Origin of the sequence: Silvania sp. (assembly GCF_051656365.1) — a bacterium.
Lineage (GTDB): Bacteria > Pseudomonadota > Gammaproteobacteria > Enterobacterales > Enterobacteriaceae > Enterobacter > Enterobacter hatchlandensis.
Genome location: NZ_JBOGBT010000074.1, coordinates 1 through 47,584 on the forward strand (window position 1 = coordinate 1; position 47,584 = coordinate 47,584).

51 protein-coding genes, 5 tRNA genes and 4 pseudogenes are annotated in these 47,584 nt (G+C 54.3%); 32 read left to right on the forward strand and 28 right to left on the reverse strand.

Translation table 11 applies throughout. The annotated features are described in order from the left end of the window. From fliF to rcsA, 14 genes are all read left to right on the forward strand, one after another. Nucleotides 1-1,261: flagellar basal-body MS-ring/collar protein FliF (gene fliF, locus ACRDD5_RS13955; protein WP_438677082.1), on the forward strand; the 1,261-nt coding region annotated here is incomplete at its 5' end. Then, the gene (gene fliG / locus ACRDD5_RS13960) at nt 1,254-2,249 is read left to right on the forward strand and encodes a flagellar motor switch protein FliG (RefSeq protein ID WP_271282283.1); all 996 of its coding nucleotides are present in this window, start codon (nt 1,254-1,256) and stop codon (nt 2,247-2,249) included. The genes fliF and fliG, both read left to right, overlap by 8 nt. Then, complete coding sequence (gene fliH, locus ACRDD5_RS13965) at nt 2,242-2,949, forward strand: flagellar assembly protein FliH (protein ID WP_438677083.1); 708 nt, start codon at nt 2,242-2,244, stop codon at nt 2,947-2,949. The genes fliG and fliH overlap by 8 nt, the downstream gene beginning before the upstream one ends. Further along, a complete protein-coding gene (fliI, locus tag ACRDD5_RS13970; RefSeq protein WP_271282281.1) occupies nt 2,949-4,319 on the forward strand; it encodes a flagellar protein export ATPase FliI in 1,371 nt (456 codons plus the stop codon). The genes fliH and fliI overlap by 1 nt, the downstream gene beginning before the upstream one ends. A 21-nt stretch (nt 4,320-4,340) precedes the next feature. After that, the gene (fliJ, locus tag ACRDD5_RS13975; RefSeq protein WP_271282280.1) at nt 4,341-4,784 is read left to right on the forward strand and encodes a flagellar export protein FliJ; all 444 of its coding nucleotides are present in this window, start codon (nt 4,341-4,343) and stop codon (nt 4,782-4,784) included. Beyond that, nucleotides 4,781-5,968, forward strand: coding sequence for a flagellar hook length control protein FliK (gene fliK, locus ACRDD5_RS13980; RefSeq protein WP_438677084.1), 1,188 nt, complete (start codon nt 4,781-4,783; stop codon nt 5,966-5,968). The genes fliJ and fliK overlap by 4 nt, the downstream gene beginning before the upstream one ends. 105 nt (nt 5,969-6,073) lie before the next feature. Then, nucleotides 6,074-6,541, forward strand: coding sequence for a flagellar basal body-associated protein FliL (gene fliL, locus ACRDD5_RS13985; protein WP_271282278.1), 468 nt, complete (start codon nt 6,074-6,076; stop codon nt 6,539-6,541). Between the two features lie 4 nt (nt 6,542-6,545). Next, nucleotides 6,546-7,550 carry a flagellar motor switch protein FliM gene (fliM, locus tag ACRDD5_RS13990; protein WP_271282277.1) on the forward strand — a complete coding sequence of 335 codons (1,005 nt, stop codon included), beginning with the start codon at nt 6,546-6,548 and terminating at the stop codon, nt 7,548-7,550. Beyond that, complete coding sequence (fliN, locus tag ACRDD5_RS13995) at nt 7,547-7,960, forward strand: flagellar motor switch protein FliN (protein ID WP_032612268.1); 414 nt, start codon at nt 7,547-7,549, stop codon at nt 7,958-7,960. The genes fliM and fliN overlap by 4 nt, the downstream gene beginning before the upstream one ends. Nucleotides 7,961-7,962: 2 nt before the next feature. Continuing rightward, a complete protein-coding gene (gene fliO, locus ACRDD5_RS14000) occupies nt 7,963-8,337 on the forward strand; it encodes a flagellar biosynthetic protein FliO (protein ID WP_271282276.1) in 375 nt (124 codons plus the stop codon). Next, entirely contained in the window at nt 8,337-9,074 is a 738-nt protein-coding gene (gene fliP / locus ACRDD5_RS14005; RefSeq protein ID WP_271282275.1) for a flagellar type III secretion system pore protein FliP, read from the forward strand. Before fliO ends, fliP begins: the two co-directional genes overlap by 1 nt. 10 nt (nt 9,075-9,084) lie before the next feature. Further along, on the forward strand, nt 9,085-9,354 hold the full coding sequence (gene fliQ / locus ACRDD5_RS14010; RefSeq protein ID WP_271282274.1) for a flagellar biosynthesis protein FliQ: 270 nt from the start codon (nt 9,085-9,087) through the stop codon (nt 9,352-9,354). Between the two features lie 7 nt (nt 9,355-9,361). Continuing rightward, on the forward strand, nt 9,362-10,147 hold the full coding sequence (fliR, locus tag ACRDD5_RS14015) for a flagellar biosynthetic protein FliR (RefSeq protein WP_271282273.1): 786 nt from the start codon (nt 9,362-9,364) through the stop codon (nt 10,145-10,147). Nucleotides 10,148-10,441: 294 nt separating this feature from the next. Continuing rightward, nucleotides 10,442-11,062 carry a transcriptional regulator RcsA gene (gene rcsA, locus ACRDD5_RS14020; protein ID WP_271282272.1) on the forward strand — a complete coding sequence of 207 codons (621 nt, stop codon included), beginning with the start codon at nt 10,442-10,444 and terminating at the stop codon, nt 11,060-11,062. 93 nt (nt 11,063-11,155) lie between these two features. On the opposite strand, the gene dsrB is transcribed toward rcsA, so the two are convergent. Then, nucleotides 11,156-11,344 (reverse strand): protein DsrB, encoded by a 189-nt coding sequence (dsrB, locus tag ACRDD5_RS14025; protein WP_271282271.1) that lies wholly within the window; start codon nt 11,342-11,344, stop codon nt 11,156-11,158. Nucleotides 11,345-11,473: 129 nt separating this feature from the next. On the opposite strand from dsrB, the gene yodD reads away from it, so the two are divergent. Then, nucleotides 11,474-11,701, forward strand: a complete 228-nt coding sequence (gene yodD, locus ACRDD5_RS14030) for a YodD family peroxide/acid resistance protein (protein ID WP_271282270.1) — start codon at nt 11,474-11,476, stop codon at nt 11,699-11,701. A 298-nt stretch (nt 11,702-11,999) separates the two neighbouring features. Beyond that, on the forward strand, nt 12,000-12,812 hold the full coding sequence (locus ACRDD5_RS14035; protein WP_438677085.1) for a mannosyl-3-phosphoglycerate phosphatase-related protein: 813 nt from the start codon (nt 12,000-12,002) through the stop codon (nt 12,810-12,812). Here ACRDD5_RS14035 and dgcQ read toward each other — a convergent pair. The 3 genes from dgcQ to ACRDD5_RS14050 form a co-directional block, all read right to left on the reverse strand. Further along, nucleotides 12,794-14,482 carry a cellulose biosynthesis regulator diguanylate cyclase DgcQ gene (dgcQ, locus tag ACRDD5_RS14040; RefSeq protein ID WP_438677086.1) on the reverse strand — a complete coding sequence of 563 codons (1,689 nt, stop codon included), beginning with the start codon at nt 14,480-14,482 and terminating at the stop codon, nt 12,794-12,796. The genes ACRDD5_RS14035 and dgcQ overlap by 19 nt on opposite strands. Nucleotides 14,483-14,592: 110 nt before the next feature. After that, on the reverse strand, nt 14,593-14,775 hold the full coding sequence (locus ACRDD5_RS14045) for a YodC family protein (protein ID WP_438677087.1): 183 nt from the start codon (nt 14,773-14,775) through the stop codon (nt 14,593-14,595). A 78-nt stretch (nt 14,776-14,853) separates the two neighbouring features. Beyond that, nucleotides 14,854-15,765 carry a DUF808 domain-containing protein gene (locus tag ACRDD5_RS14050; protein ID WP_438677088.1) on the reverse strand — a complete coding sequence of 304 codons (912 nt, stop codon included), beginning with the start codon at nt 15,763-15,765 and terminating at the stop codon, nt 14,854-14,856. Between the two features lie 179 nt (nt 15,766-15,944). Here ACRDD5_RS14050 and yedA point away from each other — a divergent pair, with 179 nt between their 5' ends. Then, nucleotides 15,945-16,859 carry a drug/metabolite exporter YedA gene (gene yedA, locus ACRDD5_RS14055; RefSeq protein WP_271282265.1) on the forward strand — a complete coding sequence of 305 codons (915 nt, stop codon included), beginning with the start codon at nt 15,945-15,947 and terminating at the stop codon, nt 16,857-16,859. Here yedA and ACRDD5_RS14060 read toward each other — a convergent pair. Genes ACRDD5_RS14060 through drpB form a run of 4 tightly spaced genes read right to left on the reverse strand, consistent with a single transcriptional unit; the run spans nt 16,831 to nt 19,795 of the window. Further along, complete coding sequence (locus ACRDD5_RS14060; RefSeq protein WP_438677089.1) at nt 16,831-17,322, reverse strand: very short patch repair endonuclease; 492 nt, start codon at nt 17,320-17,322, stop codon at nt 16,831-16,833. The two genes, yedA and ACRDD5_RS14060, sit on opposite strands and share 29 nt — an antisense overlap. Beyond that, nucleotides 17,303-18,736, reverse strand: a complete 1,434-nt coding sequence (locus ACRDD5_RS14065; RefSeq protein ID WP_438677090.1) for a DNA cytosine methyltransferase — start codon at nt 18,734-18,736, stop codon at nt 17,303-17,305. Before ACRDD5_RS14065 ends, ACRDD5_RS14060 begins: the two co-directional genes overlap by 20 nt. Nucleotides 18,737-18,785: 49 nt before the next feature. Further along, nucleotides 18,786-19,481: a phosphohydrolase gene (locus ACRDD5_RS14070; RefSeq protein WP_438677091.1), complete on the reverse strand. Its 696-nt coding sequence runs from the start codon at nt 19,479-19,481 to the stop codon at nt 18,786-18,788. 41 nt (nt 19,482-19,522) lie between these two features. Further along, the gene (gene drpB, locus ACRDD5_RS14075; RefSeq protein ID WP_438677092.1) at nt 19,523-19,795 is read right to left on the reverse strand and encodes a cell division protein DrpB; all 273 of its coding nucleotides are present in this window, start codon (nt 19,793-19,795) and stop codon (nt 19,523-19,525) included. Nucleotides 19,796-20,084: 289 nt separating this feature from the next. Here drpB and ACRDD5_RS14080 point away from each other — a divergent pair, with 289 nt between their 5' ends. Together ACRDD5_RS14080 and dcuR are read left to right on the forward strand one after the other, a co-directional pair. After that, entirely contained in the window at nt 20,085-21,692 is a 1,608-nt protein-coding gene (locus ACRDD5_RS14080) for a sensor histidine kinase (RefSeq protein ID WP_438677093.1), read from the forward strand. Then, a complete protein-coding gene (dcuR, locus tag ACRDD5_RS14085; protein ID WP_438677094.1) occupies nt 21,689-22,405 on the forward strand; it encodes a two-component system response regulator DcuR in 717 nt (238 codons plus the stop codon). Before ACRDD5_RS14080 ends, dcuR begins: the two co-directional genes overlap by 4 nt. A gap of 168 nt (nt 22,406-22,573) precedes the next feature. Here the strand turns inward: dcuR and ACRDD5_RS14090 are convergent. Further along, a tRNA-Ser gene (locus tag ACRDD5_RS14090) sits at nt 22,574-22,663 on the reverse strand. 93 nt (nt 22,664-22,756) lie between these two features. On the opposite strand from ACRDD5_RS14090, the gene mtfA reads away from it, so the two are divergent. Continuing rightward, a complete protein-coding gene (mtfA, locus tag ACRDD5_RS14095) occupies nt 22,757-23,554 on the forward strand; it encodes a DgsA anti-repressor MtfA (protein ID WP_271282258.1) in 798 nt (265 codons plus the stop codon). Nucleotides 23,555-23,654: 100 nt separating this feature from the next. After that, nucleotides 23,655-23,730: transfer RNA gene (locus ACRDD5_RS14100), tRNA-Asn, on the forward strand. Nucleotides 23,731-23,782: 52 nt separating this feature from the next. Here the strand turns inward: ACRDD5_RS14100 and ACRDD5_RS14105 are convergent. From ACRDD5_RS14105 to ACRDD5_RS14115, 3 genes are all read right to left on the reverse strand, one after another. Continuing rightward, the gene (locus ACRDD5_RS14105) at nt 23,783-24,085 is read right to left on the reverse strand and encodes a helix-turn-helix domain-containing protein (RefSeq protein WP_438677095.1); all 303 of its coding nucleotides are present in this window, start codon (nt 24,083-24,085) and stop codon (nt 23,783-23,785) included. Between the two features lie 4 nt (nt 24,086-24,089). Continuing rightward, entirely contained in the window at nt 24,090-24,443 is a 354-nt protein-coding gene (locus ACRDD5_RS14110) for a type II toxin-antitoxin system RelE/ParE family toxin (RefSeq protein ID WP_438677096.1), read from the reverse strand. A 230-nt stretch (nt 24,444-24,673) separates the two neighbouring features. Next, the gene (locus ACRDD5_RS14115; protein WP_438677097.1) at nt 24,674-24,919 is read right to left on the reverse strand and encodes a YmjA family protein; all 246 of its coding nucleotides are present in this window, start codon (nt 24,917-24,919) and stop codon (nt 24,674-24,676) included. 158 nt (nt 24,920-25,077) lie between these two features. Between ACRDD5_RS14115 and ACRDD5_RS14120 the strand changes: the two genes are divergently transcribed. From ACRDD5_RS14120 to ACRDD5_RS14140, 5 genes are all read left to right on the forward strand, one after another. After that, the gene (locus ACRDD5_RS14120) at nt 25,078-25,254 is read left to right on the forward strand and encodes a hypothetical protein (RefSeq protein WP_438677098.1); all 177 of its coding nucleotides are present in this window, start codon (nt 25,078-25,080) and stop codon (nt 25,252-25,254) included. A 467-nt stretch (nt 25,255-25,721) separates the two neighbouring features. Then, nucleotides 25,722-26,069: a DUF4870 family protein gene (locus ACRDD5_RS14125; protein WP_271282256.1), complete on the forward strand. Its 348-nt coding sequence runs from the start codon at nt 25,722-25,724 to the stop codon at nt 26,067-26,069. A gap of 91 nt (nt 26,070-26,160) precedes the next feature. Continuing rightward, nucleotides 26,161-26,901 (forward strand): hypothetical protein, encoded by a 741-nt coding sequence (locus ACRDD5_RS14130; RefSeq protein WP_438677099.1) that lies wholly within the window; start codon nt 26,161-26,163, stop codon nt 26,899-26,901. Continuing rightward, the gene (locus ACRDD5_RS14135; protein WP_438677100.1) at nt 26,898-28,574 is read left to right on the forward strand and encodes a hypothetical protein; all 1,677 of its coding nucleotides are present in this window, start codon (nt 26,898-26,900) and stop codon (nt 28,572-28,574) included. Before ACRDD5_RS14130 ends, ACRDD5_RS14135 begins: the two co-directional genes overlap by 4 nt. 41 nt (nt 28,575-28,615) lie before the next feature. Further along, on the forward strand, nt 28,616-28,903 hold the full coding sequence (locus ACRDD5_RS14140) for a hypothetical protein (RefSeq protein ID WP_438677101.1): 288 nt from the start codon (nt 28,616-28,618) through the stop codon (nt 28,901-28,903). A 43-nt stretch (nt 28,904-28,946) separates the two neighbouring features. Here the strand turns inward: ACRDD5_RS14140 and cbl are convergent, their stop codons facing one another. Next, nucleotides 28,947-29,897, reverse strand: a complete 951-nt coding sequence (gene cbl / locus ACRDD5_RS14145) for an HTH-type transcriptional regulator Cbl (RefSeq protein ID WP_438677102.1) — start codon at nt 29,895-29,897, stop codon at nt 28,947-28,949. A 96-nt stretch (nt 29,898-29,993) separates the two neighbouring features. Then, entirely contained in the window at nt 29,994-30,911 is a 918-nt protein-coding gene (nac, locus tag ACRDD5_RS14150) for a nitrogen assimilation transcriptional regulator NAC (protein ID WP_271282251.1), read from the reverse strand. A gap of 320 nt (nt 30,912-31,231) precedes the next feature. Here nac and ACRDD5_RS14155 point away from each other — a divergent pair. Continuing rightward, a tRNA-Asn gene (locus tag ACRDD5_RS14155) sits at nt 31,232-31,307 on the forward strand. A gap of 52 nt (nt 31,308-31,359) precedes the next feature. Here the strand turns inward: ACRDD5_RS14155 and ldtA are convergent. After that, nucleotides 31,360-32,310 (reverse strand): L,D-transpeptidase, encoded by a 951-nt coding sequence (gene ldtA, locus ACRDD5_RS14160; protein ID WP_438677111.1) that lies wholly within the window; start codon nt 32,308-32,310, stop codon nt 31,360-31,362. Nucleotides 32,311-32,451: 141 nt separating this feature from the next. Between ldtA and ACRDD5_RS14165 the strand changes: the two genes are divergently transcribed. Then, nucleotides 32,452-33,906 carry an AMP nucleosidase gene (locus ACRDD5_RS14165; protein WP_271282247.1) on the forward strand — a complete coding sequence of 485 codons (1,455 nt, stop codon included), beginning with the start codon at nt 32,452-32,454 and terminating at the stop codon, nt 33,904-33,906. A 17-nt stretch (nt 33,907-33,923) separates the two neighbouring features. Further along, nucleotides 33,924-35,696 carry an aminopeptidase P family protein gene (locus tag ACRDD5_RS14170; RefSeq protein WP_438677103.1) on the forward strand — a complete coding sequence of 591 codons (1,773 nt, stop codon included), beginning with the start codon at nt 33,924-33,926 and terminating at the stop codon, nt 35,694-35,696. Nucleotides 35,697-35,820: 124 nt separating this feature from the next. On the opposite strand, the gene ACRDD5_RS14175 is transcribed toward ACRDD5_RS14170, so the two are convergent. Then, nucleotides 35,821-37,377 (reverse strand): bifunctional metallophosphatase/5'-nucleotidase, encoded by a 1,557-nt coding sequence (locus tag ACRDD5_RS14175; protein WP_438677104.1) that lies wholly within the window; start codon nt 37,375-37,377, stop codon nt 35,821-35,823. Nucleotides 37,378-37,508: 131 nt separating this feature from the next. Between ACRDD5_RS14175 and ACRDD5_RS14180 the strand changes: the two genes are divergently transcribed. Together ACRDD5_RS14180 and ACRDD5_RS14185 are read left to right on the forward strand one after the other, a co-directional pair. Beyond that, entirely contained in the window at nt 37,509-38,651 is a 1,143-nt protein-coding gene (locus ACRDD5_RS14180; RefSeq protein ID WP_438677112.1) for a cytoplasmic protein, read from the forward strand. Continuing rightward, nucleotides 38,652-38,753 (forward strand): annotated as a pseudogene (locus ACRDD5_RS14185) (IS5/IS1182 family transposase); the annotation flags it as partial. A gap of 195 nt (nt 38,754-38,948) precedes the next feature. On the opposite strand, the gene ACRDD5_RS14190 reads toward ACRDD5_RS14185, so the two are convergent. The 8 genes and pseudogenes from ACRDD5_RS14190 to ACRDD5_RS14225 form a co-directional block, all read right to left on the reverse strand. Further along, nucleotides 38,949-40,475, reverse strand: a complete 1,527-nt coding sequence (locus tag ACRDD5_RS14190) for an aryl-sulfate sulfotransferase (RefSeq protein ID WP_438677105.1) — start codon at nt 40,473-40,475, stop codon at nt 38,949-38,951. Between the two features lie 255 nt (nt 40,476-40,730). Further along, entirely contained in the window at nt 40,731-41,120 is a 390-nt protein-coding gene (locus tag ACRDD5_RS14195; protein WP_438677106.1) for a M15 family metallopeptidase, read from the reverse strand. After that, nucleotides 41,107-41,307: a hypothetical protein gene (locus tag ACRDD5_RS14200; protein WP_438677107.1), complete on the reverse strand. Its 201-nt coding sequence runs from the start codon at nt 41,305-41,307 to the stop codon at nt 41,107-41,109. The genes ACRDD5_RS14195 and ACRDD5_RS14200 overlap by 14 nt, the downstream gene beginning before the upstream one ends. A 292-nt stretch (nt 41,308-41,599) precedes the next feature. Beyond that, nucleotides 41,600-41,749, reverse strand: a pseudogene (locus ACRDD5_RS14205) (RNA-binding S4 domain-containing protein). 78 nt (nt 41,750-41,827) lie between these two features. Continuing rightward, nucleotides 41,828-41,938, reverse strand: a pseudogene (locus ACRDD5_RS14210) (IS5/IS1182 family transposase); the annotation flags it as partial. A 288-nt stretch (nt 41,939-42,226) separates the two neighbouring features. Beyond that, nucleotides 42,227-42,373 (reverse strand): annotated as a pseudogene (locus ACRDD5_RS14215) (Arm DNA-binding domain-containing protein); the annotation flags it as partial. A gap of 160 nt (nt 42,374-42,533) precedes the next feature. Beyond that, nucleotides 42,534-42,609 (reverse strand) — tRNA-Asn (locus tag ACRDD5_RS14220). 80 nt (nt 42,610-42,689) lie between these two features. Beyond that, nucleotides 42,690-44,204, reverse strand: a complete 1,515-nt coding sequence (locus ACRDD5_RS14225) for an EmmdR/YeeO family multidrug/toxin efflux MATE transporter (RefSeq protein WP_438677108.1) — start codon at nt 44,202-44,204, stop codon at nt 42,690-42,692. Between the two features lie 155 nt (nt 44,205-44,359). Here ACRDD5_RS14225 and ACRDD5_RS14230 point away from each other — a divergent pair. Next, nucleotides 44,360-44,435 (forward strand) — tRNA-Asn (locus ACRDD5_RS14230). A gap of 122 nt (nt 44,436-44,557) precedes the next feature. On the opposite strand, the gene ACRDD5_RS14235 is transcribed toward ACRDD5_RS14230, so the two are convergent. The 4 genes from ACRDD5_RS14235 to ACRDD5_RS14250 all read right to left on the reverse strand — a co-directional run. After that, on the reverse strand, nt 44,558-44,893 hold the full coding sequence (locus tag ACRDD5_RS14235; RefSeq protein ID WP_095282548.1) for a DUF496 family protein: 336 nt from the start codon (nt 44,891-44,893) through the stop codon (nt 44,558-44,560). Nucleotides 44,894-45,060: 167 nt separating this feature from the next. Beyond that, nucleotides 45,061-46,119, reverse strand: coding sequence for an FUSC family protein (locus tag ACRDD5_RS14240; protein WP_271282240.1), 1,059 nt, complete (start codon nt 46,117-46,119; stop codon nt 45,061-45,063). A 104-nt stretch (nt 46,120-46,223) separates the two neighbouring features. Continuing rightward, entirely contained in the window at nt 46,224-46,697 is a 474-nt protein-coding gene (sbmC, locus tag ACRDD5_RS14245) for a DNA gyrase inhibitor SbmC (RefSeq protein WP_438677109.1), read from the reverse strand. A gap of 121 nt (nt 46,698-46,818) precedes the next feature. Beyond that, the coding region (locus tag ACRDD5_RS14250; protein WP_438677110.1) for a serine-type D-Ala-D-Ala carboxypeptidase at nt 46,819-47,584 on the reverse strand (766 nt) is incomplete at its 5' end.

A 47,584-nucleotide genomic window follows, 5' to 3' on the forward strand; every position in this document is an offset into this window, starting at 1 on the left:
CGAAACGCTGGGGCCGCTGAAAAGCGCCCGCGTTCACCTGGCGATGCCAAAACCGTCGCTGTTCGTCCGCGAACAAAAAGCCCCTTCCGCTTCCGTTACCGTCAATCTGCAGCCGGGCCGCGCGCTCGATGAAGGTCAAATCAGCGCCGTCGTGCATCTGGTCTCCAGCGCCGTGGCGGGTCTGCCGCCGGGTAACGTGACGCTGGTGGATCAGGGTGGGCATCTGCTGACCCAGTCCAATACCGCCGGACGCGATCTGAATGACGCCCAGCTGAAATACGCCACCGACGTGGAAGGCCGCGTTCAGCGCCGCATCGAAGCCATTCTTGGCCCGATTGTCGGCAACAGCAACGTCCACGCCCAGGTCACTGCGCAGATTGATTTTGCCAATAAAGAGCAGACCGAAGAGCAGTACAGCCCGAATGGCGATCCTTCCCGGGCAGTGATGCGTTCGCGTCAGCTGAATGAAAACGAGCAGAATGGCGGCAATAACCCTGGCGGCGTGCCGGGTGCGCTCTCTAATCAGCCTGCCCCAGCCAACGCCGGCCCGATTACCACACCGCCGCAAAACCCACAGAACGGCCAGCAGGCGAACGCTCAGCAACAGCAGCAAACCTCCACCACGGCGGCCAATAGCGGGCCGCGTACCAGCAGCCGCAACGAAACCACCAACTACGAAGTCGACCGCACTATCCGTCACACCAAAATGAACGTCGGCGACATCGAACGTCTCTCGGTGGCGGTGGTGGTCAACTACAAAACCCTGCCGGACGGTAAGCCGTTGCCGCTGACCGCCGAGCAGATGAAGCAGATTGAAGACCTGACCCGCGAAGCGATGGGCTTCACGGAAAAACGCGGTGACACACTCAACGTGGTGAACTCGCCGTTCAGCGCGGTTGACGATGCCAGCGGTGAGCTGCCGTTCTGGCAACAGCAGGCATTTATCGATCAGCTGATCGAAGCCGGTCGCTGGCTGCTGGTGGTGATTGTCGCCTGGCTGCTGTGGCGTAAAGCGATCCGTCCGCAGCTGGTTCGCCGCGCAGAAGAAGCCAAGGCCCTGAAAGAGCAAACCATGCTGCGTCAGGAAACCCACGAAGCGGTGGAAGTCCGCCTCAGCAAAGACGAACAGGTACAGCAGCGCCGGGTAAATCAGCGTCTGGGCGCTGAAGTGATGAGCCAGCGTATTCGTGAAATGTCAGATAACGATCCGCGCGTCGTGGCGCTGGTCATTCGCCAGTGGATGAGCACCGAAAATGAGTAACCTTACCGGAACAGATAAAAGCGCTATTCTGCTGATGACCATTGGCGAGGATCGCGCGGCGGAGGTGTTCAAACACCTCTCCCAGCGCGAAGTGCAGTTGCTCAGCGCGGCGATGGCCAACGTGCGGCAGATCTCCAATAAGCAGCTCACCGACGTGCTGGCAGAGTTTGAGCAGGAAGCGGAACAGTTCACCGCGCTCAACGTCAACGCCAACGAATACCTGCGCTCGGTGCTGGTCAAGGCACTTGGCGAAGAGCGCGCGGCCAGCCTGCTGGAAGATATTCTCGAAACCCGCGACACCGCCAGCGGCATCGAAACGCTCAACTTTATGGAGCCGCAGAGCGCTGCCGATCTTATTCGCGACGAGCACCCACAGATCATCGCCACCATCCTGGTCCACCTCAAGCGCGGCCAGGCGGCGGATATTCTGGCGCTGTTCGACGAGCGTCTGCGTCACGACGTGATGCTGCGTATCGCCACCTTCGGCGGCGTCCAGCCAGCCGCGCTGGCAGAGCTGACCGAAGTGCTGAACGGCCTGCTCGACGGCCAGAATCTCAAGCGCAGCAAAATGGGCGGCGTGAGAACGGCGGCCGAAATTATCAACCTGATGAAAACGCAGCAGGAAGAGGCGGTTATTACTGCTGTTCGCGAGTTCGACGGCGAACTGGCACAGAAAATTATCGACGAGATGTTCCTGTTCGAAAACCTGGTCGACGTGGACGACCGCAGCGTCCAGCGCCTGCTGCAGGAAGTGGACTCCGAATCGCTGCTTATCGCCCTCAAAGGTGCCGAACAGCCGCTGCGCGAGAAGTTCCTGCGCAACATGTCCCAGCGTGCGGCAGATATCCTGCGCGACGATCTGGCCAACCGTGGCCCGGTCCGTCTGTCTCAGGTGGAAAACGAACAGAAAGCAATCCTGCTTATTGTGCGTCGTCTGGCCGAAACCGGCGAGATGGTAGTCGGCAGCGGCGAGGATACCTATGTCTGATGAACTGCCGTGGAAGATCTGGACGCCACAGGATCTCGCCCCTCCCCTCGCCGAGTTTGTCCCCGCGACCGTCGAACCGACGCTGGACGGAGATGAAGAAGGCGAGCCTGAGCTGAGTGAAGAGGAGCAGCGCGCCCAGCAGCTGGCACAGATCCAGCTCCAGGCGCACGAGCAGGGTTACTCGGCCGGGATGAACGAAGGCCGTCAAAAAGGCCAGGAACAAGGGTATCAGGAAGGGCTGGCCCAGGGGCTTGAGCAGGGACTGGCGCAGGCCCGTTCCCAGCAGGCGCCGATCCACGCCCGGATGCAGCAGCTGGTCAGCGAGTTCCAGAATACGCTTGATGCGCTGGACAGCGTGATCGCCTCGCGTCTGATGCAGATGGCGCTGGAAGCCGCCCGCCAGGTGATCGGCCACACGCCGCCTGTCGATAACTCGTCATTGATTAAACAGATTCAGGGCCTGCTGCAGCAGGAGCCGCTGTTCAGCGGCAAGCCACAGCTGCGTGTCCATCCGGACGATCTGCAGCGGGTGGAAGAGATGCTCGGCGCGACCCTCAGCCTGCACGGCTGGCGTCTGCGCGGCGATCCGACCCTGCATCACGGCGGCTGCAAAGTCTCTGCCGATGAAGGGGATCTGGATGCCAGCGTGGCGACGCGCTGGCAGGAACTGTGCCGCCTGGCAGCACCGGGAGTCATCTGATGACCGCGCGTCTTACCCGCTGGCTGAACACCCTCGACAACTTTGAAACGAAGATGGCCCAGCTGCCGTCCGTGCGTCGCTACGGTCGTCTGACCCGCGCCACCGGGCTGGTGCTGGAAGCTACCGGCCTGCAACTGCCGCTGGGTGCGACCTGCATTATCGAACGCCAGGACGGGAACGAGATCCGCGAAGTCGAGAGCGAAGTGGTCGGCTTTAACGGCCAGCGACTGTTCCTGATGCCGCTGGAAGAGGTCGAAGGCGTGCTGCCAGGTGCCCGTGTGTATGCCAAAAATTTATCCAGCGACGGACTGCACAGCGGCAAACAGCTGCCGCTCGGCCCGGCGCTGCTGGGACGGGTACTGGACGGCGGCGGAAAACCGCTGGATGGCCTGCCCTCTCCGGATACCACCGAAACCGGCGCGCTGGTAACGCAGCCGTTTAACCCCCTGCAACGTACCGCGATTGAACACGTGCTGGATACCGGCGTGCGCCCGATCAACGCCCTCCTGACCGTCGGTCGCGGCCAGCGTATGGGGCTATTTGCCGGTTCCGGCGTCGGCAAATCGGTGCTGCTGGGGATGATGGCCCGCTACACCCAGGCCGACGTCATTGTGGTAGGGCTGATTGGCGAACGTGGCCGCGAAGTTAAAGATTTTATCGAGAACATTCTCGGCACCGAGGGGCGCGCCCGTTCGGTGGTGATTGCCGCCCCGGCGGATGTCTCTCCCCTGCTGCGTATGCAGGGTGCCGCGTATGCCACGCGCATCGCGGAAGATTTTCGTGACCGGGGTCAGCATGTGCTGCTGATCATGGACTCCCTCACCCGCTATGCGATGGCGCAGCGTGAAATCGCGCTGGCAATCGGCGAGCCGCCGGCCACCAAAGGCTATCCGCCGTCGGTATTTGCCAAACTCCCGGCGCTGGTTGAACGCGCGGGCAACGGCATCAGCGGCGGGGGCTCGATTACCGCCTTTTACACGGTACTGACCGAGGGCGACGATCAGCAGGATCCGATTGCCGACTCGGCGCGTGCGATCCTCGACGGCCACATCGTGCTGTCGCGTCGTCTGGCCGAGGCCGGGCACTATCCGGCGATTGATATTGAAGCGTCGATCAGCCGTGCCATGACATCGCTGATCACCGAGAAGCACTACGCCCGGGTGCGTAACTTCAAACAACTGCTCTCCAGCTTCCAGCGCAACCGCGATCTGGTCAGCGTCGGCGCCTATGCCAAAGGCAGCGACCCGATGCTCGACAAAGCCATCGCGCTGTGGCCGCAGCTGGAAGCCTATCTGCAACAGGGTATTTTTGAAAAAGCCGACTGGGAAAGTTCAATCCAGATGCTGGAATACATTTTCCCGCAGGCGTAATCAGGGTAGAGGGCGAACGTTATGGCGCAACACGGCGCATTAGCCACGCTGAAAGATCTGGCCGAGAAAGAAGTCGACACTGCCGCCCAGCAGCTTGGCGCCATGCGCCGCGGGCATCAGCAGGCCGAAGAGCAACTGAAGATGCTGATCGACTATCAGCACGAGTATCGCGCCAACCTCAACAACGACATGACGCAGGGCATCGGCAGCCAACGCTGGATCAACTATCAGCAGTTTATTCAGACCCTGGAAAAGGCTATCGACCAGCATCGCCAGCAGCTGGACCAGTGGAATAACAAAGTCGACAGGGCGCTCAATTTCTGGCGTGAGAAGAAGCAGCGTTTACAGGCCTGGCAGACGTTACAGGATCGCCAGCTGACCGCCGCCGCCCTGGCAGAAAACCGTCTCGATCAGAAAAAAATGGATGAGTTCGCCCAGCGCGCATCAATGAGGAAACCGGAATGATCACAGTGCAACAACTGCTTTCGAGCGACAGCGAGCTGGCAGGCAGCACCCGCAGCGGGAAAGCCGCCGATGGCGCGCAGGATTTTCTCGCCCTGCTGACGGGCGCATTAACCGAGGCACCTGCCCTGGGTAAAGAAGCGGGACTGACGCTCAACGATTTGCATGCCGCCGGTGGTAAGCTGCCGAAAGCGGGCCTGACCGCGGACGCCGAAGGCCAGGAGACCGGCAAACTGACAGAACTGCTGGCGCGCCACGAGATTGTGGTCGCCGACGACAGCGCACCGCAGGTAACCCTGCCGGGGCTGACCAGCGGTCTGCTGACGTCTGCCAAAGGCGACGTGCTGAAAACGCTGGCCCAGGCCGCGAAAGATGCCGACAGCAAAACCGATCTCAGCGACGAAGAGCTGGCCGGATTAAGCGCTTTAATGGCGATGCTACCGCACCAGCAGATGGCAACCGCTGCCGCGCCGAAACCCGTTAACGCCGATACGCTTGCGGTCCAGACCACGCCTGCGGGTAATAGCCGCCAGCCGGTGCTGGATACCGATGCGCTGCGCAGCGCGAAAACGGTCGCTCAGGACAAAGATGCTGCGTTAGCCTCAAACACGCAGTTGACACCAACGATGGCGGCCACCGTCAGCAAACTGGACGCCGAGAGCACGCCATCACCGAGCGGCCCAACCGCCACGATGGCCCCGATCCTCAGCAGCCACTCGTCTGCCGCGCCAACGCCTGCCACAGTCCCCGTGGTGAGCGCACCGCTGGGCAGCGGTGAGTGGCAGCAGACTGTCAGCCAGCACATCACCTTGTTTACCCGTCAGGGCCAACAGAGCGCCGAGCTGCGTCTGCACCCGGAAGATCTCGGTCAGATCCAGATTTCGCTTAAACTGGATGATAATCAGGCGCAGCTGCAGATGGTGTCAGGTCATAGCCACGTGCGCGCCGCGCTGGAAGCGGCGCTGCCGATGCTGCGTACCCAGCTGGCGGATAACGGTATCCAACTGACGCAAAGCAACATCAGCAGCGAAAACTTCAGCGGCCAGCAGCATGCCGCGTCCCAGCAACAGGCGTCCCGCTCCGGCAATCAGGGCGGATTTGACGAAGAGAACGATGAACTGCTGGCCACCCCGGCCTCCCTACAGTCCGTGGCGCGTGGAAACGGTGCCGTGGATATCTTCGCGTAAACGCCAGAGGTAGCGTGATTATCCCCGTCTTTTCCACCCTTTGACGGTGACAGGACACGGGATAATCATCTTATTAGCAGTCCCGAAACAGGAAGCACGCATCAGATGACTGACTCCGCTATCACCAAAAAAAGTAAGCGTTCCATCTGGATCCCGCTGCTGGTGTTAATTACGCTCGCCGCCTGCGCCACCGCGGGCTACAGCTACTGGCGTATGAACAAGGCGCCTGCAGCCGAAGCCAAAGTCGAGCCACCACCGCCTGCCGCGCCGGTCTTTTTTGCGCTGGATACGTTTACCGTTAACCTGGGTGACGCGGAGCGCGTGCTGTACGTGGGGATTACGCTGCGTCTGAAAGACGACGCGACCCGTGCGCGTCTGAGCGAGTATCTGCCGGAAGTGCGCAGCCGTCTGCTGCTGCTGTTCGCACGCCAGGATGCTTCCCAGCTCTCGACCGATGAAGGTAAGCAGAAGCTGGTAGACGCCATTAAGCAAACGCTGGCCGCCCCTCTGGTGAGTGGTCAACCTAAGCAGGAAGTCACTGACGTTCTGTATACAGCCTTTATTTTGCGGTAACGACATGGGCGACAGTATTCTTTCACAGGCGGAAATCGATGCGCTGCTCAACGGCGACAGCGATAAAACCGACGATCCAAAACCGGGTGCGGCGGGCGAAAGTAATATTCGCCCCTACGATCCCAATACCCAGCGTCGCGTGGTGCGCGAGCGTCTGCAGGCGCTGGAGATCATCAACGAACGTTTTGCCCGTCAGTTCCGTATGGGGCTGTTTAACCTGCTGCGTCGTAGCCCGGATATCACCGTCGGCGCGATCCGCATTCAGCCGTATCATGAGTTTGCCCGCAACCTGCCGGTGCCAACCAACCTGAACCTGATCCACCTGAAACCGCTGCGCGGTACCGGCCTGTTCGTGTTTTCGCCGAGCCTGGTGTTTATCGCAGTGGATAACCTGTTCGGCGGCGACGGGCGTTTCCCGACGAAAGTGGAAGGCCGCGAGTTCACCCATACCGAACAGCGCGTCATCAACCGGATGCTGAAGCTGGCGCTGGAGTCCTACAGCGACGCGTGGAAAGCCATCAACCCGCTGGAAGTGGAGTATGTGCGTTCTGAGATGCAGGTGAAGTTCACCAACATCACCACCTCGCCAAACGACATCGTGGTTAACACCCCGTTCCACGTGGAGATCGGCAACCTGACCGGTGAGTTCAACATCTGTCTGCCGTTCAGCATGATCGAACCGCTGCGCGAAGTGCTGGTGAACCCGCCGCTGGAAAACTCCCGTCATGAAGACCAGAACTGGCGTGAGAATCTGGTCCGTCAGGTGCAGCACTCGCAGCTGGAGCTGGTGGCGAATTTTGCCGACGTGCCGCTGCGCCTCTCGCAGATCTTAAAATTAAAACCCGGCGATGTGCTGCCGATCGATAAGCCCGATCGCATCATTGCCCATGTGGATGGCGTGCCCGTCCTGACCAGCCAGTACGGCACCGTGAACGGTCAGTACGCGCTACGCGTTGAGCACTTGATTAACCCGATTTTGAATTCTCTGAATGAGGAACAGCCCAAATGAGTGATATGAACAATCCGTCCGATGACAACAACGGAGCACTGGACGATCTGTGGGCTGAGGCATTAAACGAACAAAAAGCACCGGCCAGCAAAAGCGTGGCCGATGCGGTGTTCCAGCAGCTGGGCGGCGGCGATGTCAGCGGCACGCTGCAGGATATCGATCTGATTATGGATATCCCGGTCAAGCTGACCGTGGAGCTGGGTCGTACCCGGATGACCATCAAAGAGCTGCTGCGCCTGACGCAGGGTTCAGTCGTGGCGCTGGATGGCCTTGCGGGTGAGCCGTTGGACATCCTGATCAACGGCTACCTCATTGCCCAGGGTGAAGTGGTCGTGGTTGCCGATAAGTACGGCGTGCGTATCACCGACATCATCACCCCATCCGAACGTATGCGTCGTCTGAGCCGTTAAGCATGACAACCCAGGCCACCGTTTCTCAACCCTCTGCGGTACCCGGTTCACCGTTGCTGCAGGTCAGCGGTGCGCTGCTGGGGATTATTGCCTTTATTTTGATTGCCGCCTGGCTGGCAAAACGCGTCGGTCTGGCGGGAAAAACCGCCGGGGCACGCGGACTGAAGCTGTGCGCCAGCACCTCGCTGGGACCGCGTGAGCGGGTGGTGATTGTGGAAGTGGACGACGCCCGGCTGGTGCTGGGTGTGACGGCATCACAGATTAATCTGCTGCATACCTTGCCCCCTGCGCCCGTCGTTGACGAGGCCCGCACCGATGTTGCACCGGATTTTCAGTCGGTGATGAAGAGTTTGCTTAAGCGTTCCGGGAGATCGTGATGCGCCCTGTGTTGTCCCTTACGCTTGCAGGTCTTGCCCTGTTTGCTCCTGCCGTGTCTGCCCAACTGCCTGGTTTGATTTCCACGCCGATGGCCGGTGGCGGTCAAAGCTGGTCTCTGCCGATCCAGACGCTGGTGTTCATCACCTCGCTGACCTTTATTCCGGCCATCCTGCTGATGATGACCAGCTTCACCCGCATCATTATTGTGTTTGGTTTGCTGCGTAACGCGCTGGGCACCCCATCCGCGCCGCCTAACCAGGTGCTGCTGGGTCTGGCCCTGTTTTTAACCTTCTTCATCATGTCTCCGGTGATCGACAAAATTTATGTCGATGCCTACCAGCCGTTCAGCGAAGAGAAGATCTCGATGCAGGAAGCGCTGGAGAAAGGGGCGCAGCCGCTGCGCGAATTTATGCTGCGTCAGACCCGTGAAGCGGATCTGGCTCTGTTTGCCCGCCTCGCCAATGCGGGGCCGATGCAGGGACCGGAAGCGGTGCCGATGCGTATTCTGCTGCCGGCTTACGTCACCAGCGAGCTGAAAACCGCTTTCCAGATTGGCTTTACCATTTTTATTCCGTTTTTGATTATCGACCTGGTGATCGCCAGCGTGCTGATGGCGCTGGGGATGATGATGGTGCCTCCGGCAACCATTGCCCTGCCCTTCAAGCTGATGCTGTTTGTCCTGGTGGATGGCTGGCAGCTGCTGGTCGGTTCGCTGGCGCAAAGTTTCTACAGTTGAGGCGCGCACGATGACCCCTGAATCGGTAATGATGATGGGCACGGAAGCAATGAAAGTTGCGATTGCCGTTGCCGCTCCCCTGCTGCTGGTGGCGCTGGTCACCGGCCTGATTATCAGTATTCTGCAGGCCGCCACGCAGATTAACGAAATGACCCTCTCGTTCATTCCGAAAATTATCGCCGTGTTTGTGGCGATCATTATCGCCGGGCCGTGGATGCTGAACCTGCTGCTGGATTACATGCGTAATCTGTTCACCAATCTGCCTTATATCATTGGCTAACTGACGGATGCTGCACTTTACCAGCGACCAATGGATGCAGTGGCTAAGCCTCTATTTCTGGCCTTTGCTGCGCGTGCTGGCGTTGATCTCAACTGCGCCTATCTTCAGCGAGCGCACAGTACCGAAGCGGATAAAAATCGCCCTCGGGATCGTCATCACCATTATCATCGCCCCGACGCTGCCAACGGTAAACGTGCCGATATTTTCCCCTGCCGCTCTGTGGCTGGGGCTGCAGCAGATCCTGATTGGCGTGGCGCTTGGCTTTACTATGCAGTTCGCCTTTGCGGCTATCCGTACCGCTGGGGAGCTGATCGGTTTGCAGATGGGCCTGTCGTTCGCCACCTTCTTTGATCCTGCCAGCCATCTCAACATGCCGGTGCTGGCGCGCATCATCGATATGCTGGCCCTGCTGTTGTTCCTAGCGTTTGACGGGCATCTGTGGCTGCTGTCGATGCTGGTGGATACCTTTCATACCCTGCCGATTGGCGGCGACCCGGTCAACAGCAACGCGTTTATGTCTCTGACCCGCGCGGCGGGGCTGATCTTCCTCAATGGCCTGATGCTGGCGCTGCCGGTGATTACCCTGCTGCTGACCATCAACCTGGCGCTGGGCTTACTGAACCGCATGGCGCCACAGCTCTCCGTTTTCGTGATTGGCTTCCCCATCACCCTGACCGTCGGCCTGCTGCTTATTTCCCTGCTAATGCCGCTCATTGCCCCATTCTGTGAGCGTTTATTCAGTGAATTATTTAATTTACTGGCAGATATTATTCACGAACTGCCAGCAAAATAATAACCCCTGCTTTTTATCCTGTCTTTATGAGGATATTCCTAAAAGAGATTCCAGGAATCATCCGGCAGGATATATCTGGCGCGGGTTAATTGTTTCAATGCGCCTCACAATACTCAACATTTACTTTACTTTGAGATGATTCCTGGCAAATTATACGTAACTTTACGGGATAGTGAGTTCGCCTGAAAGTCCTTGTAATGCGCGCAGGTAATTTTATTATTTTATCCCGTTTGGTTGTTTAAGAATTATCGGGCAGTGGGTGAATTATCGTTATGCATTGAGTGAGGGTATGCCATGTCAACGATCATTATGGATTTATGCAGTTACACCCGGTTGGGGTTAACCGGGTATCTGAACAGCAGGGGGGTAAAAAAACGAGACATCAACGATGTACATACCGTTGACGAACTCGCCGCCGCCTGCGACCAGTTTACGCCTGGTGTGGTGTTTATTAATGAGGACTGTTTTATTCACGACCCCGCCAACAGTCAGCAAATAAAGCAGATCATTAATCAGCATCCCGCAACCTTGTTTATTGTATTCATGGCTATTGCCAATCTGCATTTTGATGAATATTTGCGGGTGCGTCAGAATCTTCTTATTAGTTCGAAGTCCATTAAGCCCGAGTCGCTGGATGACTTGTTGGGCGATTATTTAAGTAAAGAAATAAACAGTCACGGTGAGAAATTTCCGACATTATCACTGAGCCGCACCGAATCGAGTATGCTGCGCATGTGGATGGCGGGACAGGGCACGATCCAGATTTCCGATCAGATGAATATCAAGGCGAAGACCGTTTCGTCACATAAGGGAAATATTAAAAGGAAAATTAAAACGCACAATAAGCAAGTGATCTACCACGTCGTGCGCCTGACGGACAATGTGACCAACGGTATTTTTGTCAATCTGCGCTAATCCGCGCACTTCAGTTGTTTCCCAATCTCTGGCTATGCCAGAGATTTTTATTAACGCGTCGGGCACGCCCCAGGCCACCCGACACGACTAAGACTACTCCACGCTTTCGACAAAAATACCGTCAGGATGGCCAACCTCGTTAAAGAACCAGATACCGAGCGGGTAATCTTCCAGCGATACCAGATACATTACCCCTTCATTAAACTGCTCAATGGCCAGCACTACACCCGAACGGCGTGGTCCGCCGTCTGTTTTAACGGTAACCCGATCGTTGACCTTCATACAATCCTCCTCTGGTTTTGAGCCAGTGTAGAACAAAACGCGAAAACTGGCAGCGCCTTCCCCGCGCGACTGACGATTTTATCAGCGGTCTATACTTATAGCTGAATTCGGTGATGAGAGGAATGAGTGATGAAGACCGCAAAAGAGTACAGCGAAACGGCAAAACGTGAGGTGAATGTGGACGTTGATGCCCTGCTCGCGGCAATCAATGAGATCAGCGAAAGCGAAGTACGCCGCATCGAGGATGACCCTAACCACGTGCGGGTGAACGACCGGGACTACCACACCTGGCGTGAGCTGGCAGAGGCCTTTGAACTCGATATACACGATTTTAGCGTGTCAGAAGTGAATCGCTGAGGCGAAAAAAATCCCGGTCATGGGGTGACCGGGATGAAACTTGCTTATGCAAGAAGCACTTGTAAATTCGTTACATCAGGAAATCTGATGTCGGACAAACCTTATCCCCAAAAATTTTGTAAGACAAGGATATATTAACAATATGAATAGCAAAAACTCAGAAATGAGATTTGAGTTATGGTTGCCGACATGCGGCAGGCCTGGGGCCTGAGCGGTAACGGTCCCAATTTGCGTATATTTTAACCCCTTTTTGTTTAAGACTATTCTTAAGACAGCCTACATATTTACGGGAGACACCATGCCTTCACTTCAGGATCCTCTGCTGGTTTACAGCGATCTGGACGGCACCCTGCTGGATATTCACACCTACAGCTGGCAACCGGCTCTCGGCTGGCTGGAGACGCTGAAGGATAATCAAATCCCGGTCATTTTATGCAGCAGCAAGACCGCAGCCGAGATGCTGGAGATTCAGAGTGACCTTGGGCTGGATGGGCTGCCCTTTATTGCGGAAAACGGTGCCGTGATCCAGCTTGACGTCCGCTGGAACGATCACCCCGACGCGCCCCGGTTAATGAACGGCATTCCGCACGCTGAGATTGTGAATATCATCAATCAGCTACGCAGCCGCGACGGGTATAAGTTCACCACCTTTGATGACGTGGACGTGCGGGTGATTGGCGAGTGGACCGGGCTGAGCAATGAGAGAGCGGCGCTGGCGCGGCTGCACGAAGCCTCGGCGACGCTCATCTGGCGTGACAGCGACGAAAAAATGGCGGCATTTGAGGCGGCGCTGGTGGAGCTGGGCCTGAAGTTTGTGCAGGGTGCCCGCTTCTGGCACATCCTCGACGCGCGCGGCGGTAAGGATCAGGCGATTAACTGGCTCAATGCCCAGTACCTTCAGCGTGAAGGCAACCTTCCCACCACGCTGGGGCTGGGGGACGGGCCAAACGACGCCCCGCTGCTGGATAGCGTGGACTTCGCGGTGGTGGTCAAGGGTATCAACCGCCATGGCATCCAGCTTAAAAATGATACCCCGGAACGGGTCTACCATACCCAACAGCCCGGTCCGGCAGGCTGGCGTGAAGGACTGGATCACTTTATCGGGTCCTGACTGACCACCTGATTGCGTCCACGCTGCTTCGCCTGGTAAAGACGGGCATCAGCGATGGACTGCAGTTGTTCAAAATCGTAATTCCCGCTTTCCTGCGCGCTGCTGACGCCAATCGACACGCTGATGCGCGTTGTCCGGCTCTTTTTCACCAGGATCTCACGGCGGTTGATGCGCGCCCGGATGCGCTCGGCAATCTGCGCCGCCTCTTCCAGAGAGGTGTCCGGGAGCACAATGCAGAACTCTTCGCCGCCCACGCGCCCGGCGACATCCCCATCGCGTATAGTGCTGGTTATTAACCCACCTGCGTGGACCAGCACTTTATCCCCCGCCTGGTGGCCGAACTGGTCATTCACATTTTTGAAATGGTCCAGATCCAGCTGCATCACCGAATAGGGTTGCTTCAACTGCTGGCACGTTGCCGCCAGCGCCAGGGCGCGCTCAAACAGCGCCCCGCGGTTATTCATGCGCGTAAGGGGGTCATGCCACGCCTGCCACTGCAGCGAATGCTGGAGCGTAGACATATTGCCGACCGTGCGGTGGATCACCAGCCACGAGCCCACCAGCATGCTGGTAAACAGCAGCCACAGCAAGGCCAGCGCAATACTGATGCTGCCAAAATCACCGTGCGCCCCTTCGCTCAGGGTGTGGATGCGCAGCAACATGCCATCAAAGTGATCAAGATGTTGCCAGTTAACGTAGCGGCTGCCCAGCCGCAGACCGCCCTGGGTATCGTCTTCACGCGCATGGGCAATTTGTGCGATTTCGCGTTCGTCGAAGCGGTGGACCTTGCTGGCATCACTCGCGGAGGTGGCGAGCAGATTAAAGCGCTTGTCGTACAGCTGATACTCCCCTTCCCCGCGCCCGTTCACGGCATCCTGTAACAGATGTTTGAGGGTCGAGACGGAAAAATCGATCGCCAGCACCCCGTACCAGTAGCGCTTAAAATCGACCGGCACGCTGACGGTGACAATCTGCTCGTTTTCAGCTCCGGCCAGCGCCGGTTGTGTAAACCAGCGCACGCTGCGGGACGGGTTCTCACGCTCCGACTGGCCGGTGTACCACGGGCTGGTCACCCGCTGGTAATAACGGGTGGTGATGTCATCTCGCCAGTCGGCGGGATCGGTTGAAACGTAAAAACCGGCGCGCGATACATACGTCACCTTCTTTACCAGCCGCTCCGGGGACGAGATCCGCAGCAGATAGCCTACTTCGAAGGCCGCGCTCAGCTCGTTAACGATCTGCTTGTCGTCGCGGTCCAGAGCCGTCGTTTGTTCCACAAAAGCATCGGAGACGCCGTTGACCGGCAGGGTACGCCGCTCATCGAAGGTGAGTTGCCAGAAGGGTTGATTTCGTAAGCTGTTGAAGCGGGACACGGTGTCGCGCAGGACGGTAGAGGCCAGCGGCGCCTGCAGCGCATCATACATACCGTTGCGAAAAAACAGCAGTTTTTCGACGCTGAACTCCAGCTGGCGATCCAGCGAATTGACGACGTTCTCCAGGTGATTGCGCTGGCTGGCTGAGTAGGCATCTTCCAGCACCACCACCTCACGCCAGGTCAGCAGCGTTGAGAAAATGAGGACAGAGATGAAGCAAATATTAACAATCCGGCCCGGCTGAATTCGGTGACGCGCCAGAAAAGATTCTTTTCTCACAACGTTGTCGTGCTGCACAAACTCTCCATGAAAGCCATCTGCGCCATCCGCGCCCCATTAACGGAATATTACACTCTGCTGCGAGTATAGCGCACAAAAACGCCCGGCAATGCCGGGCGTAGCGTGACTTAAGCCTGATCGTGTCGTCGGGAACTGTCACCATGCTGAAGCTCATCTTCATGAAACGCTTCGCGCTTGATGCCGTAACCATCGTACCAACGACACTCCACCATGCCACTGGCATAGCCAGTGACAACCATGCGCGGACCGCCGTTTTTAGGCTTAACTTCATCGCTGACCAGAAAGACCATAACCGCCTCCTTTATCAGTGCGAAACTGTATCAATTTAGACGAGGATCGGCGGTTATGCCTGGTATCAGCGCCGTTTTTTAATGTGATCGACCACGCATTTTCGCCACGAGTTTTACCCCCGCAACGACAATAGCCCCGACGATAAAACCGATCACCAGATGCAGCAGCGTCGGCAGAATTGCGCCGACAAACGCGCCCTGCCCCGCGGCCATGTGCTCAATCGCATGGTGCAGCGCCGAAATGCCGTGAACGATAATTCCCCCGCCGACGAGGAACATCGCTACCGTCCCAATCACTGACAGGGATTTCATCAGCCAGGGGGCCACCACCAGCAGCGCTTTACCGATCATCTTCGCCAGCACGCTGGTTTTTTCGTTTAGCCAGAAGCCGACGTCATCGAGCTTGACGATGATCCCCACCAGGCCGTAAACACCCACGGTCACCACCAGCGCGATCCCGGAGAGCACCAGCACCTGGTTCAGCAGCGGCGCATCCGCCACAATCCCCAGCGTAATGGCGACAATTTCCGCCGAGAGGATAAAATCGGTGCGAATAGCGCCCTTAATTTTATCGCGTTCAAAGCTTACCGGATCTTGTGAAGCCAGCGCTTCCAGACGCTGCTGACGCGCGGCCGGGCTCTCTTTTTCTTTACGCGATTCGAAGGTGTGCAGCACTTTCTCCACCCCTTCAAAACAGAGAAACGCGCCGCCAATCATCAGTAGCGGCGTAATGGCCCACGGGATAAAGGCGCTGATCAGCAGCGCCAGCGGCACGAGGATCACTTTATTGATAAACGAGCCTTTTGCCACCGCCCAGACTACGGGCAACTCCCGGTTGGCGCGCACGCCCGAAACCTGTTGAGCATTGAGGGACAGGTCATCCCCCAGCACCCCGGCGGTCTTCTTGGCCGCCAGTTTTCCCATGATCGAAATATCGTCCAGCAGCGTGGCGATATCATCCAGCAATGTGAGTAAGCTACTTCCCGCCAAAATTACGTTCCTTCTTTTTTTGTTAGTGACCTGAACAGTATGGAGTAAAAGCCGGGAGCCTGAAACCACCCGACTTAAGTCAACAATTAATTCACATCAACGACACAATTAAAGGACTCGCCAGCGTGATAGTTTTCACGTTAACTATATGCGACCTTTTTAATTCGCCGTGAGGGAGTATGCGTTTCAGGCACTTATTACCATTAATGGGCGCGCTGTTTGCGCTGTATATCATCTGGGGCTCTACCTACTTTGTGATCCGTATCGGCGTGCAGAGCTGGCCGCCGCTGATGATGGCCGGGGTGCGTTTCCTCTCGGCGGGCGCGCTGCTGCTGGCGTTCCTGATGCTACGCGGGCATAAGCTGCCGCCGCTGCGACCCCTGCTTAACGCCGCTCTGATTGGCGTTCTGCTGCTGGCTGTCGGTAACGGCTTTGTCACCGTCGCCGAACATCAGGATGTGCCATCCGGCATTGCCGCGGTGGTCGTCGCCACGGTGCCGCTTTTTACGCTGTGCTTCAGCCGCCTGTTTGGCATCAAGACGCGCAAGCTGGAGTGGCTCGGGATCGCCATCGGGATGGCGGGCATTATTCTGCTCAACAGTGGCGGCAACCTGAGCGGCAATCCGTGGGGCGCTCTGATGATCCTGATTGGCTCCATGAGCTGGGCATTCGGCTCGGTGTATGGGTCACGTATTGAGTTGCCCACCGGGATGATGGCCGGGGCCATTGAGATGGTGACCGCCGGGATCGTATTGCTGGCCGCCTCCCTGCTGACGGGGGAAAAAATGACGGCAATGCCTGATTTATCGGGCTTCCTGGCGGTGGGCTATCTGGCGATATTCGGCTCGGTCATTGCGATCAACGCCTATATGTTCCTGATCCGCAACGTCTCTCCGGCGGTTGCCACCAGCTATGCCTATGTGAACCCGGTGGTCGCGGTGCTGCTCGGTACCGGACTTGGCGGGGAATCGCTCTCATCCGTGGAGTGGATGGCGCTGGGAATTATTATTATGGCGGTGGTGCTGGTGACGTTAGGCAAGTATCTGCTTCCGGCTAAACCGGTGGTTACGCCGTGCCAGGCGGAGAAACCCTGAGCGGGTGAATGCCCTGAGTGTCGATCTGCGCGGTGGCACCACCGCTGCAGATCCACTCTTCCAGCCGCTCGGTGAGCGCCGTGTCATCCAGTTTTAGTCTACCGCGCAGGGCGCACTCCCACACCACCAGCACCCGCCAGCCCTGCTGATGCAGCAACCCGATATCGCGTCGGTCTCGAATCACGTTTTTGCCAATCTTTTCCAGCCAGAAATCGGTGCGGGTCGCCGGGACCTTAAAAAGGTAACAGTCGTGGCGATGCCAGAAGCAGCCGTGAGTGAAGATCACGCCGTGTTCGCTCTCGATGACGAAGTCAGGACGTCCGGGCAGGCTGGCGTCCTGCACCCGATACTCAACGCCGAGCTGGGTTAACAGCGCCGCCAGCCGTTTCTCAATGGCGGTATCACGCGTGCCGATGGCGCGCATGTTCTTGCTGCGTGTGGCCTTACTGTGGACATCCGTCATTGACGGCCTCGCCCTGGCGCTGCTGCACGGCCTGCAGAATACGCGACTCCAGCAGTCGGGCCACCGCAGCAAAGGCCGGAACCACCACGGAGTTACCAAACTGGCGATAGGCCTGGGTGTCCGACACCGGAATGCGGAACTGATAGCCCTGCGGCGTTTCAAAGCCCATCAGGCGTGCGCACTCCCGAGGGGTCAGGCGACGCGGACGATGGCGCTGGTTGTGGGGATCGTCGAAATCACGCTCGCCGAGCGCTTTATCCCAGCCGCGGTCGACCAGGATCTCGGCGCCATCTTTGTAGTAACGCGCCGACAGGGTACGGGCGACGCTGTTAGGATTGGTGGGATCCACCATCCCAAAGCCAAAGCCGTTACCTTTCGCCTGATGCTTTTTCGCATAGCGGTACAGGTACTTCCACAGCACCGGGGTGAGAATAAACTTGGCGTCCACTGCCGGCTCCAGCAGATCGGCAATGGTCGGTCGGCGGGCTGGCCAAAGCGCCGGAAGATCGCGCAGGGTGAAGTTTTTGCTCAGGTTGAGATCGCGACGGAAGCCCACCAGGATGATGCGCTCCCGATGCTGGGGCAGGAAATGCTTGCCATCGACGATCTTCGGATCGTCGGGCCCGCTCTCTCCGGCATCGGACACGTCGTACCCCAGGTCGTCCAGCGTCTGCATAATGATGCGGAAGGTTTTTCCGCCGTCATGGCTCTTCAGGTTTTTGACGTTTTCCAGCACAAAAATCGCCGGACGGCGGGCATCTATAATACGCGCCACGTCGAAGAACAGCGTTCCCTGGGTGTCGCAGGCAAAGCCGTGGGCGCGGCCGAGGGCGTTCTTTTTCGACACCCCCGCCAGTGAAAAAGGCTGACATGGGAAGCCCGCCAGCAACACATCGTGCGCCGGAATGGCGTTGCGGATATGCGTCGCCGCCTCGGCATCGGTCACGCCGATCTGGTGACTGAGCGTCACCTCACGAATGTCCTCATTAAACTGATGCGCCTGCGGATCGCAGTACCAGTTGGCCTTATAGGTGCGCACCGCGTGTTTGTTCCATTCGCTGGTGAACACGCACTGGCCGCCAATCGCCTCAAAGCCGTGGCGAATCCCGCCAATCCCGGCGAACAGATCGACAAACCGAAAAGCATACTGCGGGTGATGGGCCGGAGGACGGGGCAGCAGGTTTTGCAACAAGCTAAACTCACCCTCGCTAAGGCGCTGGCCTGCACGATCGCTGGTCACCAGCCGCTTAATAATCGCCGGGCTCCAGTGGCTTTCGCCCTGCGCATTGAGTTGATTTGCTAATGATCTGGCATCGTAAATTTCCAGCAGTTGACACAACAACGCCTGAACCGACGCCGTTGATTTCTCTGCCAGCGCAAGCGTGGACTCCGTCACTGATACATTTTCCTGCATAGGTTTAACCGGCCAAAAGGGACTCAAAACAGAGTAACACAGAAAGGCACTATCGACTGCAGCCGAAACGCCGTAACACCGCGCTGTCGATACCCTGGCAATCGCCGCCCAGTTCGGCGCTGAGCTTGGCCATAAACTGGATCAGGAAATCGGCATTATGCTGCGCAAGCGCCTTTCCAGCGGCGGTTTGCATAGTCCCGGGCAGGCGTAACAATTTGGTCTGGAAATGATCGAGGGCAAACGCCCGGTCATCCAGCGCGCGTCGGTCGGCAAAAGGATCGTCCGCATCAAACAACGCCACCCCCAGCGCGCCGGACACAGCAAACACACGCGCCAGGCCGATCGCCCCGAGCGCTTCCAGCCTGTCGGCATCCTGCACAATTTTCGCTTCCAGAGTTTGGGGGGCAATCCCGGCGCTGAAGCTGTGTGCTTCGATAGCATGCTGGATCGCAGCATAATGATGGGCTGGGAAGTCCGGGAAATGTTCGCTGAGAATAGCGCGCGTCTTTTCGGCCGCCAGCTGCGAGGAGCGGCCGCGTTGGGGATGATTTTTGGGCAGGCTGACAATATCGTGAAAATAGCAGGCCGCCAGGATAGTCAGCCCGTCGACCGGCTGATTGACCATTAGCCGCTGTGACGTCTGCCAGACGCGGCGAAAATGCGATATGTCATGGGCCGCATCATCAGCAGGATGATGCGCCGCCAGCCAGGTTTCAAAACGTTGCTGCCACTGTTCGAGGTCCATAGCACTTTCCACACAATGAAAAGCCGTACAATAGCAATTATTTAATTATCTGCCACATCGCGGGGCCGGGTATACCAGGCAATCGCTCCGAGGATCAACCCCACCGCCCCCAACAGCAGAAAACCGAGCAATGCACCCAGCCATTTCCCGGATGTCGATCCAATCTCGCCGTCAATGAGGGAATCTGATACGACGTTTACTTTGCTGATCACCCAGAAATAGTGACCCATCGCCCAGATAAAATAGCCGCAAAATGCGTAAAACACCCACAGTGCCAGTTTTCCCCCGAGGCTGCGATTGTGCTTGTTTTCCATTATTTTCGTCCTTGTAATTACCACATCGCCATTTTAAACCGTGAAATAAATCACATTTTTGAACTAAACGCATCCCCTCGGGACGATTCTTACCCGTCAGTTTGCGTTAAGTTGATCTCCGGCAAATTTTGAGTGATTGCGATAATTGTTTCGTGACAGATATTTATCAAACCGGGATGCCGTACGAAATGGGGCTGACTCCGATCGTCTCCTCTGCCAACATTTACACAGCTTTAACAAACCGGCGTCATCAGCGATAATGCCTCTTTCTGTCCTGCCTGGAGTTTCAATGCGCGATTTGCCCCCCGTGACGACCCCGAACAAGCGCCCAATGAAACTGAACACCCTCGTCACCCTGATGGTCTACAGCGTGACTGGCTGCATATTACTGGTGATTTTTGCGCTCTACTTTGCGCAAATAACCAAAGCGACGCGCGATGGGGTGCGGGATACCGCCCTGGCCGTCGCCAGAACGCTGGCCGACAGCCCGGCGGTGATCCACGGCTTATCCCTCCCCCCGCAAAGCAACATTATTCAGCCTGTCGCCCTCGCGGTTATGCAGCGTAACAACCTGCTGTTTGCCGTGGTCACTGATATGCACGGCATCCGCTATTCCCATCCTGACAGCACCCTGCTCGGCAAAGCCTTTATTGGCGACGATCTGCGGCCTGCGCTGAAGGATAAAGAAAATGTTGCCATCAACCATGGCGTGCTCGACGAGGCGCTGCGCGTTTTCACGCCAGTATATAACGCCCAGCGTCAGCAGATTGGGGTGGTTGCCGTCGGGATCTCCCTGCAGAAGGTCGAGCAGCAGATCGCCCGCAACCGCTGGGATGCTATCTGGCTGGTGCTGTTCAGCGCGCTGCTCGGCGCGCTGGGCGCGTGGGGGCTGGTGCGGATGTTAAAGCGCGTGCTGTTTGGCCTTGAACCCTATCAAATTTCAGCCCTGCTGGAGCAGCGCCAGGCGATGCTGCACTCCCTGCGGGAAGGCGTCATCGCGGTCGATCGGCAGGGGCATGTGACGATGGTGAACCATGCGGCCCGCCAGATCCTGAATATCAGCGGCGACGCGCTGCATGATGCGCCCCTGCTGGCAAATCTGCGTGAGGTATTGCGCTCCGGCCAGCCGCGTCAGGATCAAAAGCTCAACTGCCACGGCCGACTCTTGCTCTGTAACACCCTGCCAGTGTGGAGCGACAATCAGCTGATGGGTGCCATCACCACCTTTCGCGATAAAACGGAAATCAGCCAGCTGATGCAGCGCATGGACGGGATGGCGAATTACCTTGATGCACTACGAACCCATTCCCATGAGTTTATGAATAAGCTGCATGTGATCCTTGGCCTGCTGAACATGAAGCACTATGACCAGCTGGAGCGGTACGTCCTGCTCACCGCCAACAGCTGGCAGAACGATATTGGTGCCATCCAGCGTACCGTCAAGTCACCGGTGGTCGCCGGGTTCCTGCTCGGTAAAATCAACCGCGCCAGAGAGTTAGGGTATAGCCTGACGCTGGCCGCCGAGAGTGACGTGCCGGATAATCCCGATGAAAAGCAGGTCACAGGGCTTATCACTATTCTGGGCAATCTGATTGAAAATGCGCTGGATGCGATGGCCGCGCAGCCCGAAGGGGAAATCAACCTGCTGCTGCACTACCAGAATGGCTGGCTCAGCGTCGAGGTGAGCGATGACGGGCCCGGTATCGACCCGCAAGACCTGAGTGCTATTTTTAATAAAGGCTTCTCCACCAAAGGAGAAAACCGCGGAGTCGGCCTGTTCCTCGCCCGTCAGCAAACCGAAAGTCTCGGCGGCGAGATTGCCGTCGAATCTGAGCCGGGCGTGTTTACTCAGTTTTTTGTACAGATCCCGTGGGAATGTGAAAGGAAAATCGCGTGATAGATGTTTTGATTGTCGATGATGATGCCATGGTGGCCGACCTCAACCGCCAGTACGTGAACCGGGTGGAGGGTTTTCGCTGTTGTGGGGTGGCGACCACGCTTGCTGAAGCCGGAGCGGTGGTTAACGATCCTGCCCGGTCGCTGGATCTGATCCTGCTCGACGTCTATATGCATGACAACGGCCTTAGCCTGCTGCCAATAGTGCGCGCCTCAGGGCGTAAGATAGATGTGATAATGATCTCGTCGGCATCCGATGCGGCAACCATTCAGACGGCCATGCACTACGGGGTGGTGGATTATCTGATCAAGCCGTTCCCGTTTCCGCGCTTTGAAGAGGCCCTGATTGGCTGGCGCGAGAAGAAAAACCTGATGGATTCGCATCAGTATTATGAACAGGCCGACGTTGACCGGCTGCTGCGAGGCGGCGCGCCGGGACTGGCGGACAGTCGTCGCCTGCCAAAGGGGCTGACGACGCAGACGCTGCGCACCCTTTGCCTGTGGATTGATGCGCATCAGGAGATCGAGTTCTCCACTGACGATCTGGCGAACGCAGTCAATATTTCCCGGGTCTCATGCCGCAAATATCTGATTTGGCTGGCGCAGGTCAATATTCTGTTTACCAGCATTCACTATGGTGCAACCGGACGCCCGGTGTATCGCTATCGCCTGCAGCCCGCACAAATAGCCTTACTCAGACAGTATTGCCATTGATGTAATGAATACAATGCAACCCATACAGGCAAACACCCTGATTCAGTTCACATATATTGTTACCAAGCGGTAAAGCGCTGTGCCTTCTCATAATCAGAATGATAAGGTACACCACGCCCGGGAGGGCTAAGCATAATGCGTTCGGGAAGTATGACTGACGAGGAAAAGTGGCGGAGAGAGGGGGATTTGAACCCCCGGTAGAGTTGCCCCTACTCTAGTTTTCGAGACTAGTCCGTTCAGCCGCTCCGGCATCTCTCCGTTTTGATGGTTGCCATCATGCCAGGTAATTTGGCATTTTAACAGACCAAAACCTTTCAATTTTGTTCATGTGACGAGTTTGCGAGCAAAGCGATGATTAAATGGCCCTGGAAATCGAATGAATCCGCCCGAAGTACGGCGCTGCCGTGGGATGAGGCTCTGGCAATCCCCGTGCTCTCTACACTGTCGGATGAGGACAAGCTTCGCCTGGTCCATCTGGCCCAGCGTTTCTTACAGCAAAAACGGCTGGTTCCGCTACAGGGCTTTGAACTCGACGATCGCCGAAGCACGCGTATCGCCCTGCTCTTTTGCCTGCCGGTGCTGGAACTCGGTATCGAGTGGCTGGACGGTTTCCATGAAGTGTTGATCTATCCGGCACCGTTCGTGGTGGATGACGAATGGGAAGACGACATCGGACTGGTTCACAATCAGCGGGTGGTGCAGTCCGGCCAAAGCTGGCAGCAAGGGCCTATTATCCTCAACTGGCTGGATATTCAGGACTCGTTCGACGCCTCGGGTTTTAACCTGATCGTGCATGAAGTGGCGCACAAGCTGGATACCCGCAACGGTGACCGCGCCAGCGGCGTGCCGTTTATCCCGCTACGTGAAGTGGCAGGCTGGGAGCACGATCTGCATGCGGCCATGAACAATATTCAGGATGAAATTGATCTGGTAGGGGAAAGCGCGGCCAGCATCGATGCTTACGCCGCCACCGATCCCGCCGAGTGCTTTGCCGTGCTGTCGGAATATTTCTTTAGCGCACCGGAGCTTTTCGCCCCGCGCTTCCCGGCACTGTGGCAACGTTTTTGCTATTTTTACCAGCAGGACCCGATGCAGCGTTTACGTGACAATAGCGAAGATGGCGAGGATCCCGCCACTCAAGTACACTAAATCCGCATTTTGCGCCTTAATTAGCCAACTGAATCAGCATCTTGAAATTAGGGTTGACACAAAATAGCGAGGCCATTAATATGCGCCTCGTTCAAACGATTCCTCTGTAGTTCAGTCGGTAGAACGGCGGACTGTTAATCCGTATGTCACTGGTTCGAGTCCAGTCAGAGGAGCCAAATTAGAGAAGCCCGCTTAAGGAAACTTAAGCGGGCTTTTTGCTTTTACATTTTACAGTACAAATGCATAGTGCGAACCGTCCGGCAGTTCAACATCAAGACGCAGTGTACCGCCTGCTGCCTCAACGTACCGTTTAAGTGTGGAAAGCTTCAGGTCACGACCTGGTTTCTCCATTCCAGCAACAGTAGGCTGTCTGATACCCAGAGCCTGCGCCATTTCAACCTGCGTTTTCTGGACCTTCTCTCGTAGCTCCGCGAGGTGAATGTTGAGCAGGATATCCGTCGCCATTGCCTGAGCGTCTGTCATAACGTCAGTTTTTTCATCCGCAATAAGCTGTTGCAGCGTTCTGCCCATCACGTTACCCCTTCTCTGTTAAGGTGTTTAGCCACTTTTCATATTCCCGGTCAGCAACCGATAGCATCTCATCATAAAACCGTTTCTCATTGCCCGCTTTGCTTCCGGCACAAAGTACGATACCGGTACGGTCAGGATCAAAAGCGAAAAATGCCCGTATTGGATCCCCCCGGCTCTGAATACGCAGCTCTTTCATGTTGTTATAGCGGGAGCCTTTTAGCGTATCAGCATAGGGTCTGGACAAACCTGGGCCTTTTTCCCTCAAGACTAACAATACAGCAAGTACGCAGGCTCGATCCGTATCGTTAAGCGAGCTAAACCAGTGATCAAAAACATCCGTTGTTTTAATCGTCCACACGGGATTTCCTTATTCAATATAGGTTCAATGCTATATAGATGTAAAGCTATAAGAGAATGATGAAGGAAGGCAGCGTGGAAAGCATGTAACTTTACGGAAAAACGGAAGGGGCATTCAGCTATTTCAGCGAACATCTTGCAAGACATTCACCGTTTTGCGGCCCGAAAAAAAAATCCGGAAACGCAGCGCATTTCCGGATCCTGAATCAAGCGGCATTACATCAACAGAAACTATTCATTGCCCCATTGATTGAGGAACGTCGCTATCTCATCAATACGCTGCGCGTTGATACCTGCTTCAGAGGCCATCTCCTGCTGCGCTTCTTCACTGATTTCTTCGTTATTCATTAAGCGGGTGAGCAGCAGCTGGAAGTAGCGTGCCAGAGAATCACGCTCTGACTCGCTCACCGGCGTTGCGGATTCCGTCGCGTACTCATCCGCGATGTCATAATATTTGATCGGTACTTCATTGTTCATAAGTCGCCCCCAAGGGTTAATGTCTGTATCAGTGCTGTCTGCATCGTCTCGGACAAGAGCAGTTCTGACCATGGGAGTGTACTGTGTAATGGCTTCAGATCTGACACCTTTTTGCATTTTAGACGCGCATTGCTCATTAAACGCGACAAGGGCCAGATATGAGGTTTTACTGGCCTTACAAACCTGCCGCCTGCCGCCTGCCGCCTGCCGCCTGCCGCCTGCCAGCCATTATTACTTTTGAAGATTACAATTTTGCTTCGTTTCACCTCATCGATACGCGTCACGCCAGCTTCAGCAACTGTTTTTTATCCACCCAGCATCTGCTCCACGTGTAATGGAATACGAAATTTAAAATCAACGTGTATTCTCGGCTATTTCATTAATCAACCAATGTCATTGTGGCGAAGCTAAATGCAATTTTCTGATTTGTATAATTTGCGCTAAGCATAAAATTAAAAGCAATATTTTAATTATTGCTGACATACTCGCGATTTAACCACCATTAATAGTAGTTACATTTAGCTAAAAACAGTGAATCATTAGTGCTTTAAGTGGATTAACATCTTGATAACTACCAGAATTGGATATTGACGGAATACGTTAACGTGCTAAATTCTTCTGGCTTTTTTTGGGGCTAGCCCTTTACCTGCTTCTGACAGTGAATAACGATAATAATTTGTTTCATCAATCTGTCATAACAATACAGTCCAATGGGGTAATCGAAGTTACGATCGTCAGACTAATGCAAGAAATGTATTACCAGCACGTCTTTTCACCTTAACTAAAATCGCGAGAATATTCTATGTCTGAACAATTACAGAACCCAACGATCGCCGCACAATCGAAAGTCACGACCATCAGAATTATTTATATTCTGTTCATTGTCAGCTATTTCACCGGCGGGTTAGCCGCGCTTGTTGGCGTGATTATGGCCTACGTCAATCGGTCCAGCGCAACGGCGTTCGAGAAAGAGCACCTTAACTATCTCATCAAACTGTTCTGGATTAGCTTTGTGCTCGTTATTGTTGCCTTACTGACCTGGGTATTTGTCATTGGTATGATTGTTGGCCTTGCCTGGTTTATCTGGTCATTAATCAAAATTATTAAGGGTATGACCCGTCTGGGTGAAGGCAAACTGCCGAAAGCATAACGCTCGCACAAGTATTCCCTTCAAAAGTTATCAATGGTGACATTGATAACTTTTTGCATTGATAAAACATGAACAAAAACGGAATTAAGCAATGAGCGTGTCACTGCACAACTTAACCCTGCGAAGTTTACTGGTTCTGGCGTTAATTCTCGGGTTAAGCGGCTGCTCTGTCCGTTACGATAAAAACGGTAAGATCCTTTTTAATACTGACCTGGCGAGCGTGCTGGGGAATGAAGTCGGTCAATTTACGCTGGCCGATGGCTCGAAAGGCGCGTTAAGAGAACTGGGTGGCCGCTACAGTCTGAAATGGAGCAATCTTATGATTGAGCGCCCGCTGGAAGGCGTGAGCTGGGCAAGGATCATCAATCAATATCATATCGAAGGGCATACGTTGCTGCTGCTGAAAGTGGCGACGTCGTCCTGCCCGGCGCAATATCGGCTGGTCGACCTGCAGAACACGCGTTCGCAGGAGTGGGCATTTACCGGAATATGCGATATCGGACCGGACATTACCGCCAGCGCGGATAAACTGCAGCTGAACTTTAAAACCGATAATCGTATTGAACAATTCAACTGGCAGCATGGTGAGGTTTACCATCGTCGGCTGCCCGTTCAGCCGCAAAAAACCGTGCAGACTGACCGCCGTGAGAAGGTCAAAACGTCGCGTAAAGCCAAGTCACAGAGCTCGTCTAAGCCGGTAAAACGCACACCGGTCAAAGCTGAACAACCGCTTCCGCCTAAGGTTGCCCAGCCTGAGCTGGATAACTCACTGCCGACCGAGATCTACCAGCCGACGAAAACCCGTCAAACCAGCCTGGAGATCAAATCATGACCGAGCAGGCACAGTCAGAGACAGGGGCGCGCGACGGGATCAAGCGCTCGCCTCTCCCCTCCTGGCAAAACTGGCTGGTGATCGGCATTACCCTGACCTATCTCATTTGTGAACTGGCGTTCAACTCTCGCCTGCTCGATCTGGTCGGCAGCGTGTCAACGGCTGAAGAAGTTCACAATATTGAGCGTTATGGGCGGACATTAACCGCCATCGCGGCGGCGCTGCTGGTGCTACAGTTTGCGCTGCTCGCCAATGTCAGGCTACAGAAAAAAGGCATCATCCTGACGGCAAAGGCAACCGCGGGCGCGGTGCTGTTGCTGTGTCTGGTTACCGGCACGGTAACGTGGCACGCCGTGGAATGGGTGATTGAACGCCAGGTCTCGAAGAGCACCGGCGAATTTCGCCAGATGTCGCTGCTGGCGCAACTCTATCAACGTTCGTTGATTGAAGGCCATCAGACGCTGGAAGGGATCCCGTTGGATAATGCGGGCGGGCAGGTACAGACCTGGACGAGTCCGTCCGGGAAGGCGTTCCTGGCCACGCTCCCCATCCTGTTGAGTTCCTCCGATCGCTATCATCAGCTGCTGAAAAGCGGCGCAGAGCAAAATTTACGCGACAACATCAGCGCACGGGAAGGGGGTGTCCTTGGCTATTACAAAGCCTGGCTGGAGGCACGCGAAACCGTCCATAAACAGTACGTGGCCTATTACAACGATCAAATGGACATCAGCGAGGCGGTTCGCCGTGAGCAGGACAAAGCCTGGCAACGCTATGAACGCTCGTTAGAGGCAAAGCGACTGAAAACCTGGAACGTTCCCCGGCGTTACTACGCCAGCGTGCGTAACCATGTTCGCGGGCAAGGCGTACCCGTCGCCAATAACTGGTCGCCATCCGATCGCGCCGGGTTTGATGCTGCGGTAGCGAAAACCGTCAAACAGCGATATCTCGCTCAGCGAACCGTTGTATTTAACGGAGTGACTATTCCCAAACGACTCGACTGGGGGGTGTTCTTCCGCCAGGAGGTGGTACAAAAAACCCTGCGCGAAAAACTGGTGCTCCCGGCAGGCACGCTCGTTCGCGAGGAATACCCGAAAAATGACGGGTTAAAGCTGTTTGCCGCCCAGCTGCACACTCCCCATCTTAATGAGGCCGTAAAGCAGCAGTTACCGGGATTGCGGGCATCGTTATCCAGCTACAGCGCGGGTGGCGAAAATGAAAAACAAGGTGAGGATGCCGCGCGAGCCGTCATTGTGCCGCCTGTTGCGCTGATCTTCTCCCTGATTGGCGCCCTCACCCACCTGGCAAAACTGCTCTATTTAGTGCTTGTGCCCCTGACAGCCGCCATCCTGGCCCGGCGATCCTCGCGCGCGGTGCAGATCCTGAATCACCATCCGCTGATTTTCCCTGTCGCGCTCATTTCAGCGCTGCTGGTGATGTTTAGCGTGATGAATAACAGCATCACCGAATCAGCGGCCTATCAGGACTTAAGGAATGCGATGCAGGGGGCTGAAATTTCGATTACCGATGAGCCTTTAGCCCTTCGCGGCGAGGCATTACTGCGCGTTGTGCATGCTGTCAGTATTGGGCAAAGCTACAGCTATCCGATGAACCAGTACCTGCGAGAAACGGTGCTGGGAGGGTTTGATTTCGGCTATGTGACGCATGACGATTAATTTCCCTGCGGGGAAGACAACATCACCGAGAAGAGGCAAAAATGAAAAAGACATTATTAGTGGCTGTTTTACTGGGTATGAGCGCATCGGTAATTGCCGGTGAAGCGCATTTTTGCGGTTCACCTGAAGTCAGCGCCCTGGCAAGCGGTCGCCAGGATGTTAATGACAGCACCGTTTTCACCTGTGGGGGTGGCGTGAAAGGCACCCTTCCGGAACTGGCAAAACAGGGCTGGAAGATTGTGCAGGTGAGCGATCAAATGGCATCGACTTCCCAGATGGATCCAAGCAAAGCCACCGTCTATTCACGTTTGATTATTCAGAAAGACTGAACTGAAGACCCTTTATAAACCCCGCAACGCGGGGTTTGCCTGACTAAATCTGATAATCCAGCACCACTTCTTCTGACTCCATCACCTGACGTTTAATCTCATCGACTGACAGCCCGGCGTTGCACAGTTCGATAAAGCGCCAGACGTAGTTGCGCTGAAGCTGCCCGCGCTTGAGACCAAGCCAGACGGTGTTAGCATCAAACAGATGACGGGTATCAAGCCTCACCAGGCTGCCCTGCTCGCTCTCGCCGCCAGACTGTTCCGCCACCAGCCCGATCCCCAGCCCCAGCTCGACGTAGGTGCGGATCACATCCGAATCCTGCGCACTCAGCACAATATCGGGCGTCAGCCCTTTGCGGTTAAAAGCCTCGTCGATACGCGAACGCCCGGTGATCCCCTGCCGATAGGTGATCAGCGGCCATTTGACGATATCGTCCAGCGTCAAAGGGGCAATCTGCGTCAGCGGATGGTCAACCGGCAGCAGCAGGCTGTGATGCCAGCGAAACCACGGGAAGGCCGCCAGCAGCGGGTCATTGCTTAAGCGCTCACTGGCGATCCCGATATCCGCCCCGCCGTTTTGCAGCAGGACTTCAATCTCCTGCGGCGTACCCTGGATAAGCTCAAGGCGCACCTCCGGGAACAGCTCGCGGAAGGCCTTGATCACCGGTGGCAGGCTGTAACGTGCCTGCGTGTGGGTGGTTGCGATGGTTAACACACCGGAGGCATCGTTGGTGAAGAGATCCGCCAGACGGCGTACGTTGCTGGCTTCATTGAGGATCCGCTCGGCGATGGTTAACAGCGCTTTGCCAGGCTCGGTCATCCCAAGCAGGCGCTTGCCACGACGAATGAAAATCTCAATACCCAACTCTTCTTCCAGCTCACGTATATGGCGGCTGACGCCTGATTGAGAGGTGTAGAGCATGTTGGCGACCTCGGTCAGGTTGTAATCCCGACGGGCCGCCTCGCGGATAATTTTAAGTTGCTGGAAATTCACGGTTCACTCCGGCGCATCAGACATAGCGCTATTGTTAGGGTGTGCCCGCCGTGAGAACAAATAATAAAAACCAGCATCTTATGCTTTTATGGAATATCAGCTGACCAGCTGCAGCTCACGATTCTCCAGCGATGGGCGGCTCACCAGCGACATTAAGATCTCTTTTACCGCCTGTGCCTGCGGCGACAGTGAGCCGCGCGCCGAGACGTTCAGGGAGAGTGGCAGGCTCATGGACGGTGTGGTGATGCGCGCCATCCAGCCATTGGCCGCGCTCGAGAGCGACCGCGCCGCCGATTCCGGCAATACCGTCACGCCCATTCCGCTGGCAATCGCGGCGGTGAGCGTCGAGATAGAGTCGATTTCGCCGATGATTTTCGCCGTCAGGCGACGCAGGGAGAAGGCTTCATCCACGCGTAAACGCACGGCGCTGTAATCACGCGGTAAGAACAGATTCATTTCGGCGACGGCGGTTAAATCCACGCTCTGCCCCGGGCAGTCGCGTGTCCCCACCAGGAAGAGATCTTCTTTCAACACCGGCTGGCTGGTGATCCCCGCCACAGGTGAGCGGTCGTACAGCACGGCCATATCCAGCTGCCCGCTGAGCAGCTTATCGTTTAGCGCCGAGCCGCTGTTTTCATGCAGATAGACCAGCACCTCGGGCAGTTCAGTGCGCACCGCCTGCAGCAGCGGCATGGTAATCGACGACGCCGCTGTACCCGGTGCCAGCCCGATGGAGACCTGGCCGCTCAGCGTCTGTCCAACGTTACAAACTGCCAGCTGCGCCTGTTCACACTGACGCAGAATAGTACGTGCATGGGTATAGAGGATTTTGCCCGCTTCGGTAGGTGTGACGCCGCGCTTCGTGCGAATCAACAGTTGCTGATCCAGTTCACCTTCCAGAGTGGCCACCTGCTGGCTCAGCGCCGGCTGTGCGATATGCAACACTTCAGCAGCCTGGGTCAGGCTACCGATATCGACGATTTTTACGAAGTATTTCAGTCGTCTTAAGTTCATTTTGCCCCCTGTACGAAATGCGTTGCCGGTTCCGGCGCGAATGTACAGAGGGTTTTGCAAGATGCTTGCCAGTTTTGACAAGAGGTCCGATATGTCCGCTAAACGGCTGAAAATAAGAGAATCTAATCAATAAGGCCGCTTTTGAAAGTGAAACAACGGTTTATGATCTGCCCCATAAGGGGTATATATGCACCAAAAGTGTGCGGATTCGTTGACGAAACAGCCACTTTGCTGATTTTGTCAGCAAACGGTTCAAACATGCAGGAACACCCTTTGACAACGGCCGGTGGCATCGCTAATATTCGCCCCGTTCACACGATTCCTCTGTAGTTCAGTCGGTAGAACGGCGGACTGTTAATCCGTATGTCACTGGTTCGAGTCCAGTCAGAGGAGCCAAATTAAAGAAGCCCGCTTAAGGAAACTTAAGCGGGCTTTTTGCTTTCATTTTTTACTGTCCTGAGGCCACCAATGGCGTCTCGAGTGCCCCATAGCCGATATTCACCGGCATCCCCGATCTCCGCTCCAGCGCGCCGTCAACCCGCACGGTATCCACCCCTGCCCCTTTCAGCTGCGCGCGCAGCGCGGGCGTGATGGGCAACGGCACTTTATTGTTGGACTCAAATTCCGTGCGATTGCGGGACAGCGGCTCGTGCACTTCCACCCAGCGACTGCCGTCCGGTTCGGTGGTCGTTTTTACGGGCTGATCGATTAACTGGACGCGCGTCCCGACCGGGACATTATCAAACAGATATTTGATATCGTCGTCGCGCAGACGAATACAGCCCTGGCTCACGCGCAGGCCGATGCCAAAATTCGCATTGGTGCCATGAATGGCATACAGCCTGCCAATATAAATGGCATACAGCCCCATCGGGTTGTCCGGCCCGGCAGGCACAAAGGCAGGCAGGGTTTTCCCCTCTTTGGCATAGGCACGACGCGTGTTTGGCGTCGGTGACCAGGTCGGCCCCTCCTGCTTGCGCTGAACCGTTGTGACCCAGTTGCGCGGCGTTTCACGTCCGGCCTCGCCAATACCGATCGGCAGGATCTCAACGGTGTTGCTGCCTTGCGGATAATAATAGAGACGCATTTCCGCCACATTCACCACAATGCCCTCACGCACCGTGTCGGGCAAAATGACCTGCTGTGGGACAATCAGCTGCGAACCGGATTGGGGTAAAAACAGATCTGTTCCCGGATTGGCCTCCAGCATGTTGCTCAGGCCCTGGCTGTACTGCGCCGCAAACGCTTCGAGCGGCAGGGTGTTGCCCTGCGGAACGGTGATGACCAGCGGGTTCCCCACCAGACGACTCCCTTCAGGCGGCAAGGGGTAACTTACCGCCAGCGCACTCTGACTGACCAATAAAGCAGCTAAATAGCCCAACAAGTTAATACGACGCATCATTCCCTTCCTCTGTCGCTCCGCGCGTCCGATAAGCATAGCCTCGATGAAAGAGGCCGCGCCCCGATCTCCTGACTTTTGTTTCATATACAGGTGACATACTATCGGATAACGCCGCATACCTGTATTAAGGAGACAGAGATGAATAATAAGGGCTCCAGCCTGACCCCGGCTCAGGCACTGGACACGCTAAATACGATGTATGAGCAGGCGGTAAATGCGCTGCGTGGCGCAATCAGTCGCTATATTGAAGACGGAACGCTTCCCGATGCAGAGGCCCGACTGAATGGCCTCTTTGTCTATCCTTCGCTTTCTGTGACCTGGGATGGCAGCGCCACCAACCTGCCGAAAACCCGCGCCTATGCGCGCTTCACGCATCCAGGCTGTTACTCCACCACCATCACCCGTCCGCAGCTGTTTCGCCCCTATCTGGAAGAACAGCTGACGCTGCTGTATCAGGATTACAACGCCCACATTACCGTGGAGCCTTCGCGCCACGAGATCCCCTATCCATACGTTATTGACGGCTCAGAGCTGACGCTCGATCGCTCCATGAGCGCCGGGCTGACGCGTCACTTCCCCACCACCGAGCTGTCACAAATTGGCGATGAAACCGCCGACGGGATCTACCATCCGGCGGAGTTTTCCCCTCTGTCGCACTTCGACGCCCGCCGCGTCGATTTTTCGCTGGCACGCCTGCGGCACTACACCGGCACCCCGGCGGAACATTTTCAGCCGTTTGTGCTGTTCACCAACTACACCCGCTATGTGGATGAGTTTGTCCGCTGGGGTTGCAGCCAGATCCTCGATCCCGACAGCCCTTACATCGCGCTGTCCTGCGCGGGCGGGATCTGGATCACCGCAGAAACCGAGGCACCGGAGCAGGCCGTTTCCGATCTGGCGTGGAAAAAACACCAGATGCCGGCCTGGCATCTGATCACCGCTGACGGCCAGGGCATTACGCTTATCAACATTGGCGTCGGCCCGTCGAATGCCAAAACCATCTGCGATCATCTCGCGGTGCTGCGCCCGGATGTCTGGCTGATGATTGGCCACTGCGGCGGCCTGCGTGAAAGCCAGTTGATTGGCGATTACGTGCTGGCACACGCCTATCTGCGCGACGATCACGTGCTGGATGCGGTGCTGCCGCCGGACATTCCAATCCCAAGCATTGCCGAAGTGCAGCGCGCGCTCTACGACGCCACCAAAGAGGTGAGCGGGATGCCGGGTGAAGAGGTTAAACAGCGTCTGCGTACCGGCACGGTAGTCACCACCGACGACCGTAACTGGGAGTTGCGCTACTCGGCTTCGGCGCTGCGCTTTAATTTAAGCCGCGCGGTCGCGATCGATATGGAGAGCGCCACCATCGCCGCGCAAGGTTATCGCTTCCGCGTGCCCTACGGCACCCTGCTGTGCGTCTCTGATAAGCCGCTCCACGGTGAAATTAAGCTCCCCGGCCAGGCAAACCGTTTCTACGAAGGGGCGATCTCCGAGCATCTGCAAATTGGTATTCGCGCCATCGACCTGCTGCGCGCCGAGGGCGATAAATTACACTCGCGTAAACTGCGGACCTTTAACGAGCCGCCGTTCCGTTAATCATAAAAAGGAAAGTTATGCAAACCACAACACCGCTCTCTGCACTGCGCCAGTGGCTGGCGTCGCAGGGGTTGGACGGCATTATCGTCCCGCGTGCCGATGCTTTTCAGAGCGAATATTGCCACCCCCATGCTGATGTGCTGGCCTGGCTGACCGGCTTTGACGGTTCGGCGGGCCACGCCCTGATCCTGCGCGATCGCGCCGTGCTGTTTGTCGATGGTCGTTATCAGGTTCAGGCCCACCAGCAGGTTGATCTGGCCGACGTGGAGATCCTGCATCTGCACAACGATCCGCTGCCAGCATGGCTGACACAGCACGTTGCAGCCGGCGCCCGTATCGCCTTCGAAGCCCTGCTGATGACTAACGCCCAGTTCGAGGGACTCAATGCCAGCCATTGCGACCTTGTTCCGCTGAACGACTCGCCGTTTGATGTTCTCTGGCAGGATCGTCCTGCGCCACCGACGGGCGCGATCCGTGAAATGCCCGTTGAGATCAGCGGAGAAAGCAGCGCCGATAAGCGTCAGCGCGTTGCTGCCCTGCTGGACGAGCAGCAGGTTGATTATCTGGCGATTACCCAGCCGGATAATATTGCGTGGCTGCTCAACGTGCGTGGCAGCGATATCCCGATGAGCCCGGTTCCGAATTCGTTTGCCCTGCTGGGCCGCGACGGCGCGGTGGAGTGGTTTGTCACACCGGAGAAAACGCAGGCGCTCCCGGCCTCGTTGCTGGAGAGCCTGGTCCTGTCGCCTGAGTCCGCCTTTCTGACGCGCAGCCAAGAGCTTTGCGCCGGTAAGCGTGTAATGGTGGATGCCGATTGTGCCCCTGTCGCCCTGCGCTTTGCGATCGAGCCACAGGGCGAGATTGTCTGGCAGGCCGAACCCATTACCCTGCTAAAAGCGCATAAGAACCCCACCGAGCTGGCCGGCTATCGCGACAGCCATCAGCAGGACGGCGCGGCGTGGGTCAACTTCCTCGCCTGGCTGACGCATGAGGTTCCCCGTCGCGAAGCCACTGGCAATCCACTGACTGAACTGGAAGCACAGGCTAAACAGCTGGCATTTCGCCAGCAGCAGCCCGGGTTTATCGAGCAGAGTTTTGCCACGATTTCCGCGTCGGCCAGTAATGCGGCGATGTGCCATTACCACTCCAGCGAGCAAACCAACACCGCCATTACCCGCAGCCATTTTTACCTGAATGATTCCGGCGGGCAGTACCACAACGGCACCACCGACGCCACGCGTACGCTGGCCTTCGGCACGCTGAGCGCGCAGTGTCGTCTGCACTACACCGCGGTCCTGAAAGGCTTTTTATCACTGATTACGCTGCAGTTCCCATCCGGCACCTGCGGGCATCAGATCGACGCCTTCGCGCGGCGTGAGCTGTGGGAGTTGGGGCTGGATTTTGATCATGGGACCGGACACGGTGTGGGTCATCAGCTGCTGATCCACGAGAACCCGCAGCGTATCGCGAAGAAGGTCAATCCGTGGCCGCTGGTGGCGGGGAGTATCATCACCATCGAGCCGGGGTATTATCTGGCGGATCAGTACGGGATCCGTATAGAAAATCAGGTGGAGATTGTCGAAAGCACTCCGGGGTTCTGCCGCTTTGCTTCGCTGACGCTGGCTCCAGTCGACCTGAGTCAGGTGGAGCTGCATCTGCTGAGTGACAAAGAGATCCAGTGGCTGGATGAATATCACCAGCAGGTACGCGAGGTGCTCTCGCCGCACGTTAATAGCGACGCCCGTCCGTGGCTGGTTGCGGCAACGGCGCCGGTGCGCGTGCACAGGTAGCCTATATTCGTCCTCACCCACAGGGTGAGGACGAACGCAGAAAAGCAAAGTGCCCCCTTTATCTGAAAATGTCTTTAAGATCGGGTCCAGGTGATATCACTTTGCCTTTTACCGCATCACAGATTTATTTTTTCACATCAGCAACGCGCTTACCTTTAAGTTGTTCATCGGTGAGGGTATTACCTGCTTTAAAGTAATCGATCACTGCTTTGTAAACGGAATACCCACCGGTTGTGTTACGCGCTTTACCCTCGGTAAACGTGGTAAAACCGTCACCGCCATCAGCAAGGAAGTTCTGGGTTGCAATGTGGTAAACCGTCGAATCCTCAATCGCTTTACCATTAAGTGTGAGCGCCAGGACCCGTTTTCCGACAGGTTTACTGCTGTCATACTTCATTTCCAGCCCTTTTGAGACCTGCAAGACGCCATTACTTAAACTTGCGCCATGTTCCATCAGACTACGTAATTGCTTACCGGTGAGATCCATGGTGACCAGGTCGTTAGGGAATGGGAACGTACTAATGATATCACCCATCGTAATCGCACCAGACGGGATCTCACTGCGGATACCGCCAGAGTTGGTTAAGGCCAACTGTGTATTTTTACCCGCAGCGGCCAGCAAAGCGTCCGCAGCCAGATTGCCCAGTGAAGCTGATTCACCATATGCACGTGTTAATTCAACCGGCGACTGAGCCACCGTCTGTCCAACCACTTCATCGAGTTTCTTATTCCAGCGGTCAATCACTTCCTTCGTTTGCGGATCGGGCTTCCACTCATCTGCGTAAATGGTTTTCAGTTCGAAATTTTTCATCGTGAAGTTATGTGGTTTCTCTTTGTAGTCCAGGACCAGTTTCCCTACATCGATACCACCACTGTCGGTTGAGAGGATCAGCGTATTGCCTACTTTAATCGGTTCCGGCGTACCGACATGCGCATGTCCGGTAATCAGAATATCCAGACCTTTTACCTGGCTTGCCGTCTGAATATCCTTATCCAGCGCACGACGCACATCGGTACTCCCTTTACTTGACTGACGGGCAGGCGTGCCTTCATGAACCAGTAATACGGTCAGATCCACTTTGTCCTTAAGTTCATCAATATAACGCTGTAACCATTTAATCTCATCCCGTGCTTCAATACCTTCGCGCATTACAGCAGAAACAGTATCATTGAAGGCAAATACACCGTGCAAACCTATCACGCCAATTTTCACGCCATCTTTTTCAATAATGGTATATGGCTTATCCCAGAATGCTTTATCGCTGTTCTGATAAAATATATTGCCCTGCACAATGGGGAATTTCGCCTGGCTAAGCTGGAGCAACGTATTATCCCAACCATCATCAAATTCATGATTTCCAATTGTGACCGCATCAAACGGCATGGTATTCATAATATCAATGATTGCTTTGCCCTTCGTTAAGCTGCTGATATAAGGGCCGGTAAAATAGTCACCTGCATCAAAAAACCATGTGGCTTTGTTTTTGTTTTTTTCATTTTTTACCAGAGTGGTGATATTCGCCCAGCCACCGATTTCACGTTTTCCGTCTGCAATCCATGGCACTTTATAGGGTTCCACATGGGCATGGAGATCATTGGTATAAATAATGGTGATATCCTTGGCACAAGCCCAGAGTGGTAATGTCAACAAAACACCCGCAGCAATCGCTTTTAATTTCATAATTTGTTCCTTCATTCACATTAATTTCGGGTATTTTACGTTCTGAAAGACATTGATACGTGCGCCTGTTCACACAATCAAATCGAAGTTATGGTCTAACATTAGCGACCTCTAAAAATCGTTGGTGACGTATATTGACTCAATTTACGATTAATACGTGCAAATCGTTTGGTTGCCGCAATTTAGGGCTACCCATATCGGCATCTGCAGATTACAGTTGGCCAGACTACAGACTGGGGTTCCCGGCATTGCACTGTCGAGCCTGCGGGAGTTATCCCCCACTGTTTGATGAACAACAATTTAATGAATGGCTGTCTGCTCACTTAAGTGCATATGCCTTTGAAAACGGTCATTTTTGTCCTGAATGTTATTGCAATAAAACTATCTGTTATGGTCATAATCCACGGGGAACACAGCGCGTTCAGTGCCGAATCTGCAGAAAAGTCTGGACACCTAAACGGCAATTACCAGGAGAAGTAATACCACCAGTACAGATTGAAACAGTGCCTTTAATTGTGCCATTCCAGGGGAGCAGAGGAGATCAGAAATTGTATGTTCTACTCAGTTTCGATGCTATCCGAGGTAATATCCTTCATCTTTCCACTAATTTTACTCAGCATCCGATCGGGGAAACCCTACGTTATCTCTGGAGAGGGAATATTGAGCCTGAATTGCATCATAGTGATATCGTAAAACGCGTTGATATGCGTGAGATGCATTTTCTACGCCGGAGTCAATTTGATGAAATTCAGTATGGAAGTGCAGTACTCAAACGCAACGCCAAAGGTGCTATTCTGCGTCCGGTTATCGCTGCCCACGGGCATTTTCGGGTACTGAATATCCTCTTTCCTGAGATAAAAACACATGTTATTTCTCACGAATGTTTTCTTCGTGGCGCGGTTATTACTGTGTGGGCAGAACTGTTTCGTCAACAACAAGGCGAGCTTTGGTTTATAGAAGAAGATATAAGCGACAGTGATACGAATACCCCATGGTATTTTCAGGGAAAAACGCACCATGGATGGTGGCAAAGTCAATGGTCACTTTGGATCCAGGGAAAAAACCGTAAGATGGTTTGCCCATTAACAGGGGGTGATAGCAGTAATGCTGAAATGCTCTCTATAGCGGCCAGCAGGCACTTCATCGATTGGCTATACAAACAAACGAATTTTACCCACAGTGCCCAATTATCCGCAGGTGGCGTAACGCAAATACTACTTTCCCTGGCGCATGATTATAACGATAGACTTATAACAGCCCCTTCGGGCGATTAGTACCGGCGTTTCCAGGAGTGGTGTGACGTAGGTTTCTTTGAGCGCTTCTGGCAGAACGGTTTGCTTGCCTGCGAATATCTGGACGGTATTCACTGGTCATGGTATTAGGCCATGTTGCATTTTACCCGTGGTCTTATCGTCTGGAATAAAGTCCTGGTGAGACAGGCTCTAAATACTTAGTATATATCATTAAGGGTTCATGTAGATACATGAACCCTTTTAATATATGCAGATAGATCAATTAGTCATTAAAAACCGATGATCGATTGCTTCTGTTTTTATAATTATATCTTTTTATTAATTTACAGTAACTGATGCCGTAGTAATTAAGTCAGACAGTTCTGTTTCGCTAAATAATCTTGCACGATAGCCCTCTGCAGGGAATTGAGGCGCGCCATCAGGTAGAGAAATTACATCGTAGATAGAGGCAATCATATTGCCGTTCACATCGGAGATAAAGAATGAACGGGCATGGTTGGTAAAAATAACGAAGTAATCATCATGGTCAAACACTCCCCCCATAAAATCAGTCCATTGGATGATGGGTTTTGTTGGTAGCTCAATAGGTGCGTGGATTTCTACAGCTGTTTTGGTTGCTAAGTCTACAGCATAGAATAGAATACGAGCCGGAGGTGTTGAATAGGCATCGTCTGTCGCATTGTCATTCATCGGACGAATTACAGGACTTCCATCCGCAGCAAGACAAGATCTATTATCAAAGACAGATAAAACAAATTTCCCCACGGTAGAGTCGATATTGTCAGCAAATGCACTGTTATTAGTGATACACACAGTGTGAGCACCATTTTCATAGTTAGTAATACCAGAGTTATCAATGTGAATAGTTTCTGGATTTACCGGGAATTGAGGATTGTAATTACCTGTATCGATTACCCATAAGATACTACCATCAGTGATAGATATGCCAAAAGTCGTACTCGTTGAACGGGAATGAACAATGACTGCCTCATCATTATTTGGACTACTTGCAATCCATGAAAGCGAGTTTAAATGAATATCATTAGGAGTGCTATTATTTAAGATTTGAGATCCGCTATACTCACTGGTGTAGTTTTTTGCCCAAATCATCTTCCCGGTCTGATCGTTGAATTTTAGAACCAAGGAATCTTGTCCCATCGTATTGGTTATCCGATTAGGGCTGTCGTTACCAAACATATAAATATCGCCTGCTGAGTCCCAGACTAAATCGTGCGTGTTTGAATAGTGATTGCCATTAGCGTCACGCAAATCGAATTCAAAGATGACATTACCGAGAATGTCAATTTTGAAAAAGCGACGACCATACCACGACATATCTTCATCGCTACCAGTATAGATGTAACCATTGTGAATTCTTAACGGCTGAAGATGATAAACCGATAAAAAGTTAAAACGCAGGTCGCCATTTTGGTCGTAACCACGGCCAGTAGATTGCATTAACCAGCTATTTCCCCATACAGATGTAAATAGCGCAGGATCTGTTTGTTCAATATCGAGGTGGAAGATGACAGATTTATCATAAACCTGATCTTCCGTACTAATAGAGAATGTCTGATTGAAAACTTCAGCCCCAGTTCCATCCTTAAATACGACCTGGACGTTGTTTGCATATTGCGCATACAGGCCAATAACAGGGATTTTTATGGTTTGAGAAACACCATAAATCAGATCCGACGTATAGGAAAAATCTACACTGGTTGGGCTGGTTGTCCTTTTTGATACAGTATAAGAATAGCTTACTGGCGTATCTGAAGTAAAATAAATGTATGCAGCGAGCTGATTGTCGGCCGGTGCAAGTTCAGTTTTAACATAATTAATTGTCATTATCGTATTCCTTTTGGGTTCGTTCCATTAGATGTAGATACGGTTTTTTGTCAGGACAGCAAGGGGTCGCCAATAGAAACAGCGAGCAAATAAAGGCCTGACTTATAACTTAGTACTGTAGTAATTAAAAAACTGATTTGTATTATAATGCTCCTCTTAAAAAACAGCTGAGTAAACAAGGATGAGTTTAATCATCCTGCAGATGAAGGCGAATCCTATTACTTGTGTAAATAGATCTCCTCAATATTCCAGATACTATTCAGGGTACATCTTTCGTGAGAGTTGAAAATGAGCGCCATCCTTTACTTCCGTCCAATTACCCCCCCACTCAACATCAACAGATAACTCCTTCGCTGCCCGAAACACCGCAGTTGCAATTGTCTGGTAATGTTTAAACTCCCAGGATGCTGTACCATTTATGACGGCGAATACATCGACGGCGTGCCCTGTTAAATGCCTGCTTTTTGACGTTAATGATTTTCCTGATGCCAGAAGCTCAAGCTGCCGCTTTTGCTTTCTTAACCCTTCTGAAATACCGAAATCAATAGGTGATAATTTCAATGCTCTTCTCATCACGTCAGACAGGTCCTTATGCACACCTTTAAGATTCTTTTCAGTAGCTATACCAAATTCATGATTTATCATTAGCATCTCCAGAAATTACGCCGGTAAATCCTGACATAATAATTTGTGCTAATGCCGGAAATAAATTCTTTTCCGACTGACCAGACTTAACGTCAAGGAAATGACTAACAAGAACACCCCATGCCTCTGACAATATAATTTTGGTGCAGCTTAAAAATGCATTTAATGATGGGTCTTTCCATGTCAAAACAATTACCTCCAACGATTGTATAAGTAAAAAAATTTACTGCATGATGAGACAATTTTTTGTAATTGAACTATATGGTGTTGCTGTGCAGTAAATAATAAACGTTGAGCAGCCCTGTTTTGTGATGAATGTCACACTCAATGCAATTAATAGCTTTTATCGATCGATTCTTTGTGAATGATAGTTATTTATTATTAATATGAATTATTTTATTTAGTAGTGGAATACATAAGAGGGGCGAGCGGGAGATGGGGTAACCCGATAGCGCGACGAATACCGGGTTCAGGAGGGATTATGCTGTAACCGTAACGCTCTGACCTTCATAGCTCAGGGTCTTACCCGCGACGATTTTGGCCTGTGCACCGCTTTCGCTCCAGTTTTCAAGCTTAAGCAGATCCTACAGCTCAACGTATGGGTATTAACCTAATGAAAATACGGCCATTTCCAGGAGTTATTGCTGCCGCTCAGATGCTGATTCGCTACCGCGTAACTATGCTCATGGTAGTAGCGTGTGTCATGTTTCATAAAAGATAATTTCGTGCGTCACACTGGCTATGGTCGTATGAAGCTTGCGCCGCACGTCAGCCTCATGCTGCCTGACTTTCCACTCGCCTTCTCCAAAAACCTTCAGGCTGTGCGCTGTCGGTCAATGTAACAATGGCAATTTCATCGGTTTAACACGTCAAATCTTTGCTGGTGCAGGTTCCTTAAAAAAAAGCCGCTCCCGGGGTAAGCGGGAGCGGCTTTTTCAACTTCCATAAACCCAGGTATTACTGGCTCAGGCATACCTTATGTTGTCGCGCGGAAGTCCAGAGTGCAAAGAATCCTACACGGCTTGCGTCCAGATAGATGCAGAGTCAACATCATCACCAGTCGGGTTAATTCCCGATCCTGCTGATAGTCATCAACACACTTTAAGGGATTCTTTCCCGTTAAAACGATATTTGAGATACCAGAGACGTGAACCGCCTGGATTAACAATCAGGTATTAACTGTGAGAATCAGCGAACTTAAAGGGAGATGAAGCAAGTTTTGGATTACAGATTTGGATATGGGTAAGAGACATAGGGTGGTCACTCCATTTTCAAACAGAAATGACCCAAATCTGACTAGCAAATTCTCCCGATGCAGAGGGGAAACTGAAAATGCATCGGTAAGGTTTTTCACGCTAACTTAATGAATCCAAATCGTATAAGGATTCACAACGCAGCATGAAAACAAGAATTTGGCTCCTCTGACTGGACTCGAACCAGTGACATACGGATTAACAGTCCGCCGTTCTACCGACTGAACTACAGAGGAATCGTGTGAACGGGGCGAATATTAGCGATGCCACCTGGTATTGTCAAAGGCAGAATGCACAATTCGTATCGTTTGCCGATTTATTCTCCACTTTGTGCATCTGGCAACCGTTCTGCACCACTATGTAGGGCCTGGTCACGTTTTTGCCGTGGGTATTTCCACAGCCAGCGTCCGCTGACCATCCGCCAGTAGAACAGTGCGCCGCGTACCGCCCAATCCAGGAACATCCCCAACCAAACGCCAACCACGCCCATTCCGAGCATGATCCCCAGCGTATAACCCGCCACTACGCGACAGCCCCACATTCCGAGCATCGAGACCCACATGGCAAAGCGGGCATCACGAGCCCCTTTGAGCCCGGCAGGCAGTACCCACGAGGCGGCCCAGATCGGCATAAAGGCAGCGTTCAGCCACACGAGGATAACCACCACGTCTTTAACGTCCTGCTCCTGGGTATAGAACGATGCCAGCAAGCTGGCAAACGGCGCGGTTCCCCATGCAATGGCGGTCAGGCCAAGGGTGGAGAGCCAGAATACATGGCGTAACTGACGCTCCGCCTGCCCTATCTGCCCTTTCCCGAGCCGTTTACCGGTGATAATGGTAGAAGCTGAACCGAGGGCGTTGCCCGGCAGGTTGATTAAGGCAGCGATGGAGAAGGCGATAAAGTTACCGGCAATAACATCGGTACCCATCCCGGCGACAAACATCTGGGTCAGCAGCTTGCCGCTGTTAAACAGTACCGACTCAATACTGGCCGGTACGCCGATGCCCATCACTTCCCAGATAATGGCAAAGTTCAGCGGCTTGAAATAGCTTTTTAAGCTGATGCGCAGCGCCGGGTTAAAGCCCACCGCCAGCACCGCAATAATGGCGACTGCGCCTACGTAGCGGGAGATAGTCAGTCCCAGCCCCGCGCCGATAAAGCCGAGCCCGTCCCAGGAAAAGATGCCGTAAATCAGCACGCTGCTGATCATGATGTTGAGGATGTTCATCCCACCATTAATCAGCAGCGGTATTTTAGTATTCCCCGCCCCGCGCAGCGCCCCGCTGCCAATCAGCGCAATCGCCGCGGCCGGGTAGCTGAGAACCGTCATTTCGAGGTACGACAGCGCCAGGGCTTTCACTTCACCTGTGGCCTCTCCGGCGACAATATTAATGATCTCTTCGCCAAAGTAGTGGATCACCGCCGCCAGCACGATGGAAAACAACGTCATGATCACCAGCGACTGCCTGGCCGCCGCCCGCGCGCGCTGCGGATCGCGTTTGCCGAGACTAAAGGCCACCACCACCGTGGTACCGAGATCGATAGCGGCAAAGAACGAAATGATCACCATGTTGAAGCTGTCGGCCAGGCCCACACCCGCCATCGCCTCTTTTCCAAGCCAGCTCACCAGGAAGGTACTGAGCACGCCCATCATCAGGACGCAGGTATTTTCCAGAAAGATAGGCACGGCAAGGGGGGTGATTTCACGCCAGAACAGAACTTTGTAACTCTTACGTTTGGCATACCAGGGCGTGCGTTGCACAACCTGGCGTAAAGCGGAGGTGACGTTCAAAATGGACCTTAAAGAGAGAAAGTTGAAACTCCTTTTCAAATAATGAGGGAGAATAGACGGTCCTGCAAAGTATTTCCCACAATAATATCCAGGGATTTACGACAAACTGTCGACAGAATCAGCAGTTGAACATAATGGGTAAGATCAGGTTTGACAAAACTTTTTTCGCCGCTAAGATAGCACTCCACACCGATTCCTCTGTAGTTCAGTCGGTAGAACGGCGGACTGTTAATCCGTATGTCACTGGTTCGAGTCCAGTCAGAGGAGCCAAATTTAAGAAGCCTGCTTACGAGCAGGCTTTTTGCTTTTCATCGTTGGCTTAAATGACGTTATGTTGCCAATAAAAAAGGCCCTCTGTGATGCAGAGAGCCTTTTTTTATAGCCTGCGGCGATTACTCGCTTTTTGCTTCGCCGTTTTTGATTTCGCCAATCACTTTCAGCTTTTTGGAGATGTCGCGGCGTTCTTTCGACAGCTCAGCATTTTTGATGATGTAGTCGTCTACGCGATCTTCGTAGTCGGTTTTCATGCTGGCAATGATGCCCTGAATCGCTTCTACGCTCATGCCTGGCTTGATGTAGTCGCTCAGGTTGTCCAGCAGCAGAACGCGCTTCTGGTTGTCACGGATCTTCTTCTCAACGTCCTGAATTTCACGTTGCAGTTTGTTCTTGCGGCGGAACAGACGGACAAATTCCAGAACGTCCTGGAACGAAGGCTTGGTAGTTTCCATTTTTACACCCCTGATAATGTGAGATTCGGATTCGTTTAAACAACCGCGATGGCGTTAACCTTACTGACAGCGATTGCTGATGACAATAATTTTTCCTTTGGCCCTATCATAACCTCAATTTCTGCTGAATCGAAGCAGCAGGCATCATAACTGCGCATGTCCGCTTTTTATTTGCGCAATGCCCGACAGATAAGATGAGACAGCAGCTCCAGCTGGCGAGCCAGCTCCATGCTCAACCATACATAGCCATGAATAGGCGTTTCCGCCACGTTTTCACCGCGCTGATCGTTGATCAGCTGGCGCAACTCGGCAACGATTTCGTTCAGCCGCTCGGTATTGGCCAGAATCGGCTGCGGATTACCTTCGTACAACGCATGGGCGATGGTGAGCAGCGTTTGCTGGGTCATCTGCTGCGTCTCTTTCAGCGTCCGGGCATTGAGCATAACAAAATGGCTGGCCCGGGAGGCCCAGTGCGCATTGATTTGCAGCTCCAGAATGCAGACCAGGTTGCGGCTGACGGTCTGAATCGCTTCGAAGATGGATTTCTGAATATGGGTCTCTTTGCTGGCCGGAGTAATCAGGCTGCGCATTTTGACCACGTCATTGAGGATGGTTTGCAGGTGTTTCTCAAGCCGCGGGCGTTCGACCAGATTGGGGGAAAAACCAGCCTGATAGACCCGGTTAAAAGCGGTGACGTAGTTCGCCATCTGAATACGCCAGTGCAAAAACGCCCGCTGCGGCCAGATGCCGGTAAACAGCATCGCGAGCAGGGAGCCGAGGATCACGTCGCCGCTTCGCCATAGGGCGGTGTGCATGTCTCCCGTCGGCGCACCGATCACCACCGCAAGGGTGATGCCAATCAGCAGCGCCTGGTAGGGCCGTTTGCCCAGTGCAAGCCAGCCGCAAAGGAACATAGCGACCGCGCACCACACCAGCATCAGCGGCAGAGAGAAAAGCTCAAGCTTCAGGGCTATTAGCCCCAGTACTGAGCCGAGGATAGTTCCACCAATACGTTCAAACGCGCGCGGGACCACATTGCCCCAGAAGGAGATCGGCCCCATGATCACCACCAGCGTGATCAGCGGCCATGTCCCCTCCGGTACATGCAGCAGACGTACCAGTAAAAAGGTGAGGACAAACGCCAGCGCAATACGGCATCCATGAACCGTGCGGTAGTGGCGATACAGGCGAATTTCAAAAGGCGTTAATGATTTGTCGGGGCGCACACACGCTCTCCAGCATTACGGCAAACCCTGATTGTACTGCGTTTTCTGCCGAAGGAGTGACCTCCGGCAGAAAAACCCGGCAAAGCGTGGGTATTGACGACCTTTTAACCAACTTTGTTTTGTACAGGAATAAACATTTCGATATCCCAGTAGCCGTCTGCGTTGCCATCATTCAAATAACGTTCGAAACAGGGTTTCGGCGCAATCTGGTATTTGCCGTCTTCAAGCAGGCTGTCGAAGAAATGATTCCAGGGGGTGGCAAAGTCGTGATTTTCAACCCGGGCGGTCGCTGCAGCATAGTCGCCTTCGGCCACCTCGGTAAGGATCACCCCTTCGCTGTTGGCGGGGATCGTAAAATCGTCCGGCACGGTGATCACCGTGTCGCAGCGGAGCTTATCAGCCGGTACTTCGTCAGGGTTATCATAATAGACCGCCACCCACTCCAGCGGCTGGATCCGCTGGCCGTTTACCCACATCATCAGTTGTTCAAAACCCTGCTTAACGGTTTGCTCCCAGGGGCCAACCAGATGAAAACCGGCGATTTTGCGTTTGTTCTGGTGCGTGATGCTGTAGTCCATGCTGCCTCCGTTTGATTACTGTATATACATACACTCTAAAGCAGAGAAAAGCGGTTTAACAATTGTGCTGTGTTTATTATGTGAGCAGACTCGCACCCTCGCCAGCCTGCTCACTGCCGGGTCAGGCTTTGTGGTGCAGATAGTCGCTCAGACGGGAGAACATTCCCCCTTTGCCGACGCTTTCCAGCGTCACCAGCGGCCAGTGAGCCACCACTTTATCGCGATCGTAAAGCTCAATCTCACCTACCCGCTGGTGCGCAGCGATCGGGGCTTCCAGCTCTTTTTTGTCCAGCACGTATTTGGCTTTGATATTCGGCACCTCTGACTTCGGCAGGGCCAGCCAGAAGTCCTGGTCGGTACCCAGAGAGATCGTCTCTTTGTCGCCGTACCAGATACGCTCGCTGCCGACCTGCTTGCCATTATGCAGGATCTGCACGGTATCGAAATTCTGCTGTCCCCAGTGCAGCAGCTTGCGGGCCTGATCCTCACGGCCTTTCGGGCTCTCAGCCCCCATGATAACGGCAATCAGGCGGCGCTGGCCGTCAACGGCCGAGGCAATCAGGTTAAAACCGGCGCCGGAGGTGTGGCCGGTTTTCAGACCGTCGACGCTGAGCGATTTATCCCACAGCAGGCCGTTGCGATTCTGCTGGGTGATGCCGTTCCAGGTCAGGCTCTTCTCGCTGTACATATGATAAAAGTCAGGCTCGCCGTGGATGATGGCGCGGGAGAGCACCGCCAGATCGAAGGCAGAGCTGTGCTGGCCCGGGGCATCCAGGCCGTGAACCGTCTCAAAATGGGTATCGCGTAAATTCAGCTTTTGCACATAGTCGTTCATCATCTTGACGAACTGGGGCTGTCCGCCCGCCACGTAGTCGGCCAGCGCCACG

What these genes read in the sequence shown, in the direction of transcription:
- fliG (WP_271282283.1), top strand. Translation starts at nt 1,254, where the DNA reads ATGAGTAACCTTACCGGAACAGATAAAAGCGCTATTCTGCTGATGACC.
- fliH (WP_438677083.1), top strand. Translation starts at nt 2,242, where the DNA reads ATGTCTGATGAACTGCCGTGGAAGATCTGGACGCCACAGGATCTCGCC.
- fliI (WP_271282281.1), top strand. Translation starts at nt 2,949, where the DNA reads ATGACCGCGCGTCTTACCCGCTGGCTGAACACCCTCGACAACTTTGAA.
- fliJ (WP_271282280.1), top strand. Translation starts at nt 4,341, where the DNA reads ATGGCGCAACACGGCGCATTAGCCACGCTGAAAGATCTGGCCGAGAAA.
- fliK (WP_438677084.1), top strand. Translation starts at nt 4,781, where the DNA reads ATGATCACAGTGCAACAACTGCTTTCGAGCGACAGCGAGCTGGCAGGC.
- fliL (WP_271282278.1), top strand. Translation starts at nt 6,074, where the DNA reads ATGACTGACTCCGCTATCACCAAAAAAAGTAAGCGTTCCATCTGGATC.
- fliM (WP_271282277.1), top strand. Translation starts at nt 6,546, where the DNA reads ATGGGCGACAGTATTCTTTCACAGGCGGAAATCGATGCGCTGCTCAAC.
- fliN (WP_032612268.1), top strand. Translation starts at nt 7,547, where the DNA reads ATGAGTGATATGAACAATCCGTCCGATGACAACAACGGAGCACTGGAC.
- fliO (WP_271282276.1), top strand. Translation starts at nt 7,963, where the DNA reads ATGACAACCCAGGCCACCGTTTCTCAACCCTCTGCGGTACCCGGTTCA.
- fliP (WP_271282275.1), top strand. Translation starts at nt 8,337, where the DNA reads ATGCGCCCTGTGTTGTCCCTTACGCTTGCAGGTCTTGCCCTGTTTGCT.
- fliQ (WP_271282274.1), top strand. Translation starts at nt 9,085, where the DNA reads ATGACCCCTGAATCGGTAATGATGATGGGCACGGAAGCAATGAAAGTT.
- fliR (WP_271282273.1), top strand. Translation starts at nt 9,362, where the DNA reads ATGCTGCACTTTACCAGCGACCAATGGATGCAGTGGCTAAGCCTCTAT.
- rcsA (WP_271282272.1), top strand. Translation starts at nt 10,442, where the DNA reads ATGTCAACGATCATTATGGATTTATGCAGTTACACCCGGTTGGGGTTA.
- dsrB (WP_271282271.1), bottom strand. Translation starts at nt 11,344, where the DNA reads ATGAAGGTCAACGATCGGGTTACCGTTAAAACAGACGGCGGACCACGC.
- yodD (WP_271282270.1), top strand. Translation starts at nt 11,474, where the DNA reads ATGAAGACCGCAAAAGAGTACAGCGAAACGGCAAAACGTGAGGTGAAT.
- ACRDD5_RS14035 (WP_438677085.1), top strand. Translation starts at nt 12,000, where the DNA reads ATGCCTTCACTTCAGGATCCTCTGCTGGTTTACAGCGATCTGGACGGC.
- ACRDD5_RS14045 (WP_438677087.1), bottom strand. Translation starts at nt 14,775, where the DNA reads ATGGTCTTTCTGGTCAGCGATGAAGTTAAGCCTAAAAACGGCGGTCCG.
- yedA (WP_271282265.1), top strand. Translation starts at nt 15,945, where the DNA reads ATGCGTTTCAGGCACTTATTACCATTAATGGGCGCGCTGTTTGCGCTG.
- ACRDD5_RS14060 (WP_438677089.1), bottom strand. Translation starts at nt 17,322, where the DNA reads ATGACGGATGTCCACAGTAAGGCCACACGCAGCAAGAACATGCGCGCC.
- ACRDD5_RS14065 (WP_438677090.1), bottom strand. Translation starts at nt 18,736, where the DNA reads ATGCAGGAAAATGTATCAGTGACGGAGTCCACGCTTGCGCTGGCAGAG.
- ACRDD5_RS14070 (WP_438677091.1), bottom strand. Translation starts at nt 19,481, where the DNA reads ATGGACCTCGAACAGTGGCAGCAACGTTTTGAAACCTGGCTGGCGGCG.
- drpB (WP_438677092.1), bottom strand. Translation starts at nt 19,795, where the DNA reads ATGGAAAACAAGCACAATCGCAGCCTCGGGGGAAAACTGGCACTGTGG.
- ACRDD5_RS14080 (WP_438677093.1), top strand. Translation starts at nt 20,085, where the DNA reads ATGCGCGATTTGCCCCCCGTGACGACCCCGAACAAGCGCCCAATGAAA.
- mtfA (WP_271282258.1), top strand. Translation starts at nt 22,757, where the DNA reads ATGATTAAATGGCCCTGGAAATCGAATGAATCCGCCCGAAGTACGGCG.
- ACRDD5_RS14105 (WP_438677095.1), bottom strand. Translation starts at nt 24,085, where the DNA reads ATGGGCAGAACGCTGCAACAGCTTATTGCGGATGAAAAAACTGACGTT.
- ACRDD5_RS14115 (WP_438677097.1), bottom strand. Translation starts at nt 24,919, where the DNA reads ATGAACAATGAAGTACCGATCAAATATTATGACATCGCGGATGAGTAC.
- ACRDD5_RS14120 (WP_438677098.1), top strand. Translation starts at nt 25,078, where the DNA reads ATGAGGTTTTACTGGCCTTACAAACCTGCCGCCTGCCGCCTGCCGCCT.
- ACRDD5_RS14125 (WP_271282256.1), top strand. Translation starts at nt 25,722, where the DNA reads ATGTCTGAACAATTACAGAACCCAACGATCGCCGCACAATCGAAAGTC.
- ACRDD5_RS14130 (WP_438677099.1), top strand. Translation starts at nt 26,161, where the DNA reads ATGAGCGTGTCACTGCACAACTTAACCCTGCGAAGTTTACTGGTTCTG.
- ACRDD5_RS14135 (WP_438677100.1), top strand. Translation starts at nt 26,898, where the DNA reads ATGACCGAGCAGGCACAGTCAGAGACAGGGGCGCGCGACGGGATCAAG.
- ACRDD5_RS14140 (WP_438677101.1), top strand. Translation starts at nt 28,616, where the DNA reads ATGAAAAAGACATTATTAGTGGCTGTTTTACTGGGTATGAGCGCATCG.
- nac (WP_271282251.1), bottom strand. Translation starts at nt 30,911, where the DNA reads ATGAACTTAAGACGACTGAAATACTTCGTAAAAATCGTCGATATCGGT.
- ldtA (WP_438677111.1), bottom strand. Translation starts at nt 32,310, where the DNA reads ATGCGTCGTATTAACTTGTTGGGCTATTTAGCTGCTTTATTGGTCAGT.
- ACRDD5_RS14165 (WP_271282247.1), top strand. Translation starts at nt 32,452, where the DNA reads ATGAATAATAAGGGCTCCAGCCTGACCCCGGCTCAGGCACTGGACACG.
- ACRDD5_RS14170 (WP_438677103.1), top strand. Translation starts at nt 33,924, where the DNA reads ATGCAAACCACAACACCGCTCTCTGCACTGCGCCAGTGGCTGGCGTCG.
- ACRDD5_RS14175 (WP_438677104.1), bottom strand. Translation starts at nt 37,377, where the DNA reads ATGAAATTAAAAGCGATTGCTGCGGGTGTTTTGTTGACATTACCACTC.
- ACRDD5_RS14190 (WP_438677105.1), bottom strand. Translation starts at nt 40,475, where the DNA reads ATGACAATTAATTATGTTAAAACTGAACTTGCACCGGCCGACAATCAG.
- ACRDD5_RS14195 (WP_438677106.1), bottom strand. Translation starts at nt 41,120, where the DNA reads ATGATAAATCATGAATTTGGTATAGCTACTGAAAAGAATCTTAAAGGT.
- ACRDD5_RS14235 (WP_095282548.1), bottom strand. Translation starts at nt 44,893, where the DNA reads ATGGAAACTACCAAGCCTTCGTTCCAGGACGTTCTGGAATTTGTCCGT.
- sbmC (WP_438677109.1), bottom strand. Translation starts at nt 46,697, where the DNA reads ATGGACTACAGCATCACGCACCAGAACAAACGCAAAATCGCCGGTTTT.